Origin of the sequence: Microvirga sp. RSM25 (assembly GCF_044784385.1) — a bacterium.
GTDB lineage: Bacteria > Pseudomonadota > Alphaproteobacteria > Rhizobiales > Beijerinckiaceae > Microvirga > Microvirga tunisiensis.
Window position 1 is genome coordinate 4844324 of sequence record NZ_CP173039.1, and the last position, 54395, is coordinate 4898718.

The 54395-nt window shown below is 63.9% G+C and carries 59 protein-coding genes and 1 tRNA gene (2 of these 60 running past the window's edge); 31 read left to right on the forward strand and 29 right to left on the reverse strand.

The features are described from left to right. The 4 genes from xylF to ACD578_RS23010 all read left to right on the forward strand — a co-directional run. Positions 1–323: the final stretch of a D-xylose ABC transporter substrate-binding protein gene (xylF, locus tag ACD578_RS22995; protein WP_404288822.1), read on the forward strand. Its footprint begins 721 nt before the window's first position; 323 of the gene's 1044 nt are visible here — the last part of the coding sequence; its start codon lies off the left edge, out of view; it ends in the stop codon at positions 321–323. 174 nt (positions 324–497) lie between these two features. After that, complete coding sequence (locus ACD578_RS23000) at positions 498–1796, forward strand: sugar ABC transporter permease (RefSeq protein WP_404288824.1); 1299 nt, start codon at positions 498–500, stop codon at positions 1794–1796. Between the two features lie 12 nt (positions 1797–1808). Next, positions 1809–2588 (forward strand): ATP-binding cassette domain-containing protein, encoded by a 780-nt coding sequence (locus ACD578_RS23005; protein WP_404288826.1) that lies wholly within the window; start codon positions 1809–1811, stop codon positions 2586–2588. Between the two features lie 263 nt (positions 2589–2851). Then, positions 2852–3604, forward strand: coding sequence for an SDR family NAD(P)-dependent oxidoreductase (locus ACD578_RS23010; RefSeq protein ID WP_404288828.1), 753 nt, complete (start codon positions 2852–2854; stop codon positions 3602–3604). 203 nt (positions 3605–3807) lie between these two features. Here the strand turns inward: ACD578_RS23010 and ACD578_RS23015 are convergent, their stop codons facing one another. Next, complete coding sequence (locus ACD578_RS23015; RefSeq protein ID WP_404288830.1) at positions 3808–5133, reverse strand: AmpG family muropeptide MFS transporter; 1326 nt, start codon at positions 5131–5133, stop codon at positions 3808–3810. A 60-nt stretch (positions 5134–5193) separates the two neighbouring features. Further along, positions 5194–6018, reverse strand: a complete 825-nt coding sequence (locus ACD578_RS23020; protein ID WP_404288832.1) for an SIR2 family NAD-dependent protein deacylase — start codon at positions 6016–6018, stop codon at positions 5194–5196. Positions 6019–6235: 217 nt separating this feature from the next. Between ACD578_RS23020 and ACD578_RS23025 the strand changes: the two genes are divergently transcribed. Then, on the forward strand, positions 6236–6811 hold the full coding sequence (locus tag ACD578_RS23025) for an NUDIX domain-containing protein (RefSeq protein ID WP_404288834.1): 576 nt from the start codon (positions 6236–6238) through the stop codon (positions 6809–6811). Between the two features lie 177 nt (positions 6812–6988). On the opposite strand, the gene fghA is transcribed toward ACD578_RS23025, so the two are convergent. After that, positions 6989–7837, reverse strand: a complete 849-nt coding sequence (gene fghA / locus ACD578_RS23030) for an S-formylglutathione hydrolase (protein ID WP_404288836.1) — start codon at positions 7835–7837, stop codon at positions 6989–6991. A gap of 14 nt (positions 7838–7851) precedes the next feature. Beyond that, entirely contained in the window at positions 7852–8964 is a 1113-nt protein-coding gene (locus tag ACD578_RS23035) for an S-(hydroxymethyl)glutathione dehydrogenase/class III alcohol dehydrogenase (RefSeq protein WP_404288838.1), read from the reverse strand. A 142-nt stretch (positions 8965–9106) separates the two neighbouring features. On the opposite strand from ACD578_RS23035, the gene ACD578_RS23040 reads away from it, so the two are divergent. Beyond that, positions 9107–9757: an MBL fold metallo-hydrolase gene (locus ACD578_RS23040; protein ID WP_404288840.1), complete on the forward strand. Its 651-nt coding sequence runs from the start codon at positions 9107–9109 to the stop codon at positions 9755–9757. A 176-nt stretch (positions 9758–9933) separates the two neighbouring features. Here ACD578_RS23040 and ACD578_RS23045 read toward each other — a convergent pair whose 3' ends face one another. Continuing rightward, positions 9934–11400 (reverse strand): catalase, encoded by a 1467-nt coding sequence (locus ACD578_RS23045; RefSeq protein ID WP_404288842.1) that lies wholly within the window; start codon positions 11398–11400, stop codon positions 9934–9936. Between the two features lie 93 nt (positions 11401–11493). On the opposite strand from ACD578_RS23045, the gene ACD578_RS23050 reads away from it, so the two are divergent. Both ACD578_RS23050 and ACD578_RS23055 read left to right on the forward strand, forming a co-directional pair. Next, on the forward strand, positions 11494–12414 hold the full coding sequence (locus ACD578_RS23050) for a LysR substrate-binding domain-containing protein (protein WP_404288844.1): 921 nt from the start codon (positions 11494–11496) through the stop codon (positions 12412–12414). 33 nt (positions 12415–12447) lie between these two features. Then, positions 12448–13080: a DsbA family protein gene (locus tag ACD578_RS23055; RefSeq protein ID WP_404288846.1), complete on the forward strand. Its 633-nt coding sequence runs from the start codon at positions 12448–12450 to the stop codon at positions 13078–13080. Positions 13081–13117: 37 nt separating this feature from the next. On the opposite strand, the gene ACD578_RS23060 is transcribed toward ACD578_RS23055, so the two are convergent. Further along, positions 13118–14353, reverse strand: coding sequence for a YeeE/YedE family protein (locus ACD578_RS23060; protein ID WP_404288848.1), 1236 nt, complete (start codon positions 14351–14353; stop codon positions 13118–13120). Positions 14354–14721: 368 nt separating this feature from the next. Between ACD578_RS23060 and ACD578_RS23065 the strand changes: the two genes are divergently transcribed. Continuing rightward, positions 14722–15753 (forward strand): cysteine synthase A, encoded by a 1032-nt coding sequence (locus ACD578_RS23065; protein ID WP_404288850.1) that lies wholly within the window; start codon positions 14722–14724, stop codon positions 15751–15753. A 70-nt stretch (positions 15754–15823) separates the two neighbouring features. Here ACD578_RS23065 and ACD578_RS23070 read toward each other — a convergent pair whose 3' ends face one another. From ACD578_RS23070 to ACD578_RS23090, 5 genes are all read right to left on the reverse strand, one after another. Then, entirely contained in the window at positions 15824–16300 is a 477-nt protein-coding gene (locus ACD578_RS23070) for a hypothetical protein (RefSeq protein WP_152714164.1), read from the reverse strand. Between the two features lie 128 nt (positions 16301–16428). Further along, positions 16429–17196: a sulfite exporter TauE/SafE family protein gene (locus ACD578_RS23075; protein ID WP_404288852.1), complete on the reverse strand. Its 768-nt coding sequence runs from the start codon at positions 17194–17196 to the stop codon at positions 16429–16431. Positions 17197–17326: 130 nt separating this feature from the next. Continuing rightward, positions 17327–17866, reverse strand: coding sequence for a GNAT family N-acetyltransferase (locus ACD578_RS23080; RefSeq protein ID WP_404288854.1), 540 nt, complete (start codon positions 17864–17866; stop codon positions 17327–17329). Between the two features lie 9 nt (positions 17867–17875). After that, positions 17876–18106, reverse strand: a complete 231-nt coding sequence (locus tag ACD578_RS23085) for a cupin domain-containing protein (protein ID WP_404288856.1) — start codon at positions 18104–18106, stop codon at positions 17876–17878. Further along, the gene (locus ACD578_RS23090) at positions 18031–18474 is read right to left on the reverse strand and encodes a helix-turn-helix domain-containing protein (RefSeq protein WP_404288858.1); all 444 of its coding nucleotides are present in this window, start codon (positions 18472–18474) and stop codon (positions 18031–18033) included. The genes ACD578_RS23085 and ACD578_RS23090 overlap by 76 nt, the downstream gene beginning before the upstream one ends. Positions 18475–18656: 182 nt before the next feature. On the opposite strand from ACD578_RS23090, the gene ACD578_RS23095 reads away from it, so the two are divergent. Then, positions 18657–18914 carry a hypothetical protein gene (locus ACD578_RS23095; protein WP_152714160.1) on the forward strand — a complete coding sequence of 86 codons (258 nt, stop codon included), beginning with the start codon at positions 18657–18659 and terminating at the stop codon, positions 18912–18914. A gap of 23 nt (positions 18915–18937) precedes the next feature. Here ACD578_RS23095 and ACD578_RS23100 read toward each other — a convergent pair whose 3' ends face one another. The 3 genes from ACD578_RS23100 to ACD578_RS23110 all read right to left on the reverse strand — a co-directional run bounded on the left by ACD578_RS23100 (position 18938) and on the right by ACD578_RS23110 (position 21710). Beyond that, positions 18938–19228, reverse strand: coding sequence for a hypothetical protein (locus ACD578_RS23100; RefSeq protein WP_404288860.1), 291 nt, complete (start codon positions 19226–19228; stop codon positions 18938–18940). Further along, positions 19225–20529 carry a hypothetical protein gene (locus ACD578_RS23105; protein WP_404288862.1) on the reverse strand — a complete coding sequence of 435 codons (1305 nt, stop codon included), beginning with the start codon at positions 20527–20529 and terminating at the stop codon, positions 19225–19227. Before ACD578_RS23105 ends, ACD578_RS23100 begins: the two co-directional genes overlap by 4 nt. A gap of 68 nt (positions 20530–20597) precedes the next feature. Then, complete coding sequence (locus tag ACD578_RS23110) at positions 20598–21710, reverse strand: TAXI family TRAP transporter solute-binding subunit (protein ID WP_404288864.1); 1113 nt, start codon at positions 21708–21710, stop codon at positions 20598–20600. 503 nt (positions 21711–22213) lie between these two features. On the opposite strand from ACD578_RS23110, the gene minC reads away from it, so the two are divergent. From minC to minE, 3 genes are read left to right on the forward strand one after another with little or no spacing between them, the layout of a single operon-like run. Beyond that, entirely contained in the window at positions 22214–22882 is a 669-nt protein-coding gene (gene minC / locus ACD578_RS23115) for a septum site-determining protein MinC (protein ID WP_152714170.1), read from the forward strand. A 17-nt stretch (positions 22883–22899) separates the two neighbouring features. After that, on the forward strand, positions 22900–23715 hold the full coding sequence (minD, locus tag ACD578_RS23120) for a septum site-determining protein MinD (protein ID WP_152714157.1): 816 nt from the start codon (positions 22900–22902) through the stop codon (positions 23713–23715). After that, complete coding sequence (gene minE / locus ACD578_RS23125) at positions 23712–23975, forward strand: cell division topological specificity factor MinE (protein WP_152714156.1); 264 nt, start codon at positions 23712–23714, stop codon at positions 23973–23975. Before minD ends, minE begins: the two co-directional genes overlap by 4 nt. Before the next feature lie 55 nt (positions 23976–24030). Here minE and ACD578_RS23130 read toward each other — a convergent pair whose 3' ends face one another. From ACD578_RS23130 to ACD578_RS23145, 4 genes are all read right to left on the reverse strand, one after another. Next, positions 24031–25182 (reverse strand): thermonuclease family protein, encoded by a 1152-nt coding sequence (locus tag ACD578_RS23130; RefSeq protein WP_404288867.1) that lies wholly within the window; start codon positions 25180–25182, stop codon positions 24031–24033. After that, positions 25175–25972 (reverse strand): hypothetical protein, encoded by a 798-nt coding sequence (locus ACD578_RS23135; RefSeq protein ID WP_404288869.1) that lies wholly within the window; start codon positions 25970–25972, stop codon positions 25175–25177. The genes ACD578_RS23130 and ACD578_RS23135 overlap by 8 nt, the downstream gene beginning before the upstream one ends. A 168-nt stretch (positions 25973–26140) precedes the next feature. Beyond that, on the reverse strand, positions 26141–26473 hold the full coding sequence (locus ACD578_RS23140) for a septal ring lytic transglycosylase RlpA family protein (protein ID WP_404294006.1): 333 nt from the start codon (positions 26471–26473) through the stop codon (positions 26141–26143). Positions 26474–26741: 268 nt separating this feature from the next. Continuing rightward, entirely contained in the window at positions 26742–27974 is a 1233-nt protein-coding gene (locus ACD578_RS23145) for an MFS transporter (RefSeq protein ID WP_404288870.1), read from the reverse strand. Between the two features lie 260 nt (positions 27975–28234). Between ACD578_RS23145 and ACD578_RS23150 the strand changes: the two genes are divergently transcribed. Next, complete coding sequence (locus tag ACD578_RS23150; protein ID WP_404288872.1) at positions 28235–29164, forward strand: DMT family transporter; 930 nt, start codon at positions 28235–28237, stop codon at positions 29162–29164. Between the two features lie 11 nt (positions 29165–29175). Here ACD578_RS23150 and ACD578_RS23155 read toward each other — a convergent pair whose 3' ends face one another. Then, a complete protein-coding gene (locus ACD578_RS23155) occupies positions 29176–29460 on the reverse strand; it encodes a hypothetical protein (protein WP_404288874.1) in 285 nt (94 codons plus the stop codon). Between the two features lie 237 nt (positions 29461–29697). On the opposite strand from ACD578_RS23155, the gene ACD578_RS23160 reads away from it, so the two are divergent. The 5 genes from ACD578_RS23160 (at position 29698) to ACD578_RS23180 (ending at position 32633) form a co-directional block, all read left to right on the forward strand. Beyond that, positions 29698–30036, forward strand: coding sequence for a hypothetical protein (locus tag ACD578_RS23160; protein ID WP_404288876.1), 339 nt, complete (start codon positions 29698–29700; stop codon positions 30034–30036). Positions 30037–30306: 270 nt separating this feature from the next. Continuing rightward, on the forward strand, positions 30307–30516 hold the full coding sequence (locus ACD578_RS23165; RefSeq protein WP_152714289.1) for a cold-shock protein: 210 nt from the start codon (positions 30307–30309) through the stop codon (positions 30514–30516). 92 nt (positions 30517–30608) lie between these two features. Next, positions 30609–30827 carry a hypothetical protein gene (locus ACD578_RS23170; protein WP_192926321.1) on the forward strand — a complete coding sequence of 73 codons (219 nt, stop codon included), beginning with the start codon at positions 30609–30611 and terminating at the stop codon, positions 30825–30827. 61 nt (positions 30828–30888) lie between these two features. Then, a complete protein-coding gene (locus ACD578_RS23175) occupies positions 30889–31803 on the forward strand; it encodes a class I SAM-dependent methyltransferase (RefSeq protein ID WP_404288878.1) in 915 nt (304 codons plus the stop codon). Then, entirely contained in the window at positions 31800–32633 is an 834-nt protein-coding gene (locus tag ACD578_RS23180; protein WP_404288880.1) for a pseudouridine synthase, read from the forward strand. Before ACD578_RS23175 ends, ACD578_RS23180 begins: the two co-directional genes overlap by 4 nt. Here the strand turns inward: ACD578_RS23180 and ACD578_RS23185 are convergent. Then, positions 32594–33013: a nuclear transport factor 2 family protein gene (locus ACD578_RS23185; protein WP_404288882.1), complete on the reverse strand. Its 420-nt coding sequence runs from the start codon at positions 33011–33013 to the stop codon at positions 32594–32596. The genes ACD578_RS23180 and ACD578_RS23185 overlap by 40 nt on opposite strands. A gap of 232 nt (positions 33014–33245) precedes the next feature. Between ACD578_RS23185 and ACD578_RS23190 the strand changes: the two genes are divergently transcribed. The 4 genes from ACD578_RS23190 (at position 33246) to ACD578_RS23205 (ending at position 35631) form a co-directional block, all read left to right on the forward strand. Then, positions 33246–33590, forward strand: a complete 345-nt coding sequence (locus tag ACD578_RS23190; RefSeq protein ID WP_404288884.1) for a hypothetical protein — start codon at positions 33246–33248, stop codon at positions 33588–33590. 191 nt (positions 33591–33781) lie between these two features. Then, positions 33782–34462: a TerC family protein gene (locus ACD578_RS23195; RefSeq protein WP_404288886.1), complete on the forward strand. Its 681-nt coding sequence runs from the start codon at positions 33782–33784 to the stop codon at positions 34460–34462. 285 nt (positions 34463–34747) lie between these two features. Continuing rightward, positions 34748–34825: transfer RNA gene (locus ACD578_RS23200), tRNA-Arg, on the forward strand. A 482-nt stretch (positions 34826–35307) separates the two neighbouring features. Further along, positions 35308–35631, forward strand: a complete 324-nt coding sequence (locus ACD578_RS23205; protein WP_404288888.1) for a hypothetical protein — start codon at positions 35308–35310, stop codon at positions 35629–35631. 113 nt (positions 35632–35744) lie between these two features. On the opposite strand, the gene ACD578_RS23210 is transcribed toward ACD578_RS23205, so the two are convergent. The 6 genes from ACD578_RS23210 to iolC form a co-directional block, all read right to left on the reverse strand. Next, positions 35745–35912, reverse strand: coding sequence for a YqaE/Pmp3 family membrane protein (locus ACD578_RS23210; protein ID WP_152714282.1), 168 nt, complete (start codon positions 35910–35912; stop codon positions 35745–35747). 176 nt (positions 35913–36088) lie between these two features. Further along, positions 36089–36286: a hypothetical protein gene (locus ACD578_RS23215; protein WP_404288890.1), complete on the reverse strand. Its 198-nt coding sequence runs from the start codon at positions 36284–36286 to the stop codon at positions 36089–36091. 52 nt (positions 36287–36338) lie between these two features. Further along, a complete protein-coding gene (gene iolB, locus ACD578_RS23220; RefSeq protein WP_404288892.1) occupies positions 36339–37142 on the reverse strand; it encodes a 5-deoxy-glucuronate isomerase in 804 nt (267 codons plus the stop codon). Between the two features lie 12 nt (positions 37143–37154). Beyond that, on the reverse strand, positions 37155–38039 hold the full coding sequence (gene iolE / locus ACD578_RS23225; protein ID WP_404288894.1) for a myo-inosose-2 dehydratase: 885 nt from the start codon (positions 38037–38039) through the stop codon (positions 37155–37157). 194 nt (positions 38040–38233) lie between these two features. Further along, positions 38234–40081, reverse strand: a complete 1848-nt coding sequence (gene iolD / locus ACD578_RS23230; RefSeq protein ID WP_404288896.1) for a 3D-(3,5/4)-trihydroxycyclohexane-1,2-dione acylhydrolase (decyclizing) — start codon at positions 40079–40081, stop codon at positions 38234–38236. A gap of 103 nt (positions 40082–40184) precedes the next feature. Then, entirely contained in the window at positions 40185–42098 is a 1914-nt protein-coding gene (iolC, locus tag ACD578_RS23235; RefSeq protein ID WP_404288898.1) for a 5-dehydro-2-deoxygluconokinase, read from the reverse strand. A gap of 145 nt (positions 42099–42243) precedes the next feature. On the opposite strand from iolC, the gene iolG reads away from it, so the two are divergent. Continuing rightward, positions 42244–43233: an inositol 2-dehydrogenase gene (iolG, locus tag ACD578_RS23240; RefSeq protein WP_404288900.1), complete on the forward strand. Its 990-nt coding sequence runs from the start codon at positions 42244–42246 to the stop codon at positions 43231–43233. A 224-nt stretch (positions 43234–43457) separates the two neighbouring features. On the opposite strand, the gene ACD578_RS23245 is transcribed toward iolG, so the two are convergent. Then, complete coding sequence (locus ACD578_RS23245; RefSeq protein WP_404288902.1) at positions 43458–44321, reverse strand: MurR/RpiR family transcriptional regulator; 864 nt, start codon at positions 44319–44321, stop codon at positions 43458–43460. Positions 44322–44582: 261 nt separating this feature from the next. Between ACD578_RS23245 and ACD578_RS23250 the strand changes: the two genes are divergently transcribed. From ACD578_RS23250 to ACD578_RS23270, 5 genes are all read left to right on the forward strand, one after another. After that, positions 44583–45524 carry a sugar ABC transporter substrate-binding protein gene (locus ACD578_RS23250; RefSeq protein ID WP_404288904.1) on the forward strand — a complete coding sequence of 314 codons (942 nt, stop codon included), beginning with the start codon at positions 44583–44585 and terminating at the stop codon, positions 45522–45524. Between the two features lie 70 nt (positions 45525–45594). Further along, positions 45595–46737, forward strand: a complete 1143-nt coding sequence (locus tag ACD578_RS23255) for an ABC transporter permease (protein WP_404288906.1) — start codon at positions 45595–45597, stop codon at positions 46735–46737. Next, complete coding sequence (locus tag ACD578_RS23260) at positions 46737–47522, forward strand: ATP-binding cassette domain-containing protein (protein WP_404288908.1); 786 nt, start codon at positions 46737–46739, stop codon at positions 47520–47522. Before ACD578_RS23255 ends, ACD578_RS23260 begins: the two co-directional genes overlap by 1 nt. Positions 47523–47770: 248 nt before the next feature. After that, positions 47771–48910, forward strand: coding sequence for a Gfo/Idh/MocA family protein (locus ACD578_RS23265; RefSeq protein WP_404288910.1), 1140 nt, complete (start codon positions 47771–47773; stop codon positions 48908–48910). 12 nt (positions 48911–48922) lie between these two features. Continuing rightward, the gene (locus ACD578_RS23270) at positions 48923–49363 is read left to right on the forward strand and encodes an SRPBCC domain-containing protein (RefSeq protein WP_213562557.1); all 441 of its coding nucleotides are present in this window, start codon (positions 48923–48925) and stop codon (positions 49361–49363) included. A gap of 164 nt (positions 49364–49527) precedes the next feature. Here ACD578_RS23270 and recQ read toward each other — a convergent pair whose 3' ends face one another. Then, entirely contained in the window at positions 49528–51330 is a 1803-nt protein-coding gene (recQ, locus tag ACD578_RS23275) for a DNA helicase RecQ (RefSeq protein ID WP_404288912.1), read from the reverse strand. Then, entirely contained in the window at positions 51327–52598 is a 1272-nt protein-coding gene (locus tag ACD578_RS23280; protein ID WP_404288914.1) for an NAD(P)/FAD-dependent oxidoreductase, read from the reverse strand. Before ACD578_RS23280 ends, recQ begins: the two co-directional genes overlap by 4 nt. 152 nt (positions 52599–52750) lie before the next feature. On the opposite strand from ACD578_RS23280, the gene ACD578_RS23285 reads away from it, so the two are divergent. Next, on the forward strand, positions 52751–53215 hold the full coding sequence (locus ACD578_RS23285; protein ID WP_404288916.1) for a CAP domain-containing protein: 465 nt from the start codon (positions 52751–52753) through the stop codon (positions 53213–53215). A gap of 61 nt (positions 53216–53276) precedes the next feature. After that, positions 53277–54395 carry the 5' portion of an SLC13 family permease gene (locus ACD578_RS23290; RefSeq protein WP_404288918.1) on the forward strand. Its footprint extends 660 nt past the window's final position, so 1119 of the gene's 1779 nt are visible here — the first part of the coding sequence; its start codon is at positions 53277–53279; its stop codon lies off the right edge, out of view.

Sequence of the window (54395 nt, forward strand, 5' to 3'; positions counted from 1 at the left end):
TCTCCGGTCAGGACGCCGACAAGGCGGCGCTGAACCGCGTGGCGCTCGGCACGCAATCTGTCACGGTGTTCAAGGATGCCCGCGAACTCGGTCGCAACGCGGCGGAGATCGCCGTGCAGCTGGCAGGCGGCAAGAAGCTCACCGAGATCCAGGGTGCGAAGTCCTGGAATCTCGGCCCGAAGAAGCAGAACATGACGGCTCTCTTCCTCACTCCCGTGGCGATCACGAAGGACAATCTCGACGTGGTCGTCAAGGCCGGCTGGGCTTCCAAGGAAGTGGTCTGCCAGGGCGTGAAGGCCGGCTCCGTGAAGGCCTGCAACTGATCCAGCACTGTCATTCCGGGGCGCGCTTGTCGCGAGCCCGGAATCCATAAACGCCGACGCTTACGATAGGACGCAGCGGCATCCGCCGTGCTTGTTCTGGAAGCGAGTGATTATGGGTTCCGGGTTCCGCTTCGCGGCTCCGGAATGACGCTTTTTGTACAACGAGCCATTCTCATGACCGCACCCGTTGCCACCACTGCCCCGCCGCCGAGCGCCGCTTCCGGCTCGCTCCTCTCGAAGATCGAGATCGATGTCCGCATGCTCGGCATGCTGGCGGCACTCGCCGTCATCTGGATCGGCTTCGATATCCTCTCCGGCGGCGTCTTCCTGACCCCGCGCAACCTCTGGAACCTGTCGGTCCAGACGGCCTCCGTGGCGATCATGGCGACCGGCATGGTGCTTGTCATCGTCACGCGCAACATCGACCTTTCGGTCGGTGCGATTCTCGGCGTCGTGGGCATGATCATCGGCGTCGCGCAGGTGCAGTGGCTGCCGGCTTATCTCGGCCTCGAGCATTGGCTGACCGCACCGCTCGCCGTGCTGATCGCCATCACCGTCGGTGGACTGATCGGTCTGTTCCAGGGCTGGCTCATCGCCTATCTCGGCATTCCCTCCTTCATCGTGACGCTCGGCGGTCTGCTGGTGTGGCGCGGTGCGGCCTGGTGGGTCACGACGGGTCAGACCGTGGCGCCCATGGACACCCGGTTCAAGGCCTTCGGCGGCGGTGTGGAGGGCGCGCTCGGCGCGACCGCCACCTGGATCATCGCAGCCATTGCCTGCGGCTTCATCGTGATGGCCCTGGGCTTCGCCCGCCGTCGTCGCCTGCGCTTCGGCTTCCCGGTGCGTCCGGGCTGGGCCGACGCGGTGATCGCCGTCGTCGCCTGCGGCGCTGTGCTCGCTGCAGCCGCCATCGCCAATGCCTATCCGCTGCCCGCCGGCACGGCGCGCCGCTGGGCGGAGGCGAACGGTATCGCCTGGCCCGAGGGCGGGCTGTTCATTCCGCATGGCGTCGCGTTGCCTGTGCTGATCGCCGTCGTGGTCGGGCTCATCATGACGTTCGTCGCCACGCGCCGGCGTTTCGGTCGCTACGTTTTCGCCATCGGCGGCAATCCCGAGGCGGCCGAGCTCTCGGGCATCAACACCCGCTGGACGCTGATGAAGGTGTTCGGCCTCATGGGTCTGCTCTGCGGGATCTCCGCCTGCATCTCGACCGCCCGTCTGAATGCCGCGACGAATGCGGCAGGCACCCTCGACGAGCTGTACGTGATCGCTTCCGCCGTGATCGGCGGCACGTCGCTTGCCGGCGGCATCGGCACCGTTGCCGGGGCCATGCTCGGCGCACTCGTCATGCAGTCGCTGCAATCGGGCATGGTGCTGCTCGGCGTCGACACGCCGCTGCAGAACATCGTCGTCGGCGCGGTTCTCGTGCTGGCCGTCTGGGTCGACAGCCTCTATCGCCGTCGCATCAAGTAGGATAAGCGCATCATGCACACGAATGGAACGACGCCTCTCGTCGAGATGCGCAACATCTCCATCGCCTTCGGCGGCATCAAGGCCGTGGACGGCGTGTCCGTCGATCTTCGCCCCGGCGAAGTGGTGGGCCTGCTCGGCCACAACGGCGCCGGCAAGTCGACGCTGATCAAAATCCTCTCCGGCGCCTACAAGCCGGATGCGGGCGAGATCTACGTGAACGGCGAGCATGCCGACATTTCGACGCCTCGCGATGCCAAGCGCTTCGGCATCGAGACGATCTATCAGACGCTCGCGCTCGCCGATAACATCGACGCCGCCGGCAACATCTTCCTGGGCCGTGAGGTCCTCACGCCATACGGCACCCTCGACGATGCGACGATGGAGGCGGAGACCCGCAAGGTCATGGCGCGCCTCAATCCGCATTTCCGCCGCTTCAAGGAGCCGGTGAAGGCGCTCTCGGGCGGCCAGCGCCAGTCGGTTGCGATCGCGCGCGCGATCTATTTCAATGCCCGCGTCCTCATCATGGACGAGCCGACGGCGGCGCTCGGCCCGGCCGAGACGCAGCAGGTCGCCGATCTCGTGCTGCAGCTGAAAAAGGAAGGCATCGGCATCTTCCTCATCAGCCACGACATCCACGACGTGTTCGGCCTCGCCGACCGGGTGAGCGTGATGAAGAACGGCAAGCTCGTCGGCTCGGCCAATGTGCAGGACGTCACGCAGGACGAGGTGCTCGGGATGATCATCCTCGGCAAATGCCCGCCAGGCGCCACGCCGGGACCGGGCGCGAGCTAATAGGAGACCGCATATCTCCCCTCTGCGAACAGAGGAGGGGCGAGTGTGACCAGGTGAGACCATTCCGTCATGGCCGGCCTTGACGGCCATGTAAAGCGCCGTGCCTTCCGGATCGGGATCATCGGCACAAGACCGGTGATGACAAGGTAGAAGGAGCAGTGCCGGTCCTCATCAGGCTCAGCACTCCGACGATGCGACCCCACCCTCAATTCTCTCCCGACAGAGGGGGAGGAAAGAAAAACAAGGCAGAGTGAGAGAGATCCATGACCCAGACCATCTACGGCTCCCTGAAGGGTAAGACCGTTCTCATCACCGGCGGCGCCAGCGGCATCGGTGAGAGCATCGCGCGTTCGTTCCATGCCCAGGGCAGCAAGGTCGCCATCCTCGACTACAATGCCGAGGCCGGCCAGGCGCTGGCGAAGGAACTCGGCGAGCGTGTGCATTTCGAGCACAGCGACGTGCGCGACATCCCGGCCTTTCAGGCGGCCATCCGGCGCGCGAGCGACGCGGTCGGGCCCATCACGATCCTCGTCAACAACGCGGCCCGCGACGACCGCCACACCATCGACCAGGTGACGCCGGAATACTGGCGCGAGCGCTTCGCCACCAATCTCGACCACCAGTTCTTCGCCGCGCAGGCCGTGCTGCCCGACATGGAGAAGGCCGGCGGCGGTTCGATCATCAACATGGGGTCCACGAGCTACATGGTGAGCGACGATTCCTTTGCGGCCTACAAGACCGCCAAGTCCGCCGCAATCGGCCTGACCCGGGCGCTCGCCCGCGAGCTCGGGCCGAAGAACATCCGCGTCAACTGCCTCGTGCCGGGCTGGATCATGACCCAGCGCCAGATCGATCTCTGGTTGACGCCGGAAGGCGAGAAGGAACTGCTCAAGCGTCAGTGCGTGAAGCGCAAGCTCGTGCCGCAGGACATCGCCAACTTCACGCTCTTCCTCGGCGCCGACGATTCTAGTGCCATGTCGGCCCAGACCTATCTCGTGGACGGCGGCTGGGTCTGATCGCAATCTCAGGAAACGTCATCCCGGTCGGAGAAGTCGATCCGCGATCGTTGATAAAGTACTATCTCCCGTCATGGCCGGGCTTGTCCCGGCCATCTCGCTTCTGAAGGCCGGTGAACATTTCAATCGGGATCACCGGCACGAGGCCGGTGATGACGTGGAGGGTGTCATTACGATTCGCGCTCGCCGGGATGCCGTTTGATCTATGCCCGCGAGCCCGCTCCAACCGGAGCGGCGGTCATCTCGGCCGCTTCCTCTTTTTCCTCCGCCGTCTTCATCGTATCCCGTCGCACGATAAGGCACAGCAACACCAACGGGATGCCGATGCCGGCGGTGGCGGTAAAAAGAAGCGGATAGCCGTAGGCGTCCACCACCGCGCCGGAGGCCCCGCCGATGAGCTTGCCGGGCAGGGCGTAGAGTGAGCTGAGAAGCGCGTATTGCGTGGCAGCAAATCCGGGCGAGGTCAGGCCCGACATGTAGGCGATGAGGGCGGAGCCCGCGAAACCCGCGGCGAAGTTGTCGAAGCTGATGGTAAGGGTCAAAAGGTCCAGCCGCGCTCCTTCCGCGGCAAGCCAGGCGAACATCAGGTTCGACGAAGCGGCGATGACCGCGCCGATCAGCAACGTCCACCAGAGACCGAGCCGGGTCAGCGCCAATCCGCCCGCAAAGGCGCCGATGATGCCGATCCAGACCCCGTAGAGCTTCGACACGTTGGCGATGTCCGTCTTGGAGAAGCCAAGATCGATATAGAGCGGATTCGCCATGACGCCGGCGACGAAGTCCGGCAAGCGGAAGCAGGCGATGAGCGCAAGAATCGGGATGAGGATCAGTCCTTTGCGGCGAAAGAGATCGGCCAGAGGCTCGGTGATTGCGGCCCTGAAGGGGAGGTGCTCGCGCGCGGCGCTCTCATCGGCCCGTGGAGCAAGCAGCGTTCCGATGAGGCCCACGGCCATGAGCGCGGCCATCGCGAGATAGGCGCTGCGCCAGTTCACGAACTCCGCGATATAGAGCGCGCCCGCACCTGCGCAGATGAGCGCCAGCCGATAGCCGAGTTGGTAGGAGGCGGCCATCATGCCCTGGCGCTCGGTCGAGGCCACGTCGATGCGCCAGCCATCGACCACGACATCCTGCGTTGCCGACGCGAAGGCGACGAGAAGGGCTGAGGCGATCGTGAGAGGCAGGCTCGTCTGCGGGCTGCTGACGGCGACGCCGACAAGACCGAGCGCAACGACGATCTGCGACGAGGCCATCCATCCACGCCGCCGTCCGAGAAGATTTGCAAGCACCGGCACGTCGTAACGGTCGACAATGGGAGCCCACAGAAACTTGAATGAATAGGCCAAAGCCACCCAGCTCAGCATTCCGATCTCGGTGCGCGAGATGCCGGCTTCGCGAAGCCAAGCCGAGAGCGTGCTGAAGACGAGCAGAAACGGGAGACCCGAGGAAAACCCCAAGGGCAGCATGAGCGCGATGCGCCCGTCGGTCAGAACGTCGCGAAGCGAGAGACGGCGTTTGGGTGCGGCAGCCATGAAATCATCTTGAGAATGTGAAAGGCGGCCACATTGGCACAAGGCGGTGCCGAAGCAAAATCACGGGCATTCCTCTTTTTTCTCGACCGCCTCGTTCAGCTTGGTGAGGAACCGTTCGAGGGCCTGCTCCGGCGGGCAATCCTTTTCCATCAGGACCTGCAGGCCCCACTGCTCCAGAACCGCCTGCTCGACAGGGTTCGGGCGCAGCATGAACACATAGGATTGCGGCCGGTCCCTCTCGTAGCCCGATCCGGCCCAGGTCTTCCACAGTCGGTGCATGAGGAAGCGGATGTTGAGGTCCGTCATGCTGTAGCCGATGAACAGGATGGTCTTGCCGAGCGCATCGGACCGGAACTTGATGTCGAGGGGAGATTCGAAGGACAGGCGTTCGAGATAGTCCGTTTCCGCGATCACGATGGAGCCATCGTCGTCGAAGTCGCCATGGTATTTCACGATCTGCGCCACTCCCGGCCGAACACGGGCGATATCCTTGGCATTGACGATCTTGACGTAATCCTTGCCCCGCAAGTCGAACGAGGTTTCCAGGTTACGATCGAAATTCGACGTGTAGATGATCGGGAAGTCGAGCTTGCAGATGAGCTCGTGCACGCGGGACTTCTTCAGGGTCTCGTCGGGAATGGTCCAGTTGCGGTCCATCCAGCTGCGCAGGGGCCCGATACTGCCCTGCTTGAGGCGGTAATATTCCGCGAGCGTCAGATAGTTGAGGTCCGCTCCTTTGAAGTCGGACAGGTCGATCTCCAGCTCGTCGGCAATGTGTTCGATCAAGGTGCTCCAGGAGGGCAGGCCGACCGTCATGGAGACCCCGGCGCCGGCGAACAGAATGGCCTGCCTTCTCTTAATGGCCGCAACCAGACCTTCCAGCACGCAACTCTCCTTCACCATAGTCTCGGCCCCAAAAGGGGATTCCACTTCTGGGACCCATCCGATGCTCAATTCTTTAAGTGGCGCATCGTTCGGATGCGCCGGCGCCTGCTCTTAACGCACGAACGCGGCACTCGGCTTCAATCGACCTTGAGGGATAACTTGAGCGTTTCGCGTGTTGTCTTAAGCTTCGGCATCATCCAACGGGAGAGAACGGGACGTGGCAGGCTACCGGATTCAACAGGTCGAAACCCTCCATGAGGGCTGGCGTAAGCTTCTGAAACTCACGATCGAGATGCCGGATGGCCGGACCATGGCGCGGGAGGTCCTGAACAGCACCGATGCCGCCGCCGTGCTTCCCTACGATCCGGTGCGACGCACGGTCATCCTGATCCGGCAGTTCCGCGCACCCGTCATGCATGTGGAGGGCCATCCGGATTTCCTGGAGGCCGTGGCGGGCCTGCTCGACGGGGACGAGCCCGAGACCTGCGCCAGGCGCGAGGCCATGGAGGAGGCAGGCTTTCGCATTGCCCAGCTGGAGCCGGTGGGAACGGCTTGGTCGGCTCCCGGCATGACGACGGAGCGCCTGCACCTGTTCCTGGCGCCCTATACGGCCGCCGACCGGGTCGGCGAGGGCGGGGGACTGGCCGAGGAGCACGAGGAGATCGAGGTGCTGGAACTCGGCCTCGACGAGGTGATGCGGATGCTGGAGCAGGGCACCATCGCGGACATGAAGACCCTGGCCCTGATCCAGGCCCTGCAGCTCCGGCATCCGGACCTGTTCGGCAAGACCTGAAAACGGGTTCTACAAATTCCGGTCGCCCAGAGCCTTGCCAGGAATGACACCTTTCTACGTCATGGTCGGGCTTGTCCCGGCCATCCCGATCCGGTGAGGCTTGGTCGTTTCATGCAAACGAGATCACCGGGACAAGCCCGGTGATGACGACGGAGAGATGGATCGTCGGTTAGACGCTCAAGCCGCGCCGACGCGCCGGGCATGCCAGCGCAGGTGGTCCTCGATGAAGGTGGCGATGAAGAAGTAGGAGTGGTCGTAGCCCTCCTGCATCCGCAGCGTTAAGGGCTGCCCTGCCTTGACGCAGGCCGCCTCCAGGAGCTGAGGCTTCAGCTGGCTTTCCAGGAAGCTGTCGGCCGTGCCCTGGTCCACCAGGAGGTCGGGGAGCCGGGCGCCGCTCTCGATCAGCGCGCAGGCATCATAGTCGCGCCAAGCCGCGCGGTCGGGGCCGATATAGTTCGACAGGGCCTTCTCGCCCCAGGGGCAGTTCATGGGCGAGGCGATGGGCGCGAAGGCCGAGACGGCCTTAAAGCGCCCCGGGTTGCGCAAAGCAATGGTGAGCGCCCCATGGCCGCCCATGGAATGGCCGGTGATGCCCTGGCGGCTCATGTCGGCCGGCAGGTTCTCGGCCACCAGAGCCGGCAGCTCGTGCTCGAGATAGGAGCGCATGCGGTAATGCCTCGTCCAGGGCTCCTGCGTGGCATCCACATAGAAGCCGGCGCCCAGGCCGAAATCGTAAGCGCCTTGCGCGTCGTCGGGCACGCCCTCGCCGCGGGGGCTGGTATCCGGGGCGATCAGGATCAGGCCGAGCTCCGAGGCCACGCGCTGCGCGCCCGCCTTCACGGTAAAATTCTCCTCCGTGCAGGTGAGGCCGGAGAGAAACCACACCACCGGCACCTTGCCCGCGTTCGCCTGCGGCGGAACGAAGGCGGCAAGGCGCATGGGCGTGCCTGTTTCACGGGAAGCATGACGGTAGACGAACTGCGTGCCGCCAAAGCTGCGGGACTGCGAGACAACCTCGAAACTCAACCTGTCTCTCCTGATCAGTAGACGATGACCGAGCGGATCGACTTGCCTTCGTGCATGAGGTCGAAGGCGGTGTTGATCTCCTCGAGCGGCATGGTGTGGGTGATCAGATCGTCGATGTTGATCTTGCCCTCCATGTACCAGTCGACGATCTTCGGCACGTCCGTGCGGCCGCGCGCGCCGCCGAAGGCCGTGCCCTTCCAGACGCGGCCGGTGACGAGCTGGAACGGACGGGTGGAGATCTCCTTGCCGGCTTCCGCCACGCCGATGATGATGCTCTCGCCCCAGCCGCGATGGCAGCATTCGAGCGCCTGACGCATCACGTTCACGTTGCCGGTCGCGTCGAACGAGAAATCCGCGCCGCCGCCGGTGAGATCGACGATGGCCTGCACCACCTTGTCGGTGCCGACCTCGTTGGGATTGATGAAGTCGGTCATGCCGAATTTCTTCGCCATCTCGACCTTGGCCGGGTTGATGTCGACGCCGATGATCTTGTCGGCGCCCACCATGCGCGCGCCCTGGATCACGTTGAGCCCGATGCCGCCGAGGCCGAACACCACCACGTTCGCGCCGGGCCACACCTTCGCCGTGTAGATCACCGCGCCGATGCCCGTGGTGACGCCGCAGCCGATGTAGCAGATCTTGTCGAAGGGCGCGTCCTCGCGCACCTTGGCGAGCGCGATCTCCGGCAAAACGGTGAAGTTCGCGAAGGTCGAGCAGCCCATGTAGTGGAACACCGTCTCGCCGTCGCAGCGGAAGCGGCTCGTGCCGTCGGGCATGACACCCTGGCCTTGCGTGGAGCGGATCGCGGTGCAGAGATTGGTGCGGCGCGACAGGCAGGATTTGCAGTTGCGGCACTCGGGCGTGTACAGCGGGATCACGTGATCGCCGACTTTCAGTGTCGTGACGCCGGGGCCGACCTCGCGCACGATGCCGGCGCCCTCATGGCCGAGGATCGCCGGGAACTTGCCCTCGGAATCGAGACCCGACAGGGTGTAGGCATCCGTGTGGCAGACGCCCGTCGCCATCACCTCCACGAGCACCTCACCCGCCTTTGGGCCGTCGATGCGGATGGTCTCGATGGTGAGCGGCTTGCCAGCCTCCCATGCCACGGCGGCCCTGGTTTCCATGCTCGTGTCCTCGTTGTGATTCGATGAGGGGACTATGTGAACCGGGGTCACCGAAGGTCAAGTGAAGCGCTCCCGATCCCGGAGGCTTCCCAGCGGCCGATCCAAAGCCTATCTCTGGCTCGACAAGACAAAGGAACCTCTCGTGCCAGATGTCCGCGCCGCCATCATCCCCGTGACGCCGTTCCAGCAGAACTGCACATTGTTGTGGTGCGAGAAGACCAAGAAGGCGGCGGTGGTCGATCCCGGGGGCGATCTTCCCCGTATCCGCGAGGCCATCGCACAGGCGGGCGTGACCGTGGACAAGATCATCCTCACCCATGGCCATATCGATCACGCCGGTGGAGCAGCCGAGCTGCGCGAGGAACTTGGCGTCCGGATCGAGGGGCCGCACGAGGCGGATCGGTTCCTGCTGGAGCGGCTGGCGGAGCAGGGGCAGGCCTATGGTTTTCCCGCCCGCGCCGTCACGCCGGACCGTTGGCTGAACGAGGGCGATACGGTCACCATCGGCGATCTCACCCTCGACGTGCTCCATTGCCCCGGCCACTCGCCGGGCAGCGTCGTGCTCGTGTCGCCGTCGCAGCGCTTCGCGCTCGTGGGCGACGTGCTGTTCCAGGGCTCCGTCGGGCGCACCGACCTTCCCGGCGGCGACGGCAAGGCGCTGATCCGCTCGATCAGGGACAAGCTCCTGCCGCTCGGCGACGACATCGCCTTCATCTGCGGCCACGGCCCCATGAGCACCATCGGCGAGGAGCGGCAGACCAATCCGTTCCTGCAGGGTGAGGGATTGTTGTGAGATCTGTGTCATCCCCGGCGGCCCTTCAGGGCCGGGAAGGGGATACATCGACACGCTCAGCACCATGGATCCCCTTCCCTCGCTACGCTCGCCGGGGATGACACGGTAGGAATCGCCGAAACAAAAACGGCCCGGGATTGCTCCCGGGCCGTTCTCTTCGCCCCTACGGCTTTTGTTTATTCCGCAGCCTGGATCATCACGGCGCCCTTGAGGCCCATGCGATCCGCCACGCCGAGGCCATAGCCCTTGTCGGCGAGATAGAAGTGCACGATCTGGCGCTTCACGATCTCCTGCGGCACGCCCTGCATGGCTTCCGCGATGTTGTCCATGAGCCGGCTCTGCTCGTCCGGCGTCATGAGGCGGAACAGGTCGCCCGGCTGCCTGTAGTCGTCGTTGCCGGCGCGGTGATCGTAGCGGTCGGCATCGCCCGAGATCTTGAGCGGCGGCTCGGCGGCACGCTGCGTCTGCACCGGGCCGTTGAAGGAGTTCGGCTCGTAATACGCATTGCCGCGGTTCGGGATGTCCAACAGCATCGAGCCGTCGGCATGATAGTGATGCACCGGGCAGCGCGGACGGTTCACCGGCAACGCTTCGTAATGCGTGCCGACGCGGTAGCGGTGCGCATCCGCATAGGCGAAGATGCGGCCCTGCAGCATCTTGTCGGGCGAGAAGCCGATGCCGGGCACGATGTTCGACGGCGAGAACGAGGATTGCTCGACTTCGGCGAAGTAGTGCTGAGCGTTCCGGTTGAGCTCGAGCACGCCGACCTCGATCAGCGGATATTCCGCGTGCGGCCATACCTTGGTGACGTCGAACGGGTTGTAGGAGGTCTTCTCCGCATCCGTCTCCGGCATGATCTGAACACAGAACTTCCAGCGCGGGAATTCGCCGCCTTCGATGGCCTCGTAGAGGTCGCGCTGGGCGCTCTCGCGGTCCTTGGCGACGACGGCCTCGGCCTCGCGGTTCGACCAGGTCTTGATGCCCTGCATGGACTTGAAGTGGAACTTCACCCAGAAGCGCTCATCGGCCTCGTTGATGAACGAGTAGGTGTGCGAACCGAAGCCGTGCATGAAGCGATAGCCCTGCGGCAGACCGCGATCCGAGAACAGGATCGTCACCTGATGCAGGCTCTCGGGGCTGAGCGACCAGAAATCCCACATGGCGGTCGTCGAACGCAGGTTCGTGGCCGGATGGCGCTTCTGCGTGCGGATGAAATCGGGGAACTTCACCGGATCACGCACGAAGAACACGGGCGTGTTGTTGCCGACGATGTCCCAGTTGCCCTCATCCGTATAGAACTTCAGCGCGAAGCCGCGCACGTCGCGCTCGGCATCGGCCGCGCCGCGCTCACCGGCCACGGTCGAGAAGCGCAGGAAGACCTCGGTCTGCTTGCCGATTTCCGAGAAGACCTTCGCCTTGGAATATTGGGTGATGTCGTTGGTGATCGTCAGGGTGCCGTAGGCGGCCGAGCCCTTGGCATGGACCACGCGCTCCGGAATGCGCTCCCGGTTCTGGTGCGCCAGCTTCTCGATCAGCTGGTAGTCCTGGAGCAGCAGCGGGCCGCGGCTTCCGGCCGACAGGCTGTTCTGGTTGTCGGCGATCGGCGCACCGGCCGTCGTGGTCATCGTCGTCGTTTTTGTCATGGTCGCCCCTGTTGAGTGCCGCGCACGATGCCGGAGAGACCCGATAAGTTCCAATTGTATTGATTGCGAACTGCGATCAGTTATTCTTATCGCATGGTGACACTCCGTCAGTTACGTTACTTCGACGCCCTGGCTCGAACGAAGCATTTCGGCATGGCGGCCGATCAATGCGCCGTCACGCAGCCGGCCCTCTCCATGCAGATCAAGGAGTTGGAGCGGGAACTCGGCGTGGAGCTCGTCGAGCGTCGGGGCAATACCATCGCCGTGACTGTCGCGGGACAGGAGATCGCGGCCCGGGCCGAAGCGATCCTGAACCAGGTGCGCGAACTCTCCGACTATGCCCACCAGCATCAGGGGCTCCTCACGGGCTCGTTGCGTCTCGGGATCATTCCCTCCGTCGCACCCTATCTGCTGCCGGCGATCCTGACCGAGGTGGCAAAGCATTATCCGTCCCTCGATCTCCAGATCCGCGAGACGCAGACCGGGGCACTGGTCGAGGAACTGGTCCGGGGCGATCTCGATGCCGCCCTCCTCGCGCTGCCGATCCAGCAGCCGCAGGTGGAAACCATGGCGCTGTTCGACGACCGTTTTCTCATCGCCGTTCAAAGCCGGGCCGCCGAGGACTGGGCGAACAGCGATCTGCGCACCCGCATCGGGCAGGAGCGCCTGCTTCTCCTGGAGGAAGGGCATTGCCTCAGGGATCAGGCCCTGCAGTTCTGCCACATCGCCAACATGCAGGCCCGGAAGGCGCTGGGCGCCGCTTCGCTCACGACCATCATGCAGATGGTGGCGGCCGGGCACGGCATCACGCTGCTTCCCGAACTCTGCGCCCAGGCCGAGGTCGACCGGCAGCGGGTTGCGCTCATCGAATTTCCCGAGGATGCGCCCATGCGCACGGTCGGGCTGGCCTGGCGCCGCACATCGACCCGGAAGAGCGATTTCATGGCTCTGGGCAACCTGATCAAGTCGCTCAAGCGGCCGGATGCGGGCGCCGGAAAACCGGCCGCCCACTGATGCGTTGACTGGATTGGCTGAAGGAGCGCTTTCATGGCGAAGGGCAACACCGTCCGGATCTTGGTCTGGAGCGATTATGTCTGCCCGTTCTGCTATCTCGAGCGGCCCGTTCTGGAACGGGCCCAGGCTGAGCTTGGCCATGGGGTTGAGATCGACTGGCGCTCTTTCGAGCTTCGCCCAGAGCCGGAGCCGACGCTCGATCCCAACGCGGAATACCTGCACCGGGTCTGGAACCAGTCCGTCTATCCCATGGCGCAGGAGCGCGGCATGGTCCTGAAACTGCCGCCGGTTCAGCCGCGCAGCCGCAAGGCCCACGAAGCGGCCGAATTCGCGCGGCAGGCCAGCCGGCTCGATGCGATGAACAACGCCCTGTTCAAGGCCTTCTTCGAAGACGGGCGCGATCTCGCCGATATCGAGGTCCTGCTCGATATCGGACAATCCGTCGGGCTCGATGCCGGTGAGTTGCGCGAGGCTCTCACGAGCGGCCGCTATGAACAGCGTGTGATCGAAGACCAGCAGCTCGCGCGGCAGATCGGCATTTCCGGCGTTCCGGCCCTGATCGTGACGGCCGGCGCGCAGGCCTATCTCGTGTCCGGAGCACAGCCCTATGAGGCCGTGAAGGATGTGATTGCCCGTGCCATCGCGGACAGGAACGCCAGCGCCTGATTGTAAGAGGGCTGAGATCGACTCAGCCCCGTCCGGATCAGCAGCCGGTGAGCTTCACGCGTTCCACTTCGAGGCCGAAGAGGGGACGCACGCGTGTGCCGATGACGTTGCCGGCAAAGGCCGCGACGAGCCAGACCCAGCCATGCAGGCTGCCGGATGCGATGCCGGAGAAATAGGCGCCGATGTTGCAGCCATAGGCGAGTCGCGCGCCGTAGCCGAGAAGCAGGCCGCCCACGACCGCCGCGATGGCGGAGCGCAGCGGGACCTTCCAGGTGGGGGCGAAGCGGCCGGCCAGGGCGGCGGCCAGAAGCGCACCGAGAATGATGCCGAAATCCATCACCGTCGTGATGTCGTTGAAGATGCTGCCGTTGAGCGCGGCCTGGCTGGCGGGGCTCGACCAATAGGGCCAGCTCGCCACGTCGAAGCCAATGACGGCGGCGATCTTCGAGCCCCAGAGGGCGAAGGCCGAGGTTACGCCCCAGGGCCGGCCGGCGAGGTAGAGCGTCACGAAGTTCAGGAGCGCGAGCGCCACCGCGCCCGCCACCAGCGGCCACGGACCGCGCGTGAAGCGCGCAAGACCCTGGCGCGGGGAGGGAGCAGGCTGGATCAACTGGCCATGGCGGCGCTTTTCCAACACCACCGTCATACCGGCGATGATGGCAAAGACGACGAGCTGTACCGCGAGCGCGGTCCAGGGTCCCCAAAGCTCGATAATCGAAATCTTGGGCAGGCTCGGCAGGGCCGTCCACCAGTGCAGATGCGCCGCCCCGATGGCGGAGCCCGCAACGAAGGCGGCAAGCGTGATCACCATGCGGGTGGAGCCGCCGCCGACCGTATAGAGCGTGCCCGAGGCGCAGCCGCCGCCCATCTGCATGCCAATGCCGAAGATGAAGGCACCGAAGACCACACCGATCCCGGCCGGCGACACGTTGCCTGCCACCGGCTGGCCGAAGAGGGAGCCGGAGGCGAGGACGGGGAAGAACAGGATGGAGGCGATCGCCAGCATGACCATCTGCGCGCGCAGGCCCTCGCCGCGACGATCCGCGATGAAGACGCGCCAGGCCGAGGTGAAGCCGAAGGCAGCGTGATAGAGCACGAGCCCGAGCGCCGCGCCGAGCACGTAGAGCGCCGCCTGCTGCGGATTGATGATGGCGCCCAGCAGAGCCGCGCCGCCGACGATGCCGGCTGCGGCCGCCAGGGAGGCTGGGGCGTTGATGGTCAGGCTTGCACGGTTTCCGACGGAAAGAGGCGAAGCCACGGCAGAGCTGGACATGGTCGCTCCTGAGCTTTCGTGCGTGAGATTGCGGGGCAGCAGAACCTTGGAGGCTGGCAAAAAATTCATCCCGCCGCCGTCATCACCGGCCTTGTGCCGGTGATCCCGATTGGAAAAGCGCTCCGCTTCACAGGATCGAGATGGCCGGGACAAGCCCGGCCATGACGCGGGGAGTGCTATTTCTGGCCAACTTCTCGGATCATGATAGACCATATAATGTGGTTCGTTATAAAGAACGTCAAGGATTGTGTTTTGATTTTTAATTACATAATGTCGGTGTGAATATCGGCCGTGAACCTTCATGCGGAATGGCTTGCATCCGGTTCGCCCATCCGCTGACGTTTCCTCCCAGCTTGCAGTTAGGTGCCATGACCATCCAGCCCGACCTCCCCGCCGCCATCGGCAACACGCCCCTGATCAAGCTTCGCCGCGCCTCCGAGCTGACGGGATGCACCATTCTGGGCAAGGCCGAGTTCATGAACCCCGGCCAGTCGGTGAAGGACCGGGCCGCCCTGTTCATCATTCAGGATGCTGTGAAGCGCGGCGCCTTGCGCCCGGGCGGCGTGATCGTCGAAGGCACGGCCGGGAACACCGGCATCGGTCTGGCTCTGGTCGCCAATGCCCTCGGGTTCCGGACGGTGATCGTGATCCCGGACACGCAGAGCCAGGAGAAGAAGGACATGCTGCGGCTCGCGGGCGCCGAGCTCATCGAAGTCCCTGCCGTGCCCTATGCCAATCCCAACAACTACGTGAAGGTCTCGGGCCGGCTGGCGGAGCGCCTCGCGGCATCCGAGCCGAACGGCGCGATCTGGGCCAACCAGTTCGACAACGTGGCGAACCGACAGGCGCATATCGAGACGACCGGACCGGAAATCTGGGAGCAGACTTCAGGAAAGGTCGACGGCTTCGTCTGCGCGGTCGGCACGGGCGGGACCCTCGCGGGTGTCGGGATGGCGCTGAAGGAGCGCAGTCCGAAGGTGGCCATCGGCCTTGCCGATCCTCTGGGCGCTGCCCTCTACAGCTACTACACGACCGGCGAGCTGAAGGCCTCGGGGTCGTCCATCACGGAAGGCATCGGCCAGGGCCGCATCACGGCCAACCTGGTCGATGCTCCCATCGATGTCGCCTTCCAGATCCCGGACGAGGAGGCGGTGTCGATCGTCTTCGATATGCTGGAGCATGAGGGATTATGCCTGGGCGGATCGTCCGGCATCAATGTTGCCGGCGCGATCCGTCTCGCGCAGCATCTCGGGCCGGGACACACCATCGTGACGGTGCTGTGCGATTACGGCACGCGCTATCAGTCCAAGCTCTTCAACCCGGACTTCCTGCGCTCGAAGAACCTGCCGGTTCCCGCATGGCTCGAGAGAACGAGCGCGATCGATCCGGGACTCGTGTAGCGAGAAACGTCAACCTTCTGCAATGATGTCCGCCGCGTTCGAGAATATCGAACGCGGCGTTCTCAAAGGGTCACGCCGCCGAAGACGTGGCCGCTTCCGAACTGGCCGGGGACGCAGAGGTCGACGAGGTGCTGGTGTCGTCGGAGCGTTGCTGCTGCGGCCGGCTGAGATTGGCGGGTGAGCGATTGGTGGTCGGAGCCGTCGCCGTCGCAGGCGCGGATGGCCTCTGAGTGACGGTGTGGAGGTCGGACTGGATGCTGTCGATCAGGTCGACCAGCCAGGTTTCCCCATTTTGAATGCGCTCCCGAAGCGCCGATTTCGCGATGTCGAGTTTGGCGGAAATCTCCATCGTGCTGCGCGATGGCAGATCGCTGAAATCCTGTTCGATGGCGGCGAGCTCGCGCAGGAGCTCGTCACGCAGCGGGCGCTGTTCGTCGGCCATGATCAGCGGAGAGTTCAACATGCCGCGCAAGGCAGCCCAGCGCAGGCCGAGAGCGCTTACCGAGTGCGATCCGTCGAGTCCTGAGAGGTTTTGGGATTCGGCCACGAGCATTTCCTTTTCGCGAAGCGTGAGAATCGAGTCGTGGCAGGAAGGAGCATGGTTGTGGCGTGAATCGGGCAGCGGTCTGCAAAAAGCCGCCCGACCTCGTGCTATTTCGAGAATGGTTACCGAATTCAGCGGATAAAGAAATACAGTGTCAATGCCGTGCCGACTGCGATCACCAGCCAGCGGATGACGCTCGCCGGCAGGCGGCGGCCGAAGACGACTCCGAGATAGCCGCCGATCACGGAGGCCGCGCCGACGATGATGGTTTCGGGCCAGCTGACGAGACCAGCTGCGATGAACAGGACGACGGCAACGAGCTGGATCAGCGTGGAGCACAGATGCTTCGCGGAGTTGATCAGGTGGAAATCGTCGCCTTCGGTGATCGCAAGCGCCGCCAGCATGACGATGCCCATGCCCGCGCCGAAGAAACCGCCATAGATCGCGACACCGGTCTGGAACGCGAGGCCCGCGGCCCAGGCCTTCGTCGACGGGTGATGCCCTTCATGCTTGCCGATGGCGCGGGCGAGCGCCACGATCTTCGGGCTCGCGGCAAAGAGCACGGTGGCGAACAGCAGAAGCCACGGCACCAGCTGCCGGAAGGCGTCGTTGTTGGTGACGGTGAGGATGTAGGCGCCGATCAGCCCGCCGACGAGACTGACGACGCCCAGCGCCGCAAAGCGCCTGACATTGGCGGCGAGTTCCCGCCGGTAGGCCCAGGCGCTCGACAGGTTGGCGGGCGTGACCGCGACGGCGCTCGTCGCATTGGCGACGACGGGCGGGAGGCCCGCGGCGACGAGGGCGGAAAAGGTAAAGAAGGTGCCGCCGCCGGCGATCGCATTGACGAGGCCGGCTGCAAGACCCGAGGCGGCCAGAAGCGCCGCAGTGGATAAGTCCATGATGGTGATCTAACGGGGAATACGAAGCACGAGGGTTGAGGAAGTCCGGCCATAGCACGGTGAGCGCATTCAAGCCCATTAGGCGATTTGTCTAGGCCTGTTTTCCTCGCCGTGAAATCGGCTCGCTGTCTCAGGCGGCGGGAATCTGCTTGTAGAACACGGTCGTGTCGCAGAACCCGCCCTTCGGCCACAGGGCATAATTGGGAATCACGCCGGACTTGATCCAGCCGATGCGCTCATAAAGACGCTCGGCATCGCCGCCCGTCACCGTGTCGAGCACGAGCACGGTCTTTCCGGCCCTGCGGGCCGCGTCTTCGGCGGCCCGCATCAGAGCCGCGCCGATGCCGCGCTTTCGGGCCTGGCCGTGAACGAGCATCTTGGCGATGTCGGCCCGATGCGGCTGGTTCTCCGGCTGCTTGAGCACGATCTGCACGGTGCCCACGATCCGTCCGCTCGTGTCCTCCTGGGCGACGAGCAGGATGCGTTCTCCGTCGGCGACACCCTCGGTGACGCCCTGCCAGAAGGCATCGGCTCTCTCGCGGGTCAGCGGCGACATGAAGCTGACCGAGGCGCCGCCCTCGACGCAATCGATCAGGACGGCGGACAAAGCGCCGACCTGCTCGCTGGCTTCCGGTGCGGAGAGATGGCGGATGGTGATCGACTCGGTCATGGGAGGTTCTCAGCGCTGGGTGCCGGACCCGGCACGCGCGTCGGTGGCAAGAGCCACCACGTAGCGGGCGGGTCGGTCGGAATGGTTGCGAAAAATGGTCGGTCGGTCGAGGCGCATGGACAGGCAGTCGCCCGCGCTCAGGTGGTAGCTCTCCTCACCCAGGGTCAGATCGATCTCGCCCTCGATGATCCAGATCTGCTGATGGACCGCGGCGGCGCGATGGCCCGTGTCGTAGGCCACGCGCGCGCCAGGCGGGAGAACCACCTCGACGAGTTCGATGGGGAGGGAAATCCGGCGGCCGAAAGATTGCGACGCATGTAGCCGCTGTCCGGATCGCGCCAGACGCGCTGATCGGCGCGGCGTGCAAGCGGAGAGGCGCCATTGCTGTCCTTCTCGGCGAAGAGGGACGCCAGGGTCACGCCGAGGCCCGCCGCCAGCTTGTCGAGCACGGCTGCCGTCGGGCTGCTCTCGCCGCGCTCGATCAGCGAGATCATGGAGCGGCTCACCCCGGTGCGCTCGGAGAGCCCGTCCAAGGTCATGCCGCTCTCAGTGCGCAGATCGCGCAGGCGTGTCGCCAGATGGGCGTTAAGGGCGGAGGCGTTTTCCATTAAACTAGATAAGCGGTCCATTATAATGGAGTCAAGCGCCGACGACGGCTCCTCGCCTGGCTATCGGGAGGGCGAAAAAAGAGATCGCCATGAAGCTTGGCAGGCCCTAAGGCTGCGGTTTGCTGTGGATCATGCCTGGGCCGTCCATTGCCCTCAGCAGAACAAAAGAAGATTTTCAAAGCATGTCGAACGTGATCCCTCTCGCTCCGCGCCTGAAGCAAGGACGCCCCCCTGCCGCCGAGGCAGAGGAGAGGGCCGCGCTCGCCGCCGACCTGATCGATCTGATCGAACGGGTGAAGGAACTGACCGAGCACGTGGTCGGCCTGCCTGGCCCGCCCCTGCAGATCCAGCAGACGGCCCAGCAGCTGCTCGATGCCGGCACGGCTCTCGAGCGCGCCGTGGATTCACTCACCGAAGGCGGCGAGTGGGTGCCGTTCTAGAGCATCGTCCGATAGTCTAGAAGCTACTTCAACGCTTCCAATCGTTCTCCAGCCTGAGCGATGCCCATGGCACGGGCCCGTGCGTAGAACTCGCGTGCCTTGGCGTTGTCGCCACGGATCCCTACGACTCCCAGCTTGGAAAGCACGTTCGGATCGAAGGTCTCGGCCAACACGAAGGCCGCACGCGCATTGCCGCCGCCCAGGGCCCGCTCGAGAAGCAGGCGGGCTCCGCTCACATCGCCTTTGCGGAAGAGTTCTTCCGCGCGGATCGTCAGACGGTCGTCGGGCTTGGAAGCCTCGGCAGGTGCGCTCACCTTCGGTTCCGGTGCAGACGGGGATTCGGGCTTCGCCGGAGCCACGATGGGCACGCCAAGCGGCAAGGACTGAAAGCCTTCCGGGAGAGATGCAACCACGACCGAAATCGGCTCTTTCGCCGGCACCACCGGCTCTTTCGCCGGCAATGCGGAGGTGGCGTCCGGCAACCCCCGCGCGGTCTTCGCCACGGACGGCGTCCCCTCCGCTGCCGGCGGAGGGGACGGTGCCTGAAGAAGCGCTTCCTGCTGCGACGGGGCCAGGGGGGCTCCGTTCCTGTTGCCGCGAGGCGGAACACCACAGGCGTGGCGCTTGACCGATGAGGTTCCTGAAGCGCCTGCAATTCTTCCGTGGTGTCCACAAGTTCCTGGGTCAGAATGTCGCTGCGCATCCGGGCCCACGCCAGGGCCTTCTCCAGTTCCGCGACGCGGGCCGCTTCGGACGCCGTCCGCTCTTCGTTGACGGCTTGGAGATCGCGCAGTTTCTTCGCGGCGCTGGCGAACTGGCGCTCGGCATTGTCTCTCCGCTCGCGTTCCTGACGCAGAGCCGCGTCCAGCTCGGATGTAGTCGATGCCACGGAAGACTTGTCCTGCTCCCGGGCGGCCTGCAGGGCACCGTATTCTTTCCGGAGCCGCTCCAACTCCTGTATGGCCGCTTGGGCTTGGTCCCGCTCCCGCTGCAGGGTCTGCTGCATCTCGGAGGCCGTGAGCGCTTGAGACGCCGTCTCCTTCTCCAGGCGCGCTTCGAGGGCGCTGTGCTCCTCCATGAGGCCCGTCAGGGTTTGCGAGACCCTGCTGCTGAAGGATTGCTCCTGCTCCAGAGCCTGCTGCATGTCGGCCAGATTGACCGCGGTGGTTGCGGAAGGGATCGCGCAGGATTCGGCCGCCGCCTTGTCGACGATGGTCGGGTCGGGCGTCGGAGGGACATCGCCCCGGATGCCGAGACCCTGCAGGGCGGTGATGAGGTCCGGATCTTTCAGATGATCGACGAGGACGATCGCGAGGGTGCCGACCTCGATGGCCGAGTTGAGACTGTTCTCGGCCTTTTTCAGGTCGCCTTTCCGAATGGAAGCCTCGAGGTCCGCCGCAAGCTGCTTTCGATCCGGCGAGGTCAGGAGAAGCGGCAGGAGAGTGAGAAGGTTTTCCATTGCTCCCGCTTTGATGGAGGATTCCTCCTTATTGGGAGCATCGCCGGTGGGGGAGCCTTGCGCGGCTGCCGGTCCGAGAAGTGCGATGCCGATCAAGGTGGTGGTCAGCAACTCTGCCGTTAAAGATTTCAATCCAAATGCTTTGTGCCCAATCATGTCGGACCTCCTCCGGTGGTCGCCAAAGGCTTCGCGTGAGCCTTTGGCTTCGGTCCTGTCTTGGTTTCTTAGTCTTGCCGGGTGACTCGCCGGGAGGCTCTTTGCCGATCACCCTGCCAGGCGAGGAATTCCCGGAACAGGACCTCGCGCTGCTCGGCCGAGACGTCGATGCCTCTGCTCTTCATGAAGCTCTCGAAGTTTTGGCCCTGGGGCGAAGGCTTGCTGGCCATTGCGGCGCGGTCCAGCCATGCCTGGGCCGGCCGCACGCGCTCCCAGCCGGGCACGTCGGCCGCGAGATTGACCTCTTTCCATTTCGGATGCCGGCCCGGCTGCAGGAATTCGTCGAACCGGGCGAAGAACGCGTCCACGAAACGCTTGACGCGGTTGTAGCGATCGGAGTTTTCGGGCCAGTTGAACACGGCGAGCAGGCTGCCGACCGCCAGGGTTTCGACCGGCTTATCCTTGTCGACCAGCTGCGGATAATCGGAATCCGCGAGGCGGGCGGGGAAATAGCTTTCCGCGATCTCTCCCTCGAAAGGAATCGGGAGGAGATGGAACCGCCCCTCCGTCTGGAATTCGGCAATGGCGCGAACCGGGCGCCCGGCCACATAGACCGCCGCCTGGATTTCTCCGGACTTGAGCTTCGCATAGGACGAAGCCTGATCGAACGTGGTCATCTCGGGCTTGATTCCGAGCTTGTCGAAGATCAGGCGCGAGGTCAGGTTGGTGCCGCTGCCGGCCTTGTCGATATTGACCTTCTTGCCTTCGAGCTGCCGGATGTCGGTGATCTCCCGGTCGGCGATGATATGGACCTCCTCGTTGTAGAGGCGCGTGATGAAGCGCAGGCGCCGCACCGCATCGTTCTGGAGGTTTTCCGCATTCAGCTGTTCGCGCGCATCCATCTGGACGATGCCGATGTCGACACCGCGCAGGAACATGATGTCACGCAGGTTCTGCAGCGAACCGCGGCCGATCATCGGCAGCACGCGCAGGTCTTCGCCGTCGAGCACGTTGGCGAGGTCGGCGGCAATGCGGATATAGGTGCCGTCCGCGCCGCCCGAGATCACCCCGAGCGTGCCCGTATTGGCGCGGGCCGGATTGAAGACCGGGGCCGTCTGAGCCGATCCAACGACCGTGCCGGAGACCAGAGCGGCTGCGACAAAGGCGGCTTGAAGGGACAAATGGCGCAAAAATCTGCTTAGCGAAGAAAAGATATTCACTCGACCCGACATCCTTCATCCTCCCCTGGATGAGCCTTGCGGCTGTTCGTCGATCCGATCGTTTTGCGGTCGTCCCTATCGATGGAAAAATGCTCTAAGCAACGATGAAACAAAACGAAACAAGGATCATCGTATGCTCCTGGCAGCCTCGGTCAATTGAGCTTTGAGGACGGAGTAATACTCAATAAGTGCTAGTGAATACTCAAAAAGAGATATAACTTATCTTTTTATTCCTTGAAAAAGTTGAATTTCTTATTCGCCTTCAGGGTAAACCCTGATCGACGTTTCAGAATTCCCGCAGGACGAGTCGCGGGCATTGCCGGAAAATTGTTATCGTCCGCCGGCTCCTTTAACGGTCCATTAACCATAAGCGGTCGAAATCATGGGGAATTAAAGGAATCTGAACTCCCGTGACCATTGCCGTTCGCAACCGTCCATCTCTTCGCTTCCGTGGCAGGTCCTTCATGGCCCTGGTCCTCGCGCCCGAAGTGCCGCTGAGGGACTGGCTCGAAGATCTCGACGCCGTCTCCGAGCGGTCGCCCGGCTTCTTCACCGGGCGACCCATCATTGCCGACGTTTCATCGTTAAAGCCTTCCAAGTCCGAGCTGAAATTTCTCCTCGCGGCGTTCAAGATGCGCAATATTCGCATCATCGGCCTCGAGGGAGCGGCTCCCGAGAATGTCGATGCCGAGATGCCGCCGGCGATCAATGGCGGCAAGCCGACGGGCGACATCGACGTGCCGGATGCGGCCAACGCGGCCGTCGCCGCGACCGGCACGCCTTTCGGCGACGCGCCCGTGCCGGAGAAGTCGCTTCTCATCGAAGGCTCCGTGCGCTCGGGACAATCGATCCTGCACCCTGAAGGCGATGTGACGGTTCTGGGCTCCGTCGCCTCGGGGTCCGAGATCGTCGCCGGTGGCTCGATCCATGTCTATGGCACCCTCCGCGGCCGCGCCATTGCCGGTTGCACGGGCAATGGCCGCGCCCGCATCTTCTGTCGAAAATTCGAAGCCGAATTGATTGCGATCGATGGGCTCTACAAGACCGCTGACGATCTGGGGGGCAAATTCCTCGGTCAGCCCGTGCAAGTGAACCTGGATGGCGACTCGATCATCCTGAAAACAATGGATTGAAAGAAAGAGAGACGACAATGGCCAAAGTCTTGGTCGTAACTTCCGGCAAGGGTGGCGTTGGCAAGACGACGTCATCGGCAGCTCTGGGCGCGGCGCTGGCGCATGGCGGCGAGAAGGTCGTCGTCATCGACTTCGACGTCGGCCTGCGCAACCTGGACCTCGTGATGGGAGCCGAGCGCCGCGTGGTGTTCGATCTGATCAACGTGGTGCAGGGCGATGCGAAGCTCAACCAGGCTCTCATCCGCGACAAGCGGATGGAGAACCTCTCGCTGCTCCCCGCCTCGCAGACCCGCGACAAGGACGCCCTGACGGAAGAGGGCGTGGCGCGCGTTCTCAACGAGCTGCGCGAAAAGTTCGACTGGATCATCTGCGACAGCCCGGCCGGCATCGAGCGCGGTGCGACCATGGCCATGCGCCATGCGGATGTCGCGGTTGTCGTGACGAACCCGGAAGTCTCCTCGGTCCGTGACTCCGACCGCATCATCGGACTGCTCGATTCCAAGACGGAGCGGGCCGAGAAGGGCGAGCGCATCGAGAAGCACCTGCTGCTCACCCGCTACGATCCCGTGCGCGCCGAGCGCGGCGAGATGCTGAAGGTGGACGACGTGCTGGAGATCCTCTCCATCCCGCTGCTCGGCATCATCCCCGAGAGCGAGGAGGTGCTGCGCGCCTCGAACGTCGGCTCGCCGGTCACGCTGAACAATCCTGCCAGCGCACCCGGGCGGGCCTATTTCGATGCCGTGCGCCGGCTCAAGGGCGAAACCGTCGAACTCACTATCCCCACGGACAAGAAGGGGCTGTTCGGCAAATTGTTCGGACGGAGGGCTGCATGAGCCTTTTGAATTTCTTCAACCGGCGCACATCCGCGCCCGTCGCGCGGGAGCGCCTGCAGATCCTGCTGGCGCACGAACGCGGCATCGTCGGGGGCAAGCCTGACCTCGTCGCGCAGTTGCGGGAAGAGATCCTGGCCGTCGTCCGCCGCCACGTCATGGTGGACCAGGACAACGTTCAGGTGAAGATGAACCGGGACGCCGACATCTCGACCCTCGAGATCGAGATCGAGATTCCCGGCCCGGCCGAAGCGCGCGCTTAAAAAAGCTCCATCGATTTTCAGGCAAGCGGCCTCTGCTTCGGCAGGGGCCGCTGTCTTATGGCGTCTTGCTCCAGACGCCGATCTTCGCCTCGCGGGCCTTGTCGGCCGCGGCCTTGAGATCCGGCGTCGCATCGCTGGTCGGCCGTCCGCCGCCATTGAACAGCACGACGCGGGACAGATCCTGGCCGCCGACCTGGCACCGATACACGTCGTTCGAGCCCGCAGGATCGCAGGCCACTTCGCGACCGTTGAGATACTGGGTCAGATCTTCGGGCTTGCCGGCGCCGGGAGCCCACTCGACGCCGAACAGGCGCACCACTTCACCGTTCACCGACAGGGTTGCCGTATCGATCACGTCCGGCACGCCGCGCAGCGCGCCCGAAGAACCGGTCGAGCCCGTGACGGCAGGCTCCGGTTCCCGGATGGGACTGGCAGCAGCCGCGCTCGACGCGACAGGCGCGGCGGCGCTGGCCCGGGGCGAGGCCGCATCGTCGCCCTGGAACAGGAATGCGCCGACGCCGAGGAGAGCGAGGACGGCAACCGCCCCGAGCGCGACGGCCGGTCGCGTCCAGGAGCGCGAGCGCATGTCGCCGAAGACGTTCCGCTCATGCTCTTCTGCGACCGGAACGGGACCGTCCTCCGCCCGGTCGCTGGAGCCGCGGTCGGGCGTGATGGAGGTTTTGAGCGTCTTCAGCGGGTTGTACGACCATTCTGCGATCGGCAGTCTCGGGCCTTGTTCATCCCGGACGGCGGCGGGCTCGTCCAGCGGTCGAGGTGGTTCGGCGGCCGGTTGGGCTCCATCGGAATCGAGGTTCAACCAATCGCGCTTCGGCTTCTCACGCGGCTGAGACGGTTCGTCCGCCTGTGCAAGCGCTGCCGCATCGGGCTTCGCCGGCCTGAACAGCACCGGATATTTCACGCGCAGCTCGTCCAGGAGGTCGTGGAGCGTGAACTCGGCCGGCCGCCCGTTCTTTTCGATCGCCCGCGGCTTGCCGTCGTGATCGATGATGGTGAGCTTCAGCGCTCCATCGACCTCGGACGGGCGCACGGAGGATTCGATGATCAATTCGAGGGCGCGGCGCGCGTCGTCGGTGGGATGAATCCTGTCGAGCTCCGCATGGATGATCTCGCGCATTCTGTCGCGCATCTGGGTCCAGTTGCGGCGCGGATCCGCCTTGGGATCGCGGGTGATGGAATCGTCAATCATGCGAGGCGCCCTCCGGGGCGAGATTTCGCTTGCGCTCCTGACCGAGCAGCGTGCTGTGCTCCGCGACAATGACCGGCTTGTCGCCGATGAAGTGAACGATCAGCTGAAGGGCGCCGGTGCCCTGCGAGACGCGCCGCCGCTTGGGATGGGAGGCGGTGAAGTCGAATACCGCATGCACCGTGCAGACTTCGCCTGCCGGGTTGCACACGGTCCCCATCGCATTCGGGCGTGGACGGTAGTCGCGCTCGGGCCAGCGACGCACGAAACGGCGCTTCTCGTTGAAGAGCCGCTGCATGCTCACCTCGCGGCCATGGAAGAGTACGCGAGGCGCATAAAACGCGGCGGTGGCTTCGAGGGCGACGTCGTTCGAGGCCGACCAGGATTCGAGATAGTCGATGGCGAAGTTCTTCGCCACGGAGGCTCGGGCGCTGCGCTTGTCGGCATCGGGATCCTTCAGCGGCTGCGCCGCCACGGCGGGAGCGGAAGGGGCTGCTGCGGGCGGCGGCTCGGCCTGCCGTGAAGGTGGCGCATCAGGTTTGACGGCAGGCGTCGCGGGCTGGGCCGATTGCATCGGCGGAGTCGCAGGAGCCGGGGTCGCTGCCTGCGGCGGCGGGCTGACCGGCGTCTCGTTCTGAGGTTCGTTCTTAGGCTTGGGTGCCTGCGACGGCGCTGCTCCGCCCTCGGCAGGTGGATCGACCCAGGCCCGCCCCGTCTGTGCCGCGGCCATGGGGGCTGCAGCCATCAGCGTCAGGAGGGTGGCTATCGATATTAGCGACCGGCCGATCTGCATGCGTTTCCAAAGGCCTCTTCTTGAGAAAAAGGTGACCGGGGGAAAGCGGGTAAAAGGCTTCTCGGTTCCATGGGCCGCCCCGGCAGGGATGCCCTGCCGGGGCGGTTTGCAAAGGTTAAGTCTCACTATGAACAGGTGATGAAAAAATGGCGGGCTCGAAAGCCGCTTTTAGAGCTGAGCGACGTCGACGGTGCCGACCCCGGAGATCCCGATGGCCTGCGCCGAGGCTTTTGACAGATCGATGACACGGCCATGGGCATAAGGACCACGATCATTGATACGAACGACCACCGATCTTCCAGTCTTCTTGTTCACGACCCGGACCTTGGTGCCGAAGGGCAGGGTGCGGTGCGCGGCGGTCAGATCGTTGGTGTTGAAGGTTTCGCCGCTCGCCGTCCGCCGGCCGTGGAAGCCTGGTCCATACCAGGAGGCGCGGCCGCTCTGAACGACCTTGGTGGAAGACGTATCAGGCTCCGCATAGGCGGCAGGAGACAAGAAGATTGTCGATCCGGAGATGAAAAGACTTGCGAGCGTGAGCGTAACCTTGCGTTGATCCACAATGCATTCCCTTGATTGTTATCGATGGGATGCAAAATGAAGGCTAATGGGGCAACATTAAGACGATATAATTGGCAGAGCAATCTCGGGTATAGCCTCAGTATCGAATCATTCTATTCAGTTGATCTATGTTAATGTTGTAACAGTTTATGTTCTGACCAAATTAATCTGAAAGATTCTGGCGCGCGATTGCTTGGGCAGGCAGGCTCTTTTATTGCCTGGGAGTCGGCTCGGCTTCGCGTGGCGGAAGCGTCATCAGCCGGATGGCGAGGGCAAGGGCCACGATCAGGAGAAGGGTCACGAGGGCCGATACGCCGGGCCAACCCCCATGGGTCCAGAACACGCCGCCCAGGGTGCCGATCGCGCTGGAGCCGAGATAGTAGCAGAACAGGTACAGGGCCGAAGCCTGCGCCTTTCCAGTGAGGGCTCTGTTCCCGACCCAGCTACTGGCGATGGAATGGGCGCCGAAGAACCCGAAGGTTACGGCCACGATACCGGCCAGAATGAGCGCAAGATGGTGGAAGAGCGTGAGCGCCACGCCGGCGAGCATGATCGCGATCATCGACCACAGAACCCGCCTGCGGCCCAGCCGCCCGGCCAACTCGCCGATCCAGGCCGAGCTCAAGGTCCCGACCAGATAGGCGGAGAAGATCGCCCCGATGGCGGTCTGGCTCAAGGAATAGGGCGCTTCCGTCAGGCGATAGCCGAGATAATTGTAGAGCGTCACGAACCCGCCCATGAGGAGGAAGGCTTCTGCAAACAGAGCTCGTAGGCCCGGGTCCCGCAGATGCTCGCCGAAGGAGCGCAGAAGCTCTGCCGGACGGGCCAAGCGGGGGTGAAAATGGGCCGAGGCCGGCAGGCTCCGCCAGGCCGCGATGGCCGAGGCCAGTCCCACGACCCCGATCAGACCGATGGCAAGCCGCCAGGAACCAAGATCCGTCAGCACGCCGCTGATGATTCTCCCGGCCATCCCGCCAACCGCATTGCCGCCGATAAAGAGCCCCATGGCGAGGCCGATGGATTTCGGGTCCACTTCCTCGCTCACATAGGCCATGGCGACGGCGGGGAGGCCACTCAGGGTAATGCCGATCAGCATGCGGGCGAGGAGCAGGCTGGTCCAGTTGGGGGCTGCGGCGGACAACAGGGTCAGGAGCGCCGAGGCGAACAGCGAGGCCACCATGACGGGCTTGCGCCCCCAGACTTCCGACAAGGAGCCCGCCACCAGCATCGCGACCGCGAGAAGGCCGGTCGAGAGCGACAGGGACAGACTGCTGACGGCAGCACTGACTTGGAATTCCTGCGAGAATTCCGGCAGAAGGGGCTGGACGCAGTACAGGATGGCAAAGGTCGAGAAGCCGGCCGCGAACAAAGCGAGGTTCAATCGGCGAAACGCTGGTGTCCCGCTCACCAGGCGGCTGGGTGCTTCCGGCGATTGATCCGACATGAATTCCTTCCGCGTGTCTGAACCGGGCGCAGACAGTGGTGAGCCGATTCCGGGAATTGGTGGACCCCGGCTGTCCTATGCTCATAGTGCAAGTGTAGGTCGGCGAAAGTCCCGATCCATTCGTCCAAAGCATGGAATATGTGCCGACTTTGCACTTCTGCTTCAGGAAGAATCGGGCTTTATGCTGACCCTATATCCTCCAAACTTGAGACCCTCAGGCTCGTTGCGTCGCTGCACGAGCCTCATTTTTTGAGTCCTTCATGACCTCCGTCCCCGTTGCCCGGAAGAAAGCGGCCCTCGTGACGCCGCCCAGCACGCCGGCCTCTCCGCTGCGGGGCATCCTGTTCCTGATCGCCTCCACCGTCGTGTTTTCCCTGGCGGACGTCATCACCAAGCAGCTCGCCTCCACCCTGCCGCCCCCGGAAGTGGCCTGGATGCGCTATGTCACCTTTGCGGCGTTCATTATCCCCGTCGTGCTGATCAAGGGCGGGCCTGCATTGTTCCGCTCCCAGCGGCCCAGTCTTCAGGTGGTCAGGGGACTGGGCATGGTTGGCTCTTCCATCATGTTCATCCAGAGCCTGCCTCATCTGCCCGTGGCCGATGCGACTGCGATCTTCTTCGTCTCGCCGATCCTGATCATGGCACTCTCGGTGCTCTTTCTGGGAGAGTCGGTTGGCTGGCGGCGTTGGACGGCCGCCGCGGTCGGGCTGATCGGGGTGATGATCATTGTGCGTCCCGGCACAGGCGCCTTTGAGCCTGCGGCCTTCCTGCCGATCCTCAGCGCATCGAGCTGGGCGGTCGGCGCCGTCGTGACTCGCAAGATCACCGGCGATCACGCACTCACGACGCTCGCCTATTCCGCCTCGGTCGGCAGCATCGTGCTGAGCGCGCTCATGCCTTTCAACTGGGTGACTCCGAACGGAACCGAAATCGCCCTCGGCCTGTGCATGGGCATCCTGTTCGCGATCGGCCATTGGTTTGTGGTTCTGGCCTATCGCCACGGCAATGCGTCGCTGATCGCACCGTTTTCCTATGTCCAGCTGATCTGGGCCGGCACGCTCGGCTATTTGGTCTTCGGGTCGCTGCCGGATTCCTGGACGATCACGGGGGCCTGTCTCGTCGCTATGAGCGGCTTCTATACGGCCTATCGCGAGCGCATCCGCGCCATGCAGAAGCGGTTTTCGGCCTAAAGGCCGCCCGTTCAGGCTCCCGAATGCACGACGCGCAGGCGGGGACGTGCCGTGCGGCTGTAGAAGTTGATCTCCATGAACTCCCCGTCCGCCTGACCTTCGACGAGGCGGTAGCCGAACTGCTCCACGAGGGCCCGTACCTGGCCCAGGTTGTCGTTCGAAATCCTGCGGGTGAATTCCGTTAGATCCTGGCTCATCAACGCTGCAACAATGCCGATCTCGACCCCCTGGTCGAAGTCGGCGCTCCGCGCCGGAAAGCGAAGCCGCATACCCTCAGCAAGATGGATGTGGTGCATGGGATCCTGGTCAGTTCACGCTTACAACAAGCCGAGTTTATCGGGCAGAAGATCCTACCGGTTGCTTAAAGTCCGGGAGGCGGTGGATCCCGGTCGGCAGCGTGGTTAATCCTTCGTGCAGATGCGCGCGATGGATCCCGGAAGGCAGCTTTGCATTAATCCTCGACAGGTCCTTGCTTTCCCGGCGAAGCGGGTTCGGCTCGGCCCACCTTTCGCATATCTTAAGTGAGGCGCAGCATGAGGCGGCTATTGATGGGGATCGCGCTGGCAACCGGTCTGATGGGATCGGCAGCCCAGGCAGCCGATATGACGACCGTCACCCGGTTCGAAGCCGGACGGCTCCAACCCGGTCGTGCCATCTCCCGGCTCGCCGACCAAGGGCTCGGCTATTCCGTGCTGCACGATGCGCCCAGCGGTCCGCAGGGCTTCTACCGTGTGCACGTGACCTGCGCGATCGATGAGAGCTTTGTCCAGACCTATTGCCCGACTCCGGCCTATGCATCCTACTGTCCGAGAGCCCGGATCCTCTGTGCAGATGGCGGCCAGAGCGTTCAGGCGCTGCGGCTGAAATACTGAAGCGAGCCCTCTCGCACGCCATCGCCCACGTCCCCATGCGAGGCTCCGAAGGAGGGTCGTCTGCTTTTCCACGACGCGGCCTTGTATTCGCCGCAAGTGGGCGCTAGATAACCCTCTATCGACATTTGGCCGGACAATCGGGCCGTTACGCCTTGGCCTTCCAGGCGCACGTTCAGACACTCTTCCAAACATCGACGAACCCGAGCCTGAGGTCGTGCGAAGGCACGTCCTTTGCTCACGTGCACTTCTAGCCTAACCAAGGATACTCCCATGATTACGGGCACCGTTAAGTTCTACAACGATCAAAAAGGCTTCGGCTTCATCCAGCCGGACGATGGCAGCAAGGACGTGTTCGTCCACGCCACCGCGCTCGAGCGTGCCGGCATCCGCGGCCTGCGCGAAGGCCAGAAGGTGTCCTTCGACACCGCCGAAGACCGCCGCTCCGGCAAGGTCGCCGTCAACAACATCCAGGCGGCATAATTTCCGTTGAAGCAGACGGCTTGGCATTCCGTGCCGCCTCGCAAAGCCGCCCCTCCAGGGCGGCTTTTTGCTTTTTGTCAAAGGAGGTTCTTTTGATCCACAAGTATTCCATGGGCCAACTCGTTCATGCCGCCGCCACACATTTTGCCGATCGCACGAGCGGCACCTACGAGGTCATCCGCCTGATGCCGGAGAACAGCAGCGGCGAGCTGGGCTATAGGATCCGCGATACTGTGAGCGGCGCCCAGCGCGCGGTCGGAGAATCGGAAATCCGCGCTGTCGATACAAAGCCGAGCGCCCAGAGCCATTGAGACTTACCTTCCAGACCGCAGCATATTAAGAACGCCTGCGTTCAGCGTGGACTCAGTCACTTTGCAAGACACGAAACAAAGCGGCGTCTATGGGACGCCACCGGCCGAACTGGCCGAGGTCCCGGCAGGGGCCATTCAGCTCTCCCCTCTGATTCCGGGTTCCGGACAGCTGGAGGCGCAGGAGGAGGGGTCATTCAGCGAAATGATCGTCCTGGCCCCGCCCGGAACCGTGGAGCGTCGCTACACCATCGCCCTGGCTTTGCGGGCGCTCGCGCCCGGCGGGTTCCTGACGGTCCTCGCGCCCAAGGACAAGGGCGGTTCCCGGATTGCCAAGGAACTCAAGGGGTTCGGCTGCAATGTCGATGAAACCTCGCGCCGTCATCACCGCATCTGCACCGGCAAGCGGCCCACATGTCTGGTGGGTCTCGAGGAGGTGCTCGCCGAGGGCAATCCTCGCCGGGACGAAACCTTGGGCCTCTGGACCTGGCCCGGCGTGTTCAGTTGGAACCGCTTCGATCCCGGCAGCACCCTGCTGGAGCAGAACCTGCCGTCGCTTGGTGGCCGAGGCGCCGATTTCGGCTGCGGCATCGGTACTCTCGCCCATGCCATCCTGGCCTCCCCCAAGGTCGAGCATCTGGCCATGCTCGATATCGACCGTCGTGCCGTCGAGATGGCGGCGCGCAACATCGACGATTCGCGGGCGGAACTCCGCTGGGCCGATATCCGCAGCGGCACCGAACTGAAGGGGCTCGATTTCGTAGTGATGAACCCGCCGTTCCACGATGGTGGCGCCGAGGATCAGAGCCTGGGCCAGACCTTCATCCGTCGGGCCGCGGAGGCTCTCCGGCCGGGCGGTGTCCTCTGGCTCGTCGCGAACCGTCACCTGCCCTATGAGGCCGTGCTGAAGACCCTGTTCAAGCGCGTGATGCCGAAGATCGAAGCGAACGGCTACAAGATTTACGAGGCAGTCAAATGAGCAAGGTCCCGACGCTCCGCCTTGATCGGCTGCTCGCCAATATGGGCTACGGCTCGCGCCGCGAGGTGCAGCAGCTGGTCCATGCCGGCCTTGTCACGTTGGACGGAGCCGAGATCGAAGAGGCGGACGAGCGCATCGCCGTGACCCGCGACCTGTCGGAGCGGATGCGCGTCCAGGGCAAGCCGCTCGATCCGCCGCCCGGCCTAGCGCTGATGCTGCACAAGCCGTTGGGCGTCACCTGCTCGCACAAGGAAGCCGGACCCCTGGTCTATGGCCTGCTCCCGGACCGCTGGCGCCGGCGCGATCCGGCCATCTCGACGATCGGGCGGCTCGACAAGGACACGTCGGGGCTGCTGCTCATGACCGATGACGGCAATCTGCTGCACCGGATCATCTCACCCCGGGCGAACATCTCCAAGCGCTACCACGTGAGTCTCGATCGTCCCCTACGTGGCGACGAGGCGGAAATTTTTGCAGCCGGGACGCTGATGCTCGAGAGCGAGGACAAGCCTCTCCTGCCAGCGCAGCTGGAGGCGATCTCCGGCACCAGCGCCTACCTGACCCTGACGGAAGGCCGCTACCATCAGGTCCGTCGCATGTTCGCGGCGGTCGGCAATCACGTCATGGCCCTTCACCGCGACCGGATCGGCGCCCTGGCGCTGCCGGAGGATCTGGAGCCAGGACAATATCGCCTGCTCGGCGAAGCCGATCTTGCCCTCCTCCTGCCGCCCGCCCAGGGGGCTGAGCATATGAGGAAGCGACCGGCGGGGCTGGGTCCCGTTGGCGCCGTTTACGGCGTTGCGGCAGCGATGAGCCCGGCGGTGTCGTAATACTCGTCGAAATCGACCGCCTTGCCGTCCCGGAAGCGCCAGATATCGACCTTCCTGGTATCTGCCACCTTGCCCGTTCCCTTATGGCGCCAGACGGCCCGTCCGACGACAGCCACCCGGTCGTCCTGGGCGATGAACTCGCTCATGGTGTGGGAGACCATTTCCCAGTCGCGCATAAGGTCTTCCAGATAGGCGCGAACGCCGGACTTGCTGCTCCGGCGCGTCGTAAAGGGCACTTCCGGCGAACCGTCCGCCAAGGAGCCGAGACTGACATCATCGGCAATGATGTTCATCCAGCATTCGCAATCGCTGCCTTTGGTATGAACCCATTGGGCATAGGCTTCGCGGAGAATGGAAACATGATCGTCATGGGCCGTCATTGAGCTCTCCTATGGAAAGCAAGCTTGAGCGAGTCGCCCGGACGGAATGGTGAGACACGATCCATCGATTGTACAATGTCTATTACGACCTATGCGGCCAAGCTCCTTCCGCTCCTGCGAACGGCGCCCGATAAGCCTTGAGAAAGGCTGCGGTTGCCCTGAAGCCTCCAGTCGGGTTAGGGAAGGTGAGGTTCACCGCCTTGGAGCACCTTTGGCCCGGATGGACAGAGCATTGGCCCGATCCCGCATCTCTTTCTCCATCGTGCAGGCGTTGCTCGGGCTGATCTTCCTGGCTTGGCTCCCGGCCATCGACCATGCGAATTCCGGGACTTCACTTCTCATTCAACTCGAAGAAACCCTTCTGCTGTCAGACGTGTCCGACAGCGGGGAAGCGGACCGGGAGGCTGGTCCGGACGAGTGGAGCGACGGGAAGGGCAGTTCAGATGCTTTCGTTCCTGCGGGCATCGCTCTTGCGACCGGGGGTACGCTGGGGCAGGGAAACCGCTTCAGCCCCTGTCAGCCGGTCAATTTCAACGTTCTTGGATCCTTGCGCGCGACGGGACCTCCTCGCCTCTAAACTCAGTCTAATTTGGCTGGAGGCAAGGTTTGGATGCTTCCGGCCGATTGTGTCGCGCGCCGGAAGCGGCGCCTCTCCTGTTTCTCGAGAACGGCTTTGAACCGCTACGCTTGCCACTGCATCCGGCCGTTGCCGGTTCGCAGGCACGTCATGGTCGCTGTTCGTCTCGAACGCCAATTAAGTTCCCCGTCATGGAAGCTCTATTCCCTCAAGTCATCAAACTCCTCGGCATCATCTGGATCAACATCATTTTGTCTGGAGACAATGCCGTCGTCATTGCGCTTGCCTGCCGTGGCCTGCCGGAAGACAAGCGTCGCATCGGTATGATTCTCGGCGCCGGCGTCGCGGTCGGCCTGCGGATCGTCTTTACGATCGTCGTGGCTGCGCTTCTTGCGACCCCGTTTCTGAAAATCGTCGGCGGTCTTCTCCTGCTCTGGATCGCCGTGAAGCTTCTGAATGGCGACGATGAAGAGGGAGGCGTAAAGGAAACCGACCGCCTCTGGCATGCGGTCTGGACCGTCGTGGTCGCCGATGCGGTCATGAGCCTGGACAATGTTCTGGCGATTGCCGCGGTGGCGCAGGATTCCACCGCTCTGCTCGCCATTGGCCTTGCCATCTCCATTCCGCTCATCGTGGCCGGGGCTGCCCTCATCATGGCGCTCCTGGACCGGTTGCCCCTTCTCGTCTGGGCCGGGGCGGCCCTTCTGGGCTGGGTTGCCGGAGAGATGCTGATCTCCGATCCATGGTTGGTCGAGCAACTCGGTCAGGAACTCGGCCACAAGGCGGAAATTCCCACCGCCATCATCGGAGCCGCCCTGGTGCTCGCCATCGGCTACGTCTCGCGGCAGCGGACTGCGACCGACGAGGCTTAAAGCATCGGAGCCAGAGGTGGCCTCCACTTTTGGCTCCGTTGTCCAATCCCTTAAGCGGCGCATCGTTCGAGGCGGAAGAGCCGGGGCCACTGTTCCGCACGGTGCGCTGGAATCTTTCAGACCATCTCTTCCTGGGGCCCAGGCCCTGCCGTACCTCCGGGAAGGAGACGGAACGAAAGCGATTGCGGCCGCCGCGACGGAGGGACGGCCGCAGCCTCTCTTGCCGGGCAGAGGTTGCCCTCAAGACCGTAATCGGGTAGGGAAGAAACAGGCCCATCGCCTCAAGCACCCGTAGCTCAGCTGGATAGAGCGTTGCCCTCCGAAGGCAAAGGTCACACGTTCGAGATCGTGTCGGGTGCGCCAATCTTTTCAAAATATTAGCTGCCAAGTCCCTGGTGGGACCGAATGCCTTTTCCGGCATGCGGCTCCGGCTTGCAGTCGGCAGATTCGTCTCGACGGCGAAGCGAAGACTCCTCGGCGGAGGAAACACCCCCGCGCGAATTGCGCGGCTTTCCAGACAGGTCGATTGTGACCTGCTTGCCGGAGATGGGGTCGAGAACGGTCATTGGACGCCGACTTTCTGGCCTGCACACAGCAATGCCTTCACACGAGAGGAAACGGTCCAATCCCCGCTCTGTTCACGAGACCCTTCGCGTCGTGTGCGCATCAGCACCAGGGCGGATGATGAGCAATCCTAAACGGAAGTATTCATCCGCGTTTCATCCGTTTCATATCAATCTCGTGAAGGCTTCGTCAGGAACGAAGTTGATCATGGTGGCGTTGTTCACAGTCGTGAATCACCGGAGAATGCAATGTTTTCTTCGCGTATCTTGAAGATTGGCCTTATGGCTTTGGCCCTTTCCGGAGCCGCAACCCTTGCATCAGTTCCGGTACAGGCTGGCGAGAGTACCGGAACCTGGCGCAATGGTATGGTGGATGGCCCTTACGGCCCCGGCTGGTATGAGCCAGGCGGTTCCTATTATGAGAATGCCCGGACCGTGCGTCGCAGAGCGTATGGACGCGAGCGCTATCGCCATCGTCCGTCCTATCGCTATGCTCCAAACCGTTACTATGGAAACTCCTACTATCCGCGTCGCGGATATGGCTGGCCTGTGGAGCGGCCAAGGCCTGGCCGGGTCGATCGGGCGATCGAACAGGGGCGCCGATAGATCGCGCCTGCTTATCCGAGATGCTCAAGTGAAAACACGTCGCCCCAATCTTTATGGGTGGGCGACGATTTTTGGACATCGCCGAAATCCGGCATGCTTGTCCCGCACCTCTCTCAACGTGTTCGACGCGCGATGATCCAGATCGCATGAACGATGCCTGGAATGTAGCCCAGGATCGTCAGGAGGATGTTGAGCCAGAATTGTCCACCCAGGCCGACGGTGAAGAACACGCCGACCGGTGGAAGCAGGATAGCGAGCAGGATGCGCAGAAGGTTTGCCATGGAATCGCGATGAGAGATGAGATCATGGAAGGAACGGCACCATGACCGTTCCGTTCCAGGGACCGGCAAGCGTCATTGCGATCGTGACGCCGCCATCTACGATGATCGTCTGCCCTGTCATGAAGCTAGCGGCGGAGAGGACAGGAAGGCGGCGGTCGTCGGTTCCCGCTGAAGCGTCAGCGGTCCCACCTGATGTTGAGGGCGCTCGTGACGAGCCGGTCGATGAGAACAGGCGCATCCACGGCCATGCGCTCAATCCCCGTCACGGCCTGGCGTGTCATGCGTCCGTTCAGGAATGCGTAATCCATCACGACGGCACTTACCAAAGCGAGCAGGGCCTTGAAAGCGCGCGAGGCGAGATCCGACCAGACCATGAAACCTCTCAGGGAAACTCCATTCGCCTCATGCCCGAAAGATCCGGCGGGATCAAGCTTTCGCGAGCATCCACTCATGATCCGGATCGTTGTGGAACTTCCAGATCCTCTTCGGGCCCGCCATCACGTTCAGATAATAGAGTTCATAGCCATGCGGCGCGCCGACAGGATGATAGCCCTTGGGCACCAGCACCACGTCACCGTTCGCCGCCGCCAGCGTCTCGTCGAGGGAGCGGTCGTCCGTATAGACCCTCTGGAGCGCAAAGCCGGAGGGCGGATTGAGGCGGTGGTAATAGGTCTCTTCGAGCAGCGACTCGTTCGGCAGCATGTCCCGGTCGTGCTTGTGCGGCGGATAGCTCGACCAATGGCCCGACGGCGTGATGACTTCGACAACGAGCAGACTCTCCGCCGGCTCCGTCTCCGGCAGGATGTTGCGCACATGGCGCGTATTGGTGCCCTGGCCGCGGGTTTCCTGACCCACCTGGTCAGGGCCGATCACGCGCGCTGGGAGCTTGCCTTCCGCAGGCGCCGTGCAGACGGCGATCTCGCAATCGGTCTGCGTCTCCAGCGACCATTCCGAGTGGGCAGGTGCATAGAGCGACCATGGATCCACCTCGAATGGCGAGTTGCGTCCGCCGATCACGCCGAAATCCTGTCCCGAGGCCGCCACGCGTGCCTTGCCTGAAAGCAGGACGATGCAGGCTTCGCGGCCTTCCGTCGCCTGCCGTAAGCTCTGACCGCTTTTGAGCTGATAGACCTCGAACCCTACATAGGTCCACTCGGCCGATTCAGGCGTGATGGCGTGGATGCGCCCTTGGTTATCAGGCTTCGACGGTTTGACGAGAAGCTTCGACATCGCATCTCTCCCTTATCGCAGGCCGGCTTCCTTGAGGTACCGGGTGAGATTGGCATAGCCCATCTTGGCATAGGTCAGCGGGTGGGCCTTCTTCGGGTCCTGCTCCGCCTCGATCACCACCCAGCCGCTATAGCCCGGCAGTTCCTTGAACACGGAAACGAAATCCACCATGCCGTCACCGGGCACCGTATAGACGCCTTCGATGACGGAATCGAGGAAACTCCAGCCTTGCGCCCGCGACTTTTCCATCACGTCCTTGCGTACATCCTTCGTGTGCACGTGGCTGATGCGGCTGCGATAGCGGCGTGCGAGTGCCGCCGGGTTCGCGCCGCCCCAGGTGGCATGTCCCGTATCGAGCAGAAGGTGCACGGCTTCGCCGGTCGAGCGCATGAAGGCATCGATATCGGCCTCCGATTCCACGATGGTGCCCATGTGGTGGTGATAGACCACGCGTACGCCTTCCTGCAGGGTGCGCTCCGCCACCTGTGTCAGGCGGCGGCCGAACTCGGCCCAGTCGCCGGCTTGCATGACGGGACGCTGCGAGAGAGGCTTGGACCGGTCGCCATGGATGGCGTTCGAGGTCTCGGCGAAGACGAGCACGTTCGAACCCATGCTTTTGAGCAGATCGAGATGTGGGCGCAACGCCTTCATCTCCGCCTCCGCATCACGCTTCAACAGCTCGGCGGAATACCAGCCGGACACGCAGGCGAGGCCGAACGGAGCCAGCGCCTTCTTCAGCGCTTCCGGCTCGCGTGGAAACTTGTTGCCGAGTTCCATGCCCTCAAAGCCCGCTTCCTTGGCCTCGGCGAGGCACACCTCCAGCGGCGTCTCGCCGCCGAGCTCCAGCATGTCGTCGTTGGACCAGCCGATGGGATTGGCCCCGATGCGGATCGTCATGTGCGTCTATCCTTCTTCACTCTTCCATGAGGTCCCCGGAATTTCATCCGAAAGGACCATTCGTTCATCCTCTTACCTCATCCTGAGGAGAGCCTTCAGGCCCATCTCGAAGGAGGTTCCAGAGAGCACTGGAGTCTCCTTCGAAACGCCGCTGGCGCGGCTCCTCAGGATGAGGGTGATGTTGTTTGAACCCGTCAGTCGCCCACGCGCTGCGCGCCGAGGGCATCTTCGTAATTCTTGCGTGCGGTCTTCACCTGATCGCGCACCGAAACCTCCGGCACCGCCACGTCCCACCAATGGCCGCCCGCGTCGGTGGAGGCGAGGGGATCGGTATCAATGACAATGACGGTGCTGCGCTCCGCGCTGCGCGCCTTCTTCAGGGCATCCTCCAATTCGCCGATGCCCTTTGCCTTGATCGCCTGTGCGCCGAGGCTCGCCGCATGGGCCGCAAAGTCGATCTCCGGAAGCGTCACATGGTTCGTGTGCTGCAGCAGGTTGTTGAAGCTCTCACCGCCGGTGGCGCGCTGCAGGCGGTTGATGCAGCCGTAGCCGCGATTGTCGAGCAGCACGACGGTAAGTTTCTGTCCTAGCATCACGGAGGTGGCGAGTTCCGAATTCATCATGAGATAGGATCCGTCGCCCACCATCACGATGACCTCGCGGGACGGATCGGCCATCTTCACGCCGAGGCCGCCCGCGATCTCGTATCCCATGCAGGAATAGCCGTATTCCATGTGATAGCCCAGCGCCGTGCTTGCTTTCCAATGCTTGTGCAGCTCGCCCGGCAGCCCACCAGCCGCGCAGACCACCACGTCGGTGGGCGAGGAGGTTCGCTGCACCGCGCCGATCACCTGAGCATCGGACGGAAGCTCTGCATTGGTCGGGTCCGTGTAGCGCGCGGCGGACTCGAACCAGCGCGCCTTCTCGTCACGCGCCCTCGCCGTCCACGCTTCCGGCGCTTTCCAGCCGCCAAGCGCTTGGCTCAGTTCTTCAAGCCCCACGCGCGCATCGGCGACGAGCGGAACCGCATTGTGCTTGGTCGCGTCGAAAGCCTGCACGTTGAGGCCGACTATGCGCCGTTTCGGATCCTTGAACAGGGCCCAGGAGCCGGTGGTGAAGTCCTGCAGGCGCGTGCCCACCGCAATCACGACGTCGGCCTCTTCGGCGAGCGCATTGGCGGCACCCGTGCCGGTGACGCCAATGGCGCCGAGGCAGGCTGGATGGTCATGCGGGATGCTCGACTTGCCGGCCTGCGTTTCGCCGACGAAGAGGCCGTGCGTCTGTGCGAAATCCGCCAGCACCTTTTCGGCATTCGAATAGAGCACGCCGCCGCCAGCAACGATGAAGGGCTTCTTCGCATTGCGGACGAGATCGGCGGCTTCCGCGAGTTCCGTCTCATCGGGACGGATGCGGCGCGGGATCCAGATCTTATCTGCAAAGAAGCTTTCCGGGTAATCGTAGGCCTCGGTCTGCGTATCCTGACAGAGCGCAAGTGTCACCGGACCGCACTCGGCCGGGTCCGTGAGCACTGTCATGGAGCGCTGGAGCGCTGGTATGATCTGCTCGGGCCGCGTGATGCGGTCGAAATACCGGGAAACGGGCCGGAAGCAATCGTTCGCCGAGACTGTGCCGTCGGAAAAGCTTTCGATCTGCTGCAGCACTGGGTCGGGCCTGCGATTGGCGAAGACGTCGCCGGGGAGGAGCAGCACGGGAAGGCGGTTCACATGGGCCACGGCGGCGGCCGTCACCATGTTGGTGGCGCCCGGACCGATGGAGGTGGTGCAGGCCATCATGCGGCGCCGGCGCGAGGTCTTGGCAAACGCAATGGCCGCATGCGCCATGCCCTGCTCGTTGTGGGCGCGGTAGGTGGGAAGCTGGTCACGTACGCCGTGCAGAGCCTCGCCCATGCCGGCCACGTTGCCATGGCCGAAGATGGCCCAGACGCCGCCGAAGAGCGGCAGGCTTGTTCCATCGATTTCCGTCTTCTGTGCCGTCAGGAAGCGGGCAACGGCTTGCGCCATGGTCAGGCGGATCGTGCTCATACGGTTTCCTCTCGAATGGCGCTGGCAACAGAGGCGGCAGCGTTCTCAGGTTTTCTCGTCCGTGAAAAGAGGACAGAGCCAGGCAGAGGCTCCGCCCTTGGAATTAGGCAGCCTTCGCGCGGGCGGATACCTTTTGCCATGAATCGACGAGGCGTTGAAAGCGTGAGGCCATGTCACTGACGGCAGCTTCGTCCGACATCTCGCCCTTGAGCCAGCGCCGCGCGGCATCGTTGAAGATCGTCCGGCCCACGGCAAAGCCCTTCACCTGCGGCTCCTTGGCGGCCGCGGCAAAAGCGGCTTCCAGCTCGTCCTCGGGCGCTTCGAGACCGAGCAGCACGATGCCGCGGCAGTAAGCGTCGTTCTTGGTGATCACGTCACCGATGGCATGCCAGGCGGCTTCATCCCGCTGCGGCTCGAGCTTCCACCAATCGGGCTTGATGCCGAGGTTGTAGAGGCGCTGCAGAATGCCCGCGACGGTATCGGTCTTAAGAGTTCCATGCTTGCCCGCGATGATCTCCACTAGCAATTCGCGGCCGATGCGGCGCGCAGCATCGTGCAGGCGAAGCAGGTCGCGTTCCTGGCGGTCCTTCAGCTCCGGCGGATCGTCTGGATGGTAGAAGCACAGGCATTTGATCGTGTGCCCGACCGGCCATTCCACGAGCTTCGCGCCGAGCGAGCCGCCGCCTTCGAAATCGAGCGGGCGCGAGCCCGGCAGCTCCACCGGGCGGCCGATCCAGAACGGATGATCGGCGGCGCGGAACAGGGCCTCGCGGCCATAGGTGCCGTCGATCAGCATGCCGAAGCCGGGGCGGCCACCCGCCACCCGCGCCGCAGCCTGCACGGCGAGAACCTTGAAGTCGGGAATGCGCTCGATGGGCGCACCGATTTCCTTCGCCATCGCTTCCAGCTGCATGCGGTGATCGATGGCGAGCGCCATGAGCGTATCGGGTCGCGGTCTTCGCGTCGTCGCCCAGTGGATGTGATTGATCCCCTCGTCGAAGCGCAGCGTCTTGTGGCGGCTGCCCTGTTTCAGGAAGTGCTGCAGTTCGGGGAAGGTCGGGATCTCGGGCGAGCAGAGCAGGCGCGAGACCGCGAAGGCGCCACTGGCATTGGCATAGGCACAGCAGGTCTCGAGCTTTTCATCCCGCAGCCATCCGCGGAGAAAGCCGGAGAGAAAGGCATCGCCGGCGCCGAGCACGTTATAGACTTCGACGGGAAAGCCCGGTCCCTTCACGCCATCGTCGAGCGAGGCCGGGATCTCACCCGGAAACACCACGCAGCCCATGGGGCCGCGCTTGCACACGATGGTGGCCTTCGAGATGGCGCGGATGGCCCGGATGGCGGCGAGCGTATCCTCGGACCCGCCCGCGATATGCAGTTCCTCCTCGGTGCCGACGACGAGATCGCAATCGGCGAGGATCGGCTTCAAGTGTTCCGTCACCGCGTCCGAGCGCACATAGCGCGATTCGCCCGCGCCGTGGCCGAGAAGGCCCCAGAGGTTGGGGCGGTAATCCACGTCGAGCACCACCTTGCGGCCGTTCTCCTTCGCGATGCGGATCGCCTTCTTCTGCGCGGCGGCGGTCGTTTCCCGTGAAAAGTGCGTGCCAGTGACGACGATGGCGGCGGCGGACGCAATGAAGCTCTCGTCGATGTCGTTCTCATTGAGCGCCATATCGGCGCAGTTGTCGCGATAGAAGATCAGCGGGAAGGAATCCTCGTCCCTGACGCCGAGAATCACGAGCGCAGTGAGGCGCTTCTCATCGGTGACAATGCCGCCCGTCGCGACGCCCTCGCGCTCCATCTGCTCACGGATGAAGCGGCCCATGGCCTCGTCGCCTACGCGGGTCACGAGGCCCGATTTCAGGCCGAGCCGAGCCGTGCCGATGGCGATGTTCGCGGGGCACCCGCCGACCGCCTTGGAGAAGGAGGCCATGTCCTCCAGCCGACCACCCACCTGCTGGCCGTAGAGATCGACCGAGGCGCGGCCAATGGTGATCACATCCAGGGCTGGCTTCATGCTATTCCTCCCGCTCCCGGTCTTATAAACCGTGTGAGAGCCGCGCTTGGCTCTTGCCGTTATAGAATGTTTATTCTATTACCAGCTTATGTTGGAATATCAATTCTAAATTTGCCGCGAGCCGGCAAAGGGTCAGGGGGAAAACATGATCAGAATCGCCGTTCTGGGCGCCGGCCGCATCGGCCGCATTCACGGGCGCAACGCCGCCAATCATTCCGATGCCCGCCTCGTTGCGGTGGCCGATCCGCATGCGCCTGCCGCGCAGGAGCTGGCAGCGGCGACGGGCGCGGAGGTCGCGTCGCTCGATGCGATCGTCGAGCGTTCGGACGTGGACGCCATCCTCATCTGCACGCCGACCACCACTCACGCCGATCTGATCGAGCGTGGCGCGCGCGCCGGCAAGGCCGTGTTCTGCGAGAAGCCGGTCGACCTGTCGAGCGAGCGCATCGAGACCTGCCTCGCCACCGTCGAGAAGGCGGGAACGCCGCTGATGATCGGCTTCAACCGCCGCTTCGATCCGAATTTCGCGTCCCTGCGCCGCCGCCTCGCCGACGGCGAAGTGGGCGAGGTGGAACTGGTTACCATTCTCTCCCGCGATCCCGGCCCGCCGCCGGTGAGCTACATCGCGACCTCCGGCGGCTTGTTCCGGGACATGATGATCCACGATCTCGACATGGCCCGCTTCCTGCTGCTGGGCGATGAGCCGGTGGAAGTGCATGCGGTCGGCTCCTCCCTCGTCGATCCGGCCATCGGTAAAGCCGGCGATGTGGACACGGCCGCCGTGATGCTGAAGACCGCCAAGGGCCGGATCGTGCAGATCTCCAATTCCCGCCGCGCCACTTATGGTTACGACCAGCGCGTCGAAGTCCATGGCTCCAAGGGCATGATCCGCGCCGGCAACATCCACCGCACGACAGTGGAGGTGGCGAACGCCTCCGGCATCACCGCCGATCCCGTGCAGGACTTCTTCCTGGAACGCTATGCCGAAGCCTATCGCGACGAGCTCACCACGTTCCTGAACGCTATCCGCGACGGCAAGCCGTGCAGCCCCACTGGCCGCGATGGCCTGATGGCCCAGCGCCTTGCGGATGCCGCGACGGAATCGGCACAGAGCGGTAAGCCGGTAAGGGTGTAATCTCCAAACGTCATCCCGGGGCTGCGGAGCGGAGCCCGGGATCGTTTAAACCAGCTTGGCACTGTCATCCCAGCGAAGGCCGGGATCCATAACCACGACATTGCTCCAGCCTGCATCCGCGGTCTTTATGGATTCCCGCCTGCGCGGGAATGACAGCGTTGAGGTTCCCGCACCATTCTCGTTCAACGATCCCGGATCGTCAGTGACGTCCAGGATGACAAGCGTTACCCCTCCGCCCGCTTCTCCGCCGTGCCGACGGCGAGCGCCATCGCCAGCGCGAACGAAGCGGAGAGCGACCGGAAGGCGCCGAAATCGGCCTCCGCCACTTCGAGCCAGACATCGGCGTTCGTCACCAGCGGGCTGAAGGCCGAATCCGTGATCGCGACCACCGGCACATCGCGCTGCGCGGCAGCCGCTGCGAGATCGGCCGTGACGGGCGCATAAGGCGTGAAGCTGATGGCAAGCACCGCATCGCTCTTGGTGGCGATGGCGAGCTGCTCGGGGCCGAGCTGGCCGACATGGTCAATGAGGATGGCCCGCACTCCCAGCTTCCCGAAGGCATAGGCGCAATAGGCGATGACCGGAAACACCCGTCGGGCGCCAAGCAGGTAAACGGTATCGGCCTTGGCCAGGGTCTCGATGGCGCGGGAGAGTTCCTCGGGGCGCACCGAAGCCCGCATCCGCTCCAGAGAGACGGCTGCCGCACTGGTGAAGCCTTCGAGGAGGGACACCGCATGAACGTGGTGCCCCTCGGCATCGCGCAAGCTCCTCAGGCGCTCGCGGTAATCCGGAAAGCGCTCCCGCAGGCGATCGCGGAAGATCTGCTGTAGATGAGAGAAGCCGTCATAGCCGAGGCTCTTGGCGAAACGCACCAGCGTGGACGGCTGCACGCCGGCGTGTTCGGCAATGCCAGCGACCGTTCCGAAGGCCACATCCTCAGGGTGCTCAAGGGCGAAGGCGGCGATCTGCTTCAATCGCTTCGGCATCGACTCGCGGCGGCCGAGCAGGAGCGTTCGAAGTCCGTCATAATCGTCCGGGGTCTCCGTCACCACCGCTTCCGCGCTGCCCATGCTGTCCTCGGTTTCCATCGCAGGCCTCGAGACGTCAGATCGGCCTTGACACCGATCCTACAAAAATGGAATAAAAATTCCAATATAGAAACAAAAAGGTTCTGACGTTCCGTTTCAGCGGACGATCGGATCGGCAGAGGGAACGCTGTACGGACGGTGATTCGCCCTTCGGCTCATTTGTTTTCTCTCTGCCTCTTGAGGCAAGCGGCAAGGCCGCGGCGTTCGCCGCAACGCACAGGCGTTGCGGTGCTCGCGTGAGAACAATCTGGGAGGAAGAGCATGAAATCGTTCGTTACCGGTCTGGCTGCCGCGGCAGCTCTGACCCTCGCCACCGCCGCCCCGGTCGCGGCGCAGCAGAATTCCCGCATCATCGTCGTCAGCCATGGTCAGGCCAACGACCCGTTCTGGTCGGTGGTGAAGAACGGCGTGGCGGCGGCCGGCCAGGACATGAAGGTCCAGGTCGATTACCGTGCGCCCGAGACCTTCGACATGGTCGCCATGGGCCAGCTCATCGACGCGGCCGTGAACCAGAAGCCGGCCGGCCTGATCGTCTCGATCCCCGACGCCTCGGCGCTTGGCCCGTCGATCCAGAAGGCAGTGGCCGCCGGCATTCCGGTAATCTCCATGAATTCCGGCTCCGACGTGTCGAAGAAGCTCGGCGCGCTGCTCCATGTGGGTCAGGACGAGGTTGAGGCCGGTCGCATCGCCGGTGCCAAGCTCAAGGAGATGGGCGGCAAGATCGGCCTGTGCGTAAACCAGGAAGTCGGCAACGTCTCGCTCGATCTGCGCTGCAAGGGCTTCACGGAGGGCTTCGGCGGCAAGGTGACGGTTCTCCCCGTCACGAATGATCCGGCAGATATACGGGCCAAGGTGAAGGCGGCGGTTGCTGCGGACGCGTCCGTCGATACGATCCTGGCGCTCGGCGCGGGCACGGCGGGCGAGCCCTCGGTCGCGGCGGTGAAGGAGGCCGGCAAGACCGGCGCCATCCGCGTCGCCACCTTCGACATGTCGGCCGGCTTCCTCAAGTCGGTGGCCAACGGCGAGGCGGTCTTCGCCATCGACCAGCAGCAATACCTGCAGGGCTATCTGCCGGTGGTCTTCCTGGCGAACTACGCCAAGTACGGTCTGATGCCCGGCGGCGACGTGGCCTCCGGCCCGAACCTGATCACGAAGGAAAAGGCCAATCAGGTGGTCGAGCTGTCCGCCAAGGGCATTCGCTGATCGTTGCAGGAGCCCGCGATCTTGTGATCGCGGGCTCCTCTCTTTCATGGATTCATATGGGGAGGCGCTCATGGTCAACACCACCCAGCCGACCGCCAATCTTGCACCGGCGACAGCCGTCAAGAAAATTCAGGACGAGCGCCTGCGGGAGGTCTCCCTCCTCACCAAGATCATGCGGCGTCCCGAACTCGGCGCTCTTGCCGGTCTCGTCCTCGTCACGATCTTCTTTCTCTCCACCGCCGACGTGTCCATGTTCACGCTGGCGGGCATCATGAACATTCTCTCGCCCGCCTCCCAGCTCGGCATTCTCGCCATCGCGGCGGCCCTTCTGATGATCGGCGGCGAGTTCGATCTCTCCATCGGCTCGATGGTGGCCTTCACCGGCCTCGTCTTCGGCGCCTTCATCACGCTCAGCGGCTGGCCTCTGCTTTTAGCCATTCTCGCCACTTTCGTCGTGGCGGCCGTGCTCGGTGGCCTGAACGGCCAGATGGTGATCCGCACGCGGCTTCCTTCGTTCATCGTCACGCTCGCCTTCCTGTTCATCCTGCGCGGTCTCTCGCTCGTCGGATTAAAGTGGGCGACTGGCGGATCGACCCAGATGCGCAGCATCGGCGATCAGGCAGGCGAAGGCCTCATCCGCGAACTCTTCTCGGGCGTTGCTTTCGAGGGTGTGTTCTCCTGGCTAGCGGCGCATGACGTCATCGCCAAGTTTCCGAATGGCACACCGTCAGTGACGGGAATGCCCGTCTCCATCGTCTGGTTCATTGGCTTCGCGCTTGTCGCCACCTGGCTTCTCCTGCGCACGCGCGCCGGCAACTGGATCTTCGCGGCAGGCGGCGATGCCAACGCGGCGCGCAATTCCGGTGTGCCGGTGGACCGGGTAAAGACCGGGCTCTTCATGCTCACCGCCTGTGCGGCCGCTCTCGTTGCTGTTCTTACCGTGCTCGATGCGGGCTCGACCGATGCACGGCGCGGCTTCCAGAAGGAGTTCGAGGCCATCATCGCGGCGGTGATCGGCGGATGCCTCCTGACCGGCGGCTACGGCTCGGCCATCGGCGCATTCTTCGGCGCCATCATCTTCGGCATGGTCTCCATCGGCCTCACCTATACGAGGTTCGATTCCGACTGGTTCCAGGTCTTCCTCGGCGCCATGCTGCTGCTCGCGGTGCTGTTCAACAACTTCATCCGCCGCAAAGTGACGGGAGAGCGCTGATGGACAAAGAAGCTCCCCTCATCGACATCCGAAACCTCGTCAAGCATTTCGGTTCGGTGATCGCGCTGTCGGGCGTATCGCTCACAGTCCATCGCGGCGAGGTCATGTGCCTGCTCGGTGACAACGGCGCCGGCAAGTCAACGCTCATCAAGACGCTCGCCGGCGTGCACAAGTCCACCTCGGGCGAGTTCTTGGTCGAAGGGCAGCCGGTGACCTTCTCCAGCCCACGCGATGCGCTCGATGCAGGCATCGCGACGGTTTATCAGGATCTCGCGATGATTCCACTCATGTCGGTCACGCGCAACTTCTTCATGGGGCGCGAGCCGGTGAAGGGCATCTGGCCGTTCCGCAATGTGGATTTCGACCATTGCGACGAGGTCACGCGGGAGGAGATGCACAAGATCGGGATCGACGTGCGCGATCCCCACCAGGCTGTTGGCACCCTCTCCGGCGGCGAACGCCAATGCGTGGCGATCGCCCGCGCGGTTTATTTCGGTGCGAAGGTGCTGATCCTCGACGAGCCGACTTCGGCGCTGGGCGTGGCGCAGACCTCCATGGTGCTCAAGTACATCCACCAAGTGCGCCAAAAAGGCCTTGGCGTGATCTTCATCACGCACAACGTGCGTCACGCCTATGCGGTGGGCGACCGCTTCACGGTGCTCAACCGCGGCAAGACGCTGGGCACCTACAAGAAATCCGAGATCCAGATCGATCAACTGCAGAACCTCATGGCCGGCGGCAAGGAACTGCAGGCCGTGTCGGAAGAACTCGGCGGAATGGTCTGATAGATGACATCTAGCCCAACCTTCATCCTGAGGAGCCTGCTACGCGAACTCCTCAGAGGCTGACTGATAAAGGACCCGCAGCTTCTTCCCGTCATCACCGGCCTTGTTCCGGTGATCCTGATTGAATGAGGCGTAGCACTCTTCCCACCGACATGGCCGGGCGTGTCCCGGCCATGTCGGTGGGAAGGCCGAATATCGAGCCAGCCTCTCGGGATGAGGGCATCCACATCAAGTCAGGAGCATGACGCATGACATCACTCGGCATCGGCCTCATCGGCACCGGCTACATGGGCAAGTGTCATGCCCTGGCCTGGAACGCCGTTGCGGCGGTCTTCGGGGACGTGGATCGGCCACGCCTTGCGGTCTTGGCTGAAGCCTCGCAGGAACTCGCCGAGAGGAAAGCGCGAGAAATCGGCTTTGCGCGCGCCACCGGCGACTGGCGCTCTCTCGTCACCGATCCGGCTGTCGATGTGGTGTCAATTACCACGCCTAACGCCTTCCATCCCGAGATGGCGATCGCGGCGCTGGAGGCGGGCAAGCATGTCTGGTGCGAGAAGCCGATGGCAACACGCCTGCCCGATGCGGAGCGGATGCTCGCCGCCGCCCGCGCCTCGGGCAGGGTCGCAGCCCTCGGTTACAACTACATCCAGAACCCCGTCATCCGTCTGATCCGCCGCCTTCTCGACGAGGGCCGGATCGGCGAGGTTAATCATGTGCGCGTCGAGATGGATGAGGATTTCATGGCGAACCCCGAGGAGCTCTTCTACTGGAAGAGCGAGGCGAGTTCCGGCCATGGCGCCCTCGACGATTTCGGCGTCCATGCGTTGAGCCTGATCTGGATCCTGTTCGGCGGCGTGCGCCGTGTCTGCGGGCATATGGCGAAGCCTTACGCGGATCGCCCCGTGAAGGATGGCGGCCGCCGCGCGGTCGAGACCTATGACATCGCCACCACGCTGATCGAGCTCGACAACGGCACCTCCGGTGTGATCGCGCTCAACCGCTCGGCCTGGGGCCGCAAGGGGCGAATCTTCGTCCAGCTCTTCGGCTCGAAAGGCACCATCGTCTTTGACCAGGAACGCATGAACGAGGTCCAGCTCTACACGGCCGACGGGGCAGGAGAGACGCAAGGGTTCCGCACGATCCTGACCTCCCCGCATCACCCGCCTTATAATAAATTCATCCCCGCGCCGGGACACGGGCTCGGTTTCAACGATCTGAAGATCGTCGAATGCCGGGAGCTGATCCGCCGCATCGATGGGGAGGCCGCCCATCTGATCACGTTCGACGACGGCATCCGCATCGAGCGGGCCGTGGATGCGATTGCGAGAAGCGCGCATTCCGGCGTTTGGGTCGACATCGCAACGGGTGGGGACAGACAGGCCGCTTGAGGAGGTTCGACCATGAAAGTCGGGACAACGGCGGATCGGATCGTCATCGAATACGATATCGGGAAGGCCCCGCACCAGATCTGGGCAGCCTTGACCGCCCCGGACGCCATCGCGTCCTGGTGGGGCGACCATGTGCGCCTCGATGCGAAAGCCGGCGGCGCCTTCCGGGAGGAATCGACGGACGAAACCGGTCGAACGGTTGTCACCACGGGAACCGTGAGCCGATTCGAGCCGCCGGAATTCCTCGAACTGTCATGGGCCGGCGAGGACTGGCCGCAACCCACCCAGGTGTCCATGGTTCTCGATCCAGTTGCCGAAGCGAAGACGCTCCTTCGCCTGGAGCACCGAGGCTGGTCGGTTCTTCCGGCCGACAGGAGGCAGCGGCTGATCGAGCAGCATGCGGCGGGCTGGCATCACCACCTGCGCGATCTGGAATCATATCTCGAACGGTAAAGTTCCGCTCCCAGCCTACCTCTCACCTCATCCTGAGGAGGCGCGCAGCGCCGTCTCGAAGGAGGATTAAGAGTGCACTGGACCCTCCTTCGAGACGCAGACTCCGTCTGCTCCTCAGGATGAGGTTTGTGTCAGTGGAGATGCGATATGCAGCTCAGCTGTCGTCAGGCCGCGTGCGTCTTCAGGACCTCGAGGAACGCATCCGCGTAGCGGTCGAGCTTGGCCTGTCCCACGCCATGGACCTCGCCGAAGGCACGCACCGTCGTCGGCCGCTTGGCCGCCATGTCGATCAGGCTGCGGTCGGAGAAGATCACGTAGGCCGGCACGCCTTCTTCCTTGGCAAGCCGCGTGCGCAGGCCTTTCAGGTCGAGGAGCAGCGGATCGTCGGACGGCACCACGGATTCCGCTTCCATGCGTCCACGCCTGCGGCGGCGCTCGGCGGGTTTCATGAGCACGTCGGAGCGCAGCTCGATCCGTTCCTGGCCCTTGAGAACGGCCACGCCTTTGTCCGTCAGCGTCCAGCGCCCGTATTCCGCCAGTTCCAGGCCGATCAGGCCCGCCGCATAGATCTGCCGCAGGAGCGAGCGCCATTCGGTCTTCGCGCGGTCGTTGCCGACCCCGAACGTCTTCAGCTTGTCGTGGCCGAAGCGGCGGATGGAATCCGTCTCCTCGCCCACGAGGATGCTGATGAGATGCTCCGTGCCGAAGCGCTCGCCCGTGCGCACGATGGCCGAGAGAATCTTCTGCGCCTCGATGGTGCCGTCGAAGGACATGACGCCGTCGATGCACAGATCGCAATTCCCGCAAGGGTCGGTGCTCTCACCGAAATAGGCGAGAAGGGTCTGGCGCCGGCAGCGCGGCGCTTCGCACAGGGCGACGAGCGCATTGAGCCTCTGGCGTTCGACGCGCTTCTGCTCGTCCGCCGCATCGCTCTCCTCGATCTGCAGGCGACGCAGGCGCATGTCGTCGAGGCCGTAGAGGGTGAGCGTGTCGGCCGGTGCGCCGTCGCGGCCGGCGCGGCCGATCTCCTGGTAATAGGCCTCGATGGATTTCGGCAGGGCCGCATGGGCGACGAAGCGCACGTCCGGCTTGTCGATGCCCATGCCGAAGGCGACGGTCGCCACCATCACGACACCGTCCTCCTGGAGGAAGATGTCCTGGTTCTTGGCGCGATCCTGTTGCGCCATGCCGGCATGGTAGGGCAGGGCGCGGTAACCGGCCTGGCTCAACGAATCCGCCAGCCGTTCGGTGGCGTTGCGGGACGAGCAATAGACGATGCCGCTCTCGTGGCGGTGCTTGTCGAGGAAGGAGAAGAGCTGGCGCTTGGAATTCTCCTTCGACTGCATGGCAAGGCGCAGGTTCGGCCGGTCGAAGCCATGGATGAAGAGGCGCGGCTCCTGCTCGAACAGCCGGTGCATGATGTCGCTGCGCGTCGCCACATCGGCGGTCGCGGTCAACGCGATGGTCTGCACATTGCCGAGCCGCTGGCGCACCTCGCCGAGCATGGCGTATTCGGGCCTGAAATCGTGCCCCCATTGCGAGACGCAATGGGCCTCGTCGATGGCGAGCAGGTTCACACCGGCCCGGCCCAGCCACTCGGTCGTGCCGGTGTTGGCAAGGCGCTCGGGGGAGGCGTAGAGAATGCGCATGCGGCGGTCGCGCACCGCGTCGACCACGCGGCGGTTTTCCTCCGGATCGTTGGCGGAGTTGAGACTGCCGGCTTCGATGCCGAAATGGCGCAGGGCCGCCACCTGATCGCGCATGAGGGCGATGAGAGGCGAGACCACGAGGGTCAGCCCCTGGCGGGCGAGGGTCGGCAGCTGAAAGCACAGGGACTTGCCCGCACCCGTGGGCATGACGGCCAGAACGTCCTCGCCGGCCAGCACGGCGCGCACGATCTCCTCCTGTCCTTCGCGGAAGGAGGGGAAGCCGAAAACGTCGTGGAGAATCTTGGCGGGGTCGATCACGTCTGCCGTGTGGCCGAGGAGAGGCTTCCCGTCAATGCGGCATCGGGAATCTGCAAGCGCGCCAGCACCCCGCGGGCTGCGGCAAGGCCGGTGGCGAAGGTCGCCTGGAGGAGGTAGCCGCCGGTGGGCGCCTCCCAGTCCAGCATCTCGCCGGCCACGAAGACCCCCGGCATCCGGCGCAGCATCAGGTGCTCGTCCACCTCGCCGAACGGCACGCCGCCGGCGGTGGAGATGGCCCGGTCGAGGGACTTCGTGCCCGTCAGCGTCAGGGGCACGGCCTTGATCAGACGGGCCAGCGCCCCAGGCTCGGGCGGAAGGGATGGCGAAGCCTCCCGCAGCAATGCGATCGCGACGGGGCTGAGGCCGCCGGCCTTGCGCAGGAAGGTGGAGGCAGACTGGCCCTTTCGCGGAGCGCCCAGGCGCTTCACCAGAGCCTCCTCGGACAGATCGGGCCGCAGATCCAGGTGCAGCGTGGCGCCGCCCGTCCGCTCGATGGCGTCGCGGAGCCTAGCCGAGAGGGCATACACCGCCCCGCCTTCGATCCCGTCCGCCGTCACGATGGCCTCTCCCCTCACGGTTCTGCCCTCGAAGGTCAGGGCCACCCGCTTCAGGGGCTCGCCTTCGAAGCGGCTGCGCATGACGTGGGACCAGGGGAGGATGAAACCCACGTTGGCGGGGCGCAGGGGCGAGACCGCGATACCCTGTCGAGAGAGCAGTTCCACCCAGGTCCCGTCGGAGCCGAGCCGGGGCCAGCTCGCGCCGCCGAGCGCCAGGATGGTGGCAGCAGGCTTGACCCGCACTGACTCGCCGGCGGCATCGGTGAAGATCAGACGGCCGTCCTCGTCCCATCCTTGCCAGCGATGGCGCAGGGCGAAGCGGACGCCAAGGCTCTCCAGCCGCGACAGCCAGGCGCGCAGGAGGGGAGAGGCCTTGAAGGCCTTGGGGAAGACGCGGCCGCTGGAGCCCACGAAGGTCTCCTGTCCCAACCCCTCGCTCCAGGCGCGCAGGTCCTCGGGGCGAAAGGCCTCGATCAGGGGCCGCAATCGCGGCTGGGCCTCGGCGTAACGGGTGACGAAATGCTTGAACTCTTCCGAATGGGTCAGGTTCAGACCACCCCGGCCCGCCACGAGGAGTTTTCGCCCGACGGACGGCATCTGATCGTAGACGATGACCTTAAGGCCCGCGCGTCCCAGGACCTCCGCGGCGATCAGGCCGGCGGGGCCGCCGCCGACGATGGCGACTTCGGGTGGGGAGGAACTTGCGGGCATGCGGTCAGCTGACGCGGGAGGGTGTGGAATCTGGACCCTCACGCTTCAACATGGCATGGAGCGTCATCGGGTTCATGGCTTTTGCACATGAACGCCACAGGCACTTTTTGCAAGGGGAGCGGCGCTTGAATGCCGCCCGAAGGGGATTTTCGATGCGTGCTCTTTTCATCTCAGGCCTCGTCGCCCTGGGGCTGGCCGGCTGCGCGGGCGATTTGGCTCTCACCCCCAAGGATGCCGTCCTGGCGAGCTCCACCAACGATGCCGCCGAGGCCGCGCGGCTGATCTCGGCATACCGAGTCTCGAAGGGCTTGAGCCCGGTGACGGTGGATTCCTCCCTCAACAAGGCCGCGGAGCATCAGGCGCGGGCGGTTGCGGCGGCGGGCCGCCTCAGCCATGGCAGCTTCGCCGGCCGCATGGATGAATACGGCATCATCGGCTACTCGGCCGAGAATCTCTCAGCCGGTTCGGATTCGGTGGATGGAGCCATTGGGCGCTGGAAGGCCTCTCCGGGCCATAACAGCAATCTCCTGATGCCCCAGGCCCGTAAGATCGGCCTCGCCCGCGCCGATGCGAACAATCGCTATGGGCGGTATTGGGCGCTCGTTCTCGGTCAGTAAGTCCGGGCACTAACGGAAGCGTGAAGCGTTAGGATCTCAGTTCCTCTCTTTTGCGCTTCGCATGACCCACCAACAAATGCTTGCCTTCGCCATCGTCGCCGGGATGATGGCGCTCTTCGTCTGGGGACGTTTCCGCTACGATCTTGTCGCTGTCCTGTCGCTGCTGGTCGCCGTGCTGGTCGGCATCGTGCCCGCCGACAAGGCTTTCGAGGGCTTCAGCGACGACATCGTCATCATCGTGGCGAGCGCGCTTCTGGTCAGCGCCGCCATGGCGAAGTCCGGTATCCTCGAGGCAGGATTGAACCGGGTCGGGCCTTATTTGCGCACCACGCAGATCCAGGTCGTTGTGCTGGTGACCGTGGTGACGGTGCTCTCCGCTTTCGTGAAGAACATCGGCGCGCTGGCGATGATGATTCCCGTGGCGTTTCAGATAGCCCGGCGGACGAACACGCCGCCTTCGAGCTTTCTCATGCCGATGGCCTTCGGCTCCCTTCTCGGCGGCATCGTCACCCTGGTCGGCACCTCGCCGAACATCATCGTGTCTCGGGTCAGGCAAGAGCTTCTGGGCGAGCCGTTCGGCATGTTCGACTTCACGCCGGTCGGGCTCGGTATAGCGCTGGCGGGCGTCGCCTTCCTGGCCTTCGGCTACCGTCTGCTGCCGCAGGGCCGCAAGGGCTCCGCCTCCCTCTATGATGCTCTCGATATCAAGGATTATGTCACTGAGGCGCGGGTGACCCCCGAATCTGAGGTGATCGGGCAAACGGTGGCGGATTTGCACAAACTCGCCAATGGCGAGGTGAAGGTCGCGGCCATCATCCGCAACGAGACCCGCAGCTCCAGTCCCCTGCCGGATGCAAGGATCCGCGAGAACGACGTTCTCATGCTGGAGGGTGAATCGGATGCGCTCGAGAGCGCCGTTGTTCGGGCCGGGCTGAAACTGAGCCGAGAGCATCGCCAACCGGAGATGGAAGAAGCAACCGACGAGATCGGTGTCATCGAGGCGATCGTCGGGCCGAATTCCCGCTTGACCGGCCTCTCGGCGGAGCAGATCGGTCTCTATGAGCGCTTCGGGGTCAACCTCATTGCGGTCAGTCGCAGCGGCGTGCGCTTCAAGGAACGGCTGCGCACCATCACTCTGCGCTCCGGGGATGTCATTGTGCTGCAAGGCAACCTCAAGCGG

Bases quoted from the DNA above. Each gene is read 5' to 3' on its own strand.
- ACD578_RS23000 (WP_404288824.1), top strand. From the start codon at position 498: ATGACCGCACCCGTTGCCACCACTGCCCCGCCGCCGAGCGCCGCTTCC.
- ACD578_RS23005 (WP_404288826.1), top strand. From the start codon at position 1,809: ATGCACACGAATGGAACGACGCCTCTCGTCGAGATGCGCAACATCTCC.
- ACD578_RS23010 (WP_404288828.1), top strand. From the start codon at position 2,852: ATGACCCAGACCATCTACGGCTCCCTGAAGGGTAAGACCGTTCTCATC.
- ACD578_RS23015 (WP_404288830.1), bottom strand. From the start codon at position 5,133: ATGGCTGCCGCACCCAAACGCCGTCTCTCGCTTCGCGACGTTCTGACC.
- ACD578_RS23035 (WP_404288838.1), bottom strand. From the start codon at position 8,964: ATGGAAACCAGGGCCGCCGTGGCATGGGAGGCTGGCAAGCCGCTCACC.
- ACD578_RS23045 (WP_404288842.1), bottom strand. From the start codon at position 11,400: ATGACAAAAACGACGACGATGACCACGACGGCCGGTGCGCCGATCGCC.
- ACD578_RS23050 (WP_404288844.1), top strand. From the start codon at position 11,494: ATGGTGACACTCCGTCAGTTACGTTACTTCGACGCCCTGGCTCGAACG.
- ACD578_RS23055 (WP_404288846.1), top strand. From the start codon at position 12,448: ATGGCGAAGGGCAACACCGTCCGGATCTTGGTCTGGAGCGATTATGTC.
- ACD578_RS23060 (WP_404288848.1), bottom strand. From the start codon at position 14,353: ATGTCCAGCTCTGCCGTGGCTTCGCCTCTTTCCGTCGGAAACCGTGCA.
- ACD578_RS23065 (WP_404288850.1), top strand. From the start codon at position 14,722: ATGACCATCCAGCCCGACCTCCCCGCCGCCATCGGCAACACGCCCCTG.
- ACD578_RS23075 (WP_404288852.1), bottom strand. From the start codon at position 17,196: ATGGACTTATCCACTGCGGCGCTTCTGGCCGCCTCGGGTCTTGCAGCC.
- ACD578_RS23080 (WP_404288854.1), bottom strand. From the start codon at position 17,866: ATGACCGAGTCGATCACCATCCGCCATCTCTCCGCACCGGAAGCCAGC.
- ACD578_RS23090 (WP_404288858.1), bottom strand. From the start codon at position 18,474: ATGGAAAACGCCTCCGCCCTTAACGCCCATCTGGCGACACGCCTGCGC.
- ACD578_RS23095 (WP_152714160.1), top strand. From the start codon at position 18,657: ATGTCGAACGTGATCCCTCTCGCTCCGCGCCTGAAGCAAGGACGCCCC.
- ACD578_RS23105 (WP_404288862.1), bottom strand. From the start codon at position 20,529: ATGATTGGGCACAAAGCATTTGGATTGAAATCTTTAACGGCAGAGTTG.
- minC (WP_152714170.1), top strand. From the start codon at position 22,214: ATGGCCCTGGTCCTCGCGCCCGAAGTGCCGCTGAGGGACTGGCTCGAA.
- minD (WP_152714157.1), top strand. From the start codon at position 22,900: ATGGCCAAAGTCTTGGTCGTAACTTCCGGCAAGGGTGGCGTTGGCAAG.
- minE (WP_152714156.1), top strand. From the start codon at position 23,712: ATGAGCCTTTTGAATTTCTTCAACCGGCGCACATCCGCGCCCGTCGCG.
- ACD578_RS23130 (WP_404288867.1), bottom strand. From the start codon at position 25,182: ATGATTGACGATTCCATCACCCGCGATCCCAAGGCGGATCCGCGCCGC.
- ACD578_RS23135 (WP_404288869.1), bottom strand. From the start codon at position 25,972: ATGCAGATCGGCCGGTCGCTAATATCGATAGCCACCCTCCTGACGCTG.
- ACD578_RS23145 (WP_404288870.1), bottom strand. From the start codon at position 27,974: ATGTCGGATCAATCGCCGGAAGCACCCAGCCGCCTGGTGAGCGGGACA.
- ACD578_RS23150 (WP_404288872.1), top strand. From the start codon at position 28,235: ATGACCTCCGTCCCCGTTGCCCGGAAGAAAGCGGCCCTCGTGACGCCG.
- ACD578_RS23155 (WP_404288874.1), bottom strand. From the start codon at position 29,460: ATGCACCACATCCATCTTGCTGAGGGTATGCGGCTTCGCTTTCCGGCG.
- ACD578_RS23160 (WP_404288876.1), top strand. From the start codon at position 29,698: ATGAGGCGGCTATTGATGGGGATCGCGCTGGCAACCGGTCTGATGGGA.
- ACD578_RS23165 (WP_152714289.1), top strand. From the start codon at position 30,307: ATGATTACGGGCACCGTTAAGTTCTACAACGATCAAAAAGGCTTCGGC.
- ACD578_RS23180 (WP_404288880.1), top strand. From the start codon at position 31,800: ATGAGCAAGGTCCCGACGCTCCGCCTTGATCGGCTGCTCGCCAATATG.
- ACD578_RS23185 (WP_404288882.1), bottom strand. From the start codon at position 33,013: ATGACGGCCCATGACGATCATGTTTCCATTCTCCGCGAAGCCTATGCC.
- ACD578_RS23195 (WP_404288886.1), top strand. From the start codon at position 33,782: ATGGAAGCTCTATTCCCTCAAGTCATCAAACTCCTCGGCATCATCTGG.
- ACD578_RS23205 (WP_404288888.1), top strand. From the start codon at position 35,308: ATGGCTTTGGCCCTTTCCGGAGCCGCAACCCTTGCATCAGTTCCGGTA.
- ACD578_RS23210 (WP_152714282.1), bottom strand. From the start codon at position 35,912: ATGGCAAACCTTCTGCGCATCCTGCTCGCTATCCTGCTTCCACCGGTC.
- ACD578_RS23215 (WP_404288890.1), bottom strand. From the start codon at position 36,286: ATGGTCTGGTCGGATCTCGCCTCGCGCGCTTTCAAGGCCCTGCTCGCT.
- iolB (WP_404288892.1), bottom strand. From the start codon at position 37,142: ATGTCGAAGCTTCTCGTCAAACCGTCGAAGCCTGATAACCAAGGGCGC.
- iolE (WP_404288894.1), bottom strand. From the start codon at position 38,039: ATGACGATCCGCATCGGGGCCAATCCCATCGGCTGGTCCAACGACGAC.
- iolD (WP_404288896.1), bottom strand. From the start codon at position 40,081: ATGAGCACGATCCGCCTGACCATGGCGCAAGCCGTTGCCCGCTTCCTG.
- iolC (WP_404288898.1), bottom strand. From the start codon at position 42,098: ATGAAGCCAGCCCTGGATGTGATCACCATTGGCCGCGCCTCGGTCGAT.
- iolG (WP_404288900.1), top strand. From the start codon at position 42,244: ATGATCAGAATCGCCGTTCTGGGCGCCGGCCGCATCGGCCGCATTCAC.
- ACD578_RS23245 (WP_404288902.1), bottom strand. From the start codon at position 44,321: ATGGAAACCGAGGACAGCATGGGCAGCGCGGAAGCGGTGGTGACGGAG.
- ACD578_RS23250 (WP_404288904.1), top strand. From the start codon at position 44,583: ATGAAATCGTTCGTTACCGGTCTGGCTGCCGCGGCAGCTCTGACCCTC.
- ACD578_RS23255 (WP_404288906.1), top strand. From the start codon at position 45,595: ATGGTCAACACCACCCAGCCGACCGCCAATCTTGCACCGGCGACAGCC.
- ACD578_RS23260 (WP_404288908.1), top strand. From the start codon at position 46,737: ATGGACAAAGAAGCTCCCCTCATCGACATCCGAAACCTCGTCAAGCAT.
- ACD578_RS23265 (WP_404288910.1), top strand. From the start codon at position 47,771: ATGACATCACTCGGCATCGGCCTCATCGGCACCGGCTACATGGGCAAG.
- ACD578_RS23270 (WP_213562557.1), top strand. From the start codon at position 48,923: ATGAAAGTCGGGACAACGGCGGATCGGATCGTCATCGAATACGATATC.
- ACD578_RS23280 (WP_404288914.1), bottom strand. From the start codon at position 52,598: ATGCCCGCAAGTTCCTCCCCACCCGAAGTCGCCATCGTCGGCGGCGGC.
- ACD578_RS23285 (WP_404288916.1), top strand. From the start codon at position 52,751: ATGCGTGCTCTTTTCATCTCAGGCCTCGTCGCCCTGGGGCTGGCCGGC.